Raw genomic sequence first — 55327 nt, 5'->3', positions numbered from 1 at the left:
TCGGGCTAGGCATCAGGCGACTCGGGGCTGGCACGCAAGTGTTCGTCGCTACGAGTGATGACTTCCATATTCGCTCAAGTGTGCTGGTTCTCAATGCCGCATACGATTTGCTCAACGACGTATACCAGATCGCGCTATCGGACTCGCCCACCGACGTGCTGACCTGGACACCCGCTATCTCACCGGGTGACCAATCGACCGCTTTGCCAATAGTGGATACCGGTTCTCCCGCCTATCCCGGCGCTTCCATTGTTCCGCTTGAGGGGCGGCTGGATCTGAACCCGATCCTGGTCGAAGGCTGGGATCAATTCATCATCGTGTTTCCGGCTGATTCGGGGATAGAGCCGCTTTATGTGGTGTTCAGCGGTCCGTATGAGGGGGCGACCGAAGAGGGGAAGCACAGCGGACGTGGTTTCAACCCTGACGAGATCGGAGATGAAATAGCAGATCTGCAGTGGACAACAGCCATTGTTTCACCGGAAGGAACGGACATAGTGAAGTTACACATTTCGAAGTTTCCGCAATCAGCTGCCAATGACGTAATGCTTGAACGCCTGGAGCGAATCGCTCGTGGAGAACTCGAAGCTACCGACACTGACAAACGTTTCTACACTCACGAGATAAGGGAGTTCGAAAGATTCAGAGCTTTAGGCTTTGGTGATACCGAGATGCCTGAGATCGGGTCACCGATCTGGAATAACGTGCATACGGCAACGTTGGAAGATTTCCAGTTGCAAGACGATCCCAAACTTCTTTACACGCCCGAAGCACTGGCTGCTGCAACGGAGCAGGAAGAACGTGATTACCAGAAATTGCTGAAGGAGATGTGGCAATGAGCACGGTTGAAATGATCGTTAAAAATGAACCTCTGGATGACATAGTCACGGTGTTCGCGTTACTTCAGGCAACGCCACATCTGGACATGACGATCAGACGCCACAATCGAGACCTGATCAACGAGTATGGGGCCCTGGAAGCATCGTACTCTCGGCTCTTCGCTGCCGGGATTTTGCTGGAGGGAGAAAAGGGCCTAGCTATCAAAGGACCTAACTGGAAGCCGCCCAAGTTCATGACAGAAAAAAGATACATTTGAAAACTGGAGCCACCCGCCGCGAGGGTTGGTGGCTCCGTTAATTTCAAATCGAATACTTCTGCAAATTCGCCATCATTTCCTTCAACGCTTCGATATTGTCGTTCGGGTGCGCCGCGCCTTCGAAATCACAAATCTGCTGCCAGTGCGCCGCCACATCCTCCGGCGAGAACCCTTCGCGCGGGTCGAAGCCGGCGCCGAGGCTACGTTCCCAGCGCACCTTGCCCATCCAGCCGCCGCCGACTTCGAACAGGCCGGACGTTTCCTGACACTGCTCACTGGCCAGATACACCACCAGCGGGCTGACCAGTTCCGGCTTCAGCTGCTCGAAGACTTGCGGCGGGATCAGGCCTTCGGTCATGCGTGTGCCGCCGGTCGGGGCGATGGCGTTGACCAGAATGTTGTTCTTGCGTCCCTCGATCGCCAGCGTTCGGGTCAACCCGTAAAGCCCGAGTTTGGCCATGCCGTAGTTGGACTGCCCGAAATTGCCATAGATGCCCGAAGTCGATGCCGTGAAAATCACCCGACCGTAGTTTTGCTCGCGCAGATGCGGCCAGGCAGCACGAGTCACCTTGTAGGCGCCTTCGACGTGGACGCGATAAACCAGATCCCAGTCGGCGTCGTCCATCTTGTGAAACGATTTGTCGCGCAGAATCCCGGCGTTATTGACCACCACGTCGACGCGGCCAAAGACGTCGAGGGCGTTTTGCACCAGTTTGTCGCCGTCGGTGACCGAGTCATGGTTGGCTTCGGCGATACCACCAGCCTCGCGAATTTCCGCCACCACGCGGTCGGCGGCCGAGGCATTGGCGCCCTCGCCCTGCGTCGAGCCACCGAGATCGTTGACCAATACCCTGGCGCCCTGTCTGGCGAACAGCAGCGCATGCGCACGACCGAGGCCGCCACCGGCGCCGGTGACAATCACGACTTTATCTTCGAAACGCACAGGCTCATTCATTGCAGCAACTCCAGCAGGCCAGGGGATAGTGGTCCCGAGTGTCAGGCACGGCGCTTTGGGTCACAACGAACACGGCTGGGGCTGAATGGTGCGCGATAAGGCTGGGGGATGATCGAGACTGCCAGCTCGCCTAGAGCCTCTGCTCTCGATGAAAATCAGGAGTAAGCCACCTTGCGCGGAGGCAATACCAGATGATCACGAAACGCCAGATAGTGCTTGAGCACCTGCACCGGGGCTTCGGTCTGCGGATAGTGGCCGATGCCCGGCAACAAAATGGTGTCCGCATCAGGGATGAGTTCGCGATAACGCTCGACCATGTGCACGCCGGAGATCGGATCGAATGCGCCGTCGATCACCCGCAAGGGAATGTCCCCCCGCTGCATGGCAGCCACCCAGCGGTCGCGCTGCACCCGGCGCTCCGGAATGTAGGTAATCAATTTGTGCAGGATGCGCGGGCCATGGTTGCTGTCGACCAGACTCCAGTAATCATCCAGTTCGCTTTCGCTCGGCTGGGTCTGCGGGCCGAAGATCTGCCGAAATCCTTTGACCAGCGCTTCACGGCTGAAGGCGCGGCCGAGCAGCCAGCCAATCGGGCTGAGCAGCAGTTTTTGCATCAGTAAAGGCCGGTGGGTCTCCGGAAACAGACCGCCATTGAGGAACACGCAACTGGCTACTTCGATGCGTTTTTCGTAATGCCGCGCGAGTAATTCCTGAGCGACGCTGTCGCCATAGTCATGAGCGAAAATATGCACGGCTTGTTCAACCTGCAGATGGGCGAGCAGCGCCTGTTGCAGATCGGCCTGTTCCAGCAGGCTGTAGGTGTGATTGCGCGGTTTCGCCGAATCGCCGAAGCCGAGCATGTCGCAGGCGATCACCCGATAACGCTGAGCCAGTGGCTGCCACAGGTAATGCCAATCCCAGCTGGCGGTCGGGAAACCGTGGATCAACAGCAGCGGCTCACCCTGCCCGACCGTCCAGTAACGAATCGTCTGACCACGGAAAACGAACGTCCGGCTGCCCTTGCGCCAGACACTCAGCGGAATCTCGGCGAGCGGCATTAGAATTTATACCCCGGATCCTGGAGATCGAGTTTGCGCAGCAGCGCCGGCCACGCCAGCGCGCCGCCCATGCCCTGCGCGCTCTTGGTCACGCCGGCAATCATCGCCTTGGCGCCGGCGAGAATCTGCGGTTCGATGGCGATCAGTTCCGCCCCACCCGTTTGTGCCATGACCTGAATATCGCAGGCACGCTGGAAGGTGAACATCATCAGAAAGGTATCGGCGATGGTGCCGCCGCAGGTCAGCAAACCGTGGTTGTGCAGCATGAGAAAGTTGTTGTCGCCGAGATCGGCCTGCAGACGCGCCTTCTCTTCATGGTTCAGCGCCACACCTTCATAGGCGTGATAAGCCAGGCTCGACAACACGAACAACGACTGCTGACTGATCGGCAGCACCCCCTGCTTTTGCGCCGACACCGCCACGCCCGACGCAGTGTGCGTATGCAGCACGCAAACCACATCGTGGCGCACCTCGTGGACGGCGCTGTGGATGGTGTAACCGGCCGGGTTGATCTCGTAAGGGCTGTCCATGAGTTTATTGCCGGCCTGATCGACTTTCACCAGGCTTGAAGCGGTAATTTCATGGAACATCAAGCCAAACGGATTGATCAGAAAATCTTCGGTGCCGGGCACCTTGGCGGAAATATGCGTGAAGATCAGATCGTCCCAGCCATGCAGCGCGACCAGGCGATAACAGGCGGCAAGGTCGACGCGAGTCTGCCACTCGGCAGCGCTGACCTGGTCTTTGACATTCGGCGACGACTGGACGGGGGCTACGCTCACTGTATGCACCTCTGCGTTCTTCTTGTTCTGCTCGTGTCAGCAGTCTAGTCAGGCGCAGGGCATCGCGTAGTTGCATTGGCAGCCAGCTTGATGACTGAACGAGTCAGTCATGCAGACAGCCTGTATCACTGCCGACACAACGACGCTTGCAAGGTGCAGCGAAAATCCTGGCCGATCAGCCCTTGAGCGCTTCGATCAGTTGCGCCAGCCACGGCTCGGCATCGGTTTCCGGCGTCACGCTTTCGCTGGCGTCGATGCGCAGCATTTCCTGCACCTCATTCACGCCCAATTCGGCAAACAACTCGCGCATCTGCTCGCCACCGCCGCAAAAGGTGTCGCCATAGCTGGCATCACCGAGGGCGATCACCGCGCCGGGCAGGCCGCGCAATGTGGCAGGCAACTGATCGCGCAGGGTCGAATACAACGGTTGCAGGTTGTCCGGCAACTCGCCCATGCCAGTGGTCGAAGTGACGGCAAGAAGGGCCTCAGGGCCGGACGCCAGAAGATCGGCCAGCGTGGCGCGCGAGTTGTAAAAGGTATCAAAGCCGGCGGCTTTCAGCAGGTTCTGGGCGTGGCGGGCGACTTCTTCGGCGGTGCCATAGACCGAACCGGAGAGAATGGCGACTTTCATCAATCTGATCCTGAAATTGAAAAAAAGAGCCGCGATAGTAACAGCCCATGCGCCGTAGCTGCGATCAGCTCTCACTGCGCGCTGATGGCCTATAGACAGTCCGTGCCTTTCTTCTAGAATGCCAGCCACTGACACAACGGGAGGGGTTCTGGGATGATCAACGCAAGTCTGCTGCAAATGGTGATCAACGCCTCGAATGACGGGATCGTGGTCGCTGAAAAGGAAGGCGAGCAGGACAACATCCTGATTTACGTAAACCCCGCTTTTGAACGGCTGACCGGCTACAGCAGTGAAGAGATTCTCTACCAGGACTGTCGCTTCCTGCAGGCTGGCGACCGCGACCAACAGAGTCTGCAACTGATTCGCGAGACGTTGCGAACGGGTGGTTCGTGCCGCGAAATCCTGCGCAACTATCGCAAGGATGGCACACCGTTCTGGAATGAGTTGTCGCTGTCGACAGTAAAGAACGCCGATGACGGCCAGACATATTTCATCGGTGTGCAAAAGGATGTGACCGTTCAGGTCAGGGCACAGCAGCGGGTAGCGCAGCTGGAAGCACAAGTGGCTGCATTGCAGGACGAGCTGGCGGCTATCAAAGCGACGAACGGCGCAAACAAAAGCGCGAACTGATGGTCATTAACTACAATCACCAATGACTTTGTAACTATCCACTTCGAGTTAGCCATGCAGCGCGACGCCCTTCTCACTCAGGATGAGCTGGATTTCATCCAGACCATGCAGCACAACCCGCAACTGAATGTGCGGGATGCAACGTCGAGTCTGCTGGTTAATGGCGGTTCGCAGATTCGCGATTTGCTGACGCGCCTGGCAGCGCATGAGCAAGTGACGATCCAGGCCAACTTCGAAAATCAGCAGATGACTTTTCCGCTGCATCTGGTGGAAGACGAGTTCCACGCGTTGCACCTGCGTCTCGGTGTCCCGAGCATTTACGAAGACGGCCCGATGGTGCGCCCGTGGCGCTTGGTACTTGAAGAGCCAGTGGCACTGGAAAACGCCAAGGGCCAACCCGGCATGTTGTGGGTGCATGAAGTGTCCCACAAAGGTGTATTGCTGGAAGTACGCAACAAAACCAAACCCCCGAAACATTTCGCCCTGTGGTTCAGCCCTTCCGGTTATGAGCGCATCTCGTTGCGCGGCCATTTCGAGCGTGAAACCGAGCAAGGCTTCTTCGCTTACGAACTGAGCCAGACCGATGCCGACGAAACCGAGCGCCTGCGCCAGTTCATCCTGCAACAGCATCGCCTGACCCACCCTGCCCTGCACGCCTGAGTTTCAGGTATCAAGCTTGCCTGCGAGGAATTGCTTCATGCGCTGACGCATCGTCGCGCCCTCGCTACCCAGGCATGCCACTGCCGAGCCGGCCAGGCTGTCTTCGGCCAGTTCGCAGGCATCGCCGGCCAGCATCAACTGACAATCCAGGCTTAGCGCCAGGCGATTAAGACGCCGGGGCAAGTCCGGCCCGGGGGCATGATTGGAAAACAGCACAAGCGCGTCAGGCTTGATCTTTTCGCAGACCAGCGTCAATTCATCGAAAGGCTGGCCCGTCGTCAGCACCCGCACGTAAGAGTCGTTGCCGCTGAGAAACAGCGCCGCGACCAGCAATTCAAGCTCTCTGCACTGACCAGCGAGTGCGCTGACGATCACCCGACGCGGTTGCGCGCCCCGCAACATGACGATGCGCTGCAACACGCGCACCCTGAGAAAACTGTCGAAAAACAACCACTCGCTGGTCTGCCCGAAGGCGTCCTGGCGCTGTAGCAGCTGCCGCCACAACGGCATGATGATGGCTTCAAATACCACCGCCAGCGTGTACGACGAGAAAACCTGCCCGTAGACGCGATCCAGCTGCTGGTCGTCGAATTCACTGACCGCCTGCTGAATCTGCTCCTGCCATTGCCTGTAATCGGCCTGCACATGGTCGTCGGAAATGAAGTTTGACAGAACCTTGTGAGGCTCTGTCTTGGCCAGGATCTTGCCAACTTTGCTCACCGCCACGCCGCGATCGATCCAGTCGACAATAACGCGAACCCGTTCGATATCGTGCATTGAATACAGACGATGGCCGCTTTCGGTGCGGGTTGGCTGGATCAATCCGTACCGACGCTCCCAGGCCCGCAGGGTCACTGGGTTGACCCCGGTCAGGCGCGCCACTTCACGAATGGGAAACAGCTCTTCGCGATCGAGTGTGCCGGGAGATGTCGAAGCCGGGCGTGGATCCGTGATTACAGGCATCTGGCGATCAGCTTCCGTGTCAGTTCATTGGATCGCATTCTAAACATGATGGGGCGCAAACGTTCAAGTGACGATCGGGGGCGAAAGTGACTGGTTAAATCGACAAAATCAGGAATAATCCTTGCTTGTTGTAAAGCGCAGGCCTCCACCCTGGTCTGCGTCAGGCGAAGCTCTTACCCGGAGCGAAGCACTCGAAATGCGGAGATACACAATGTCTACTTCCCCCGTCACGCTGATGGTAGCGCGTCGCGTCGCCGATGGCCGGTATCACGATCTGATCGCCTGGCTGCGCGAAGGCGAACAATTGGCGACCGATTTTCCCGGCTACCTGGGCTCCGGCGTCCTTGCGCCACCGCCCGGTGATAACGAATTCCAGATCATTTTTCGCTTTGTTGATGAGCAAACCCTGCATGCGTGGGAATATTCTGCATCGCGCATGGCCTGGTTGAACCGGGGCAGCGACCTGTTCGAACATCCCAAGGAACATCGGGTCAGCGGCATCGAGGGCTGGTTTGGCGCTGCCGGACAACGTCCGCCGCGCTGGAAACAGGCCGTGGCGATCTGGCTGGCGTTTTTTCCGGTGTCGCTGATATTCAATTTTGTTCTCGGCCCGCTGCTCGCTGAGTTGAGCCTGTTGCCGCGCATATTGATCGGCACGGCCTGCCTGACACCGCTGATGGTGTACTTCTTCATTCCGTTGTCGACGCGCCTGCTGGCGAACTGGCTGAACAGCACGCCGACGAGGCCACTGCCTGCCACACCTTCGGCGCAGAATCGCTGATCTTCACAGGGCGGCGAGCCTGTTATAGTTTTCGCTTCAGCCGCGATACGAGCCGCCCATGCCAGATTCCGTAGCCCCGATCCTCATCACCGGCGCCGGCCAGCGTGTCGGCCTGCACTGCGCGCAGCGTTTACTGGAGGATGGCCACCGAGTCATCTTCACGTACCGGACCGAGCGTCCGGGCGTGCAGCGATTGCGCGATCTGGGCGCGACAGCCTTGTTCGCGGACTTTTCCAGCGAGGCCGCCATCCTGGCCTTCATCGACGCACTCAAAGCTCACACCGACAGCCTGCGTGCGATCGTGCACAACGCCTCCGAATGGTTGGCGGAAACTCCGGGCAGTGAAGCTGAAGCCTTCAATCGTATGTTCAACATTCACATGCTCGCGCCCTATCTGATCAACCTGCACTGCGCCGAGTTGCTGCAGCGCTCGGCGCCTGCCGACATCATCCACGTCAGCGACGACGTCACCCGCAAAGGCAGCAGCAAGCACATCGGCTATTGCGCCAGCAAGGCCGGTCTCGACAGTCTGATGTTGTCGTTCGCCGCACGCTTCGCACCCGCAATCAAAGTCAACGGTATCGCACCGGCGCTGTTGCTGTTCAACCCCGACGATGACGCTGCGTATCGCGCCAAGGCGCTGGCCAAGTCCGCGCTGGGCATCGAGCCCGGCAGCGAAGTGATCTACCAGAGCCTGCGCTATCTGCTCGACAATCCCTATGTCACCGGCACGACCCTGACTGTAAACGGCGGCCGGCACGTCAAATAGGCCGTCCCGCTTCGACCACGAGTCGAGTAATATCCACCAGAACGCCTGCAATAGACTGGACGGAGCAAATCAATGCCACAACTTCAACCGGGAATGGCGCGCATCCGGGTCAAGGATCTGCGTCTGCGCACCTTTATCGGCATCAACGAGGACGAAATCCTCAACAAGCAGGATGTGCTGATCAACCTGTCCATCCTGTACGCGGCTCAAGAAGCCGTGCGCGACAACGATATCGACCACGCGTTGAATTACCGCACCATCACCAAGGCGATCATCGCCCACGTTGAAGGCAACCGTTTCGCGCTGCTAGAGCGCCTGACGCAAGAATTGCTCGATCTGGTGATGACCAATGCATCGGTGCTGTACGCCGAAGTTGAAGTCGACAAACCTCACGCGCTGCGCTTCGCCGAGTCGGTATCGATTACGCTCGCGGCAAGCCGCTGAGCTACAAGCGTCAGGCTTCAAGCGGTAAGCTAATGACCGACCCCGATCCAATCTTGCAGCTTGAAGCTTGCCGCTCAAAGCTGTCCCGCAGAGACCCCCATGACTGATCAACAACGCCTGGAACTCGAAGCCGCCGCCTTCCGCCGACTGGTCGCTCACCTCGACAGCCGCAAGGATGTGCAGAACATCGACCTGATGAACCTCGCCGGGTTCTGCCGCAACTGCCTGTCCAAGTGGTACAAGGCCGAAGCCGACCAACGCCAGATCGAGGTCAGCCTCGATGATGCCCGCGAAGTGGTTTACGGCATGCCGTACGCCGAGTGGAAAGCCCAATACCAGCAAGAAGCCAGCGCCGAGCAGCAAGCAGCGTTTGCCAAAGGAAAACCCAATGACTGATTTGAACACCCTTCGCGCCAGCCTCAAAAGCGGCGAACATGCCTTCGCTGATACTCTGGCGTTCATTGCCGCCGGTTACGACTATCAACCGCAGGCGTTCAATAACGGCGGCGTGGAAAACGCTGCCGGGCAAAACGAAGGCTCATGCAAGACGCTCGGTCTGGCCCTGCTGGAAGGCTTGAGCGACGAAGAAGCGCTGCTGGCGTTCGGCGAGCATTACCGCTCGGTGCTGGCGACCCCAGAGGGCAGCGATCACGGCAATATTCGTGCGCTGATCAAGCACGGTCTGGCCGGTGTGAAGTTCGCCGCGCAGCCGCTGACGCGCCGCTGATCTCTGCAGCCACACATCCCCCTTGTGGGAGCGTGCTTGCTCGCGAATGCGATTTCACATCCGGCACACAAGTGACCTGACACACCGCTTTCGAGCAAGCCCGCTGCCACATTGGATGTATAGCGGCGGTGAATAGCGGACAAAAAAAAACCGGCCAATCTCTGGCCGGTTTTTTTCTGCCCTGCGGTCTTAGAACGTGGCGTTCTGAAGGCCGTCCAGGTATCGCTCGGTGTCGAGTGCCGCCATGCAGCCGGCGCCGGCCGAGGTGATGGCCTGACGATAGACGTGGTCAGCCACGTCACCGGCAGCGAAGATACCTTCGACGCTGGTGGCCGTCGCGTTGCCTTCACGGCCGCCTTGTACAACCAGATAACCGTCCTTCAGCGTCAACTGGCCTTCGAACAGCGAAGTGTTCGGGGTGTGACCGATGGCAATGAATACGCCGTCGACTTTGATCTCATCAAAGCTGCCATCATTGTTGCGCAGACGCGCACCGGTCACGCCCATGTTGTCGCCGAGGACTTCGTCCAGGTTAGCGTTCAACTTGAGGATGATCTTGCCTTCGGCCACACGGGCGTTGAGCTTGTCGATCAGGATCTTCTCGGCGCGGAAGGTTTCGCGACGGTGGATCAGGGTCACGGTGCTGGCGATGTTGGCCAGGTACAGCGCTTCCTCAACCGCCGTGTTGCCACCGCCAACCACGGCGACCGGCTTGTTGCGATAGAAGAAACCGTCGCAGGTCGCGCAGGCCGACACGCCTTTGCCCATGAACGCTTCTTCCGACGGCAGGCCCAGGTAGCGGGCGCTGGCACCGGTGGCGATGATCAGCGCATCGCAGGTGTAGACCGCGCTGTCGCCGGTCAGGGTGTACGGCTTGGCAGCGAAGTCGACGGCGTTGATGTGATCGAACACGATCTCGGTCTCAAAACGCTCGGCGTGCTCGCGCATGCGCTCCATCAGCACCGGACCGGTCAGGCCATGTACATCGCCCGGCCAGTTGTCGACTTCGGTGGTGGTGGTCAGTTGACCGCCGGCCTGCATGCCGGTGATCAGCAGTGGCTTGAGGTTGGCGCGGGCGGCGTAGACCGCAGCGCTGTAACCGGCAGGGCCGGAACCGAGAATGATCACTCGCGAATGACGGACTTCAGACATGAATCTGCTCCTGTTGGCCGGCCATGAAGAATCAGGCGCGGACGCCGGACGGCCGGCGGAATAAAAAAGGACCGTGGACACCTTGGGGAAGGCTTGAACTCGACAGTCCTGTAAAAAGTTGGGTGCAGCGTATCGAGGGGGGCAAGATTAAGGAAATACGGTTTAACAATCCAGCTCATAGGTGGTCTCTATGCGCAGACGCTGACGAGATAGACCTCTTTGTTACAGTGGATGTCGATCACTCCCTCGTGCTTTCGCGGTACTGACAAAGCCGGTAACGTCGGCGCGTTTTCCCTTGCTTCGGAGCACCTTATGCCCGCCCCTGTTCTATCCGGCCCGCAATACCTGCGCGAAGGCCTTCGATTGGTCTTGAGCCCTGGCTTGCGCCTGTTTGTATTGCTGCCGCTGGCGATCAACCTGGTGTTGTTCGTCGGATTGATCTATCTGGCCGGCCACCAGTTCAGCCTGTGGGTCGACACGCTGATGCCATCGCTACCTGAATGGCTGAGTTTCCTCAGCTATATCCTCTGGCCGCTGTTTGTAGTGTTGGTGGCGCTGATGGTGTTCTTCACCTTCACCATGCTTGCCAACATTATCGCCGCGCCGTTCAACGGTTTCCTGGCCGAGAAAGTCGAAGTAGTGGTGCGCGGCACCGATGATTTCCCAGCGTTCAGCTGGGGCGAACTGATCGCGATGATCCCGCGCACCCTGGCCCGCGAAATGCGCAAGCTCGGCTACTTCCTGCCGCGCGCCATCGGCCTGTTCATCCTTTCGTTCATTCCGGTAGTCAATATCATCGCCGCGCCGCTGTGGCTGTTGTTCGGCGTGTGGATGATGGCCATCCAGTACATCGACTACCCGGCGGACAACCACAAACTGGGCTGGAACGAAATGCTCGCCTGGCTGCGGCAGAAGCGCTGGCAGAGCATGAGTTTTGGCGGGATCGTTTATCTGGTGCTGCTGATTCCGGTGGTCAACATCCTGATGATGCCGGCCGCCGTGGCCGGGGCGACGTTGTTCTGGGTGCGCGAGCGTGGCGCCGAAAATCTGGTGATACAACACTGACCGCGTCACAAATCCATCATCCGAACGTCACAACGTCGACATGGCCTCAGCCGACACTGAGGTCATGACGACAGCTCTACATATCACCCTGATCAGCGAAACCTTCCCACCCGAAATCAACGGCGTGGCCAACACCCTTGGCCGCTTGTGCGAAGGTTTGCGTGCGCGAGGGCATCAGGTGGAACTGGTGCGTCCGCGCCAGGCCAGCGATCCGCAACGCAGCGAAGACGATGCGCTGTTGCTGTGTCGCGGATGGCCGTTACCGGGCTATCCCGGGCTGCAGTGGGGCCAATCGTCGATGCATAAATTGCTGCGGCGCTGGAAACGACAGCGCCCGGATGTGCTGTACATCGCCACGGAAGGCCCGCTCGGGTTATCGGCCTTGCGTGCGGCACGGCGCCTGGGGATTGCGGTGGTGAGTGGCTTTCACACCAACTTTCAGCAGTACACCAGCCAGTACGGCCTGGGTCTGCTGACGCGCATGCTCACCCATTACTTGCGCTGGTTTCACAATCGTTCGGCAATGACCCTGGTGCCAAGCGTCAGTCAGCGCCTGGAGCTGGAACGACGGCACTTCGAGCGCCTGGCGTTGCTGTCGCGGGGTGTGGACAGCCAGTTGTTTCACCCCAGCAAACGTCAGAGTGCGTTGCGTGAAAAATGGGGGCTGACCGAGCAGGACATTGCCGTGATTCATGTCGGACGGCTCGCCCCGGAGAAAAATCTCGGTCTGCTTAAACGTTGTTTTGAAACCCTGCGGCAGGCTTATCCACAGCGCCATCTGAAGCTGATCGTGATCGGAGATGGCCCGCAGCGTTCGGCGCTGGAAAAAGACCTGCCCGAAGCGATCTTCTGCGGCGCGCAGCGTGGGGAAACCCTGGCTGCGCACTATGCCTGCGGGGATCTGTTTGTGTTTCCCAGCCTGACCGAAACCTTCGGCAATGTGGTGCTCGAAGCCCTGGCTTCGGGGCTTGGCGTGGTGGCGTATGACCAGGCAGCGGCGGCGCAGCATATTCGCCACGGCTACAACGGCGTGTCAGCCATGCCCGGCGATGAGCAGGCCTTTTGCGAAGCGGCGGCGTGGTTGCTGGAGGAGGATGAGCGGTTGCGCTGTGTGCGGCTGAATGCGCGGCAACATGGCAGTCGCCAGGGCTGGGGGGCGATTATCGAGCAGTTCGAAGGGTATTTGCGTGGCGCTTGTGTGGGGGAGCAAGTGATCCCCGATGCGCAAACACTTCCTTGAATCGATGCTGACTGCGAAGCCGCTATCGCTGGCAAGCCAGCGATAGCGCCAGTGAGAACGCCGCTTAAACCAGCGTCATTAATGCCTCACGGCTGAACGGCAAGATATCCTGTTCACGCCCATCGCGAACCTTCTGCGCCCAGTCCGGATCGACCAGCAGCGCGCGACCCACTGCTACCAGATCGAATTCTTCTTTGTTCAGACGCTCCAGCAGATTTTCCAGGCTGGCCGGTTGCGCGACCTTGTCGGTGTTGACCATGAACTGCAGGAACTCGCCGTCCAGGCCTACGCTGCCCACGGTGATGGTCGGTTTGCCGGTCAGCTTGCGCGTCCAGCCAGCAAGGTTCAGATCGGAACCGTCGAATTCCGGCTCCCAGAAGCGGCGGGTCGAGCAGTGGAAAATGTCTACGCCAGCGTCAGACAGCGGCTTGAGAAACCCGCCCAGCGCTTCGGGGGTTTGCACCAGACGGGCGGCGTAATCCTGCTGCTTCCATTGCGAGAAGCGGAAGATGATCGGGAAGCCTTCACCGACCGCCGCGCGCACCGCTTGAATCAATTCGATGGCGAAACGCGAACGATTGGCCAGGCTGCCGCCGTATTCGTCGGTGCGCTGGTTACTGCCCTCCCAGAAGAACTGATCGACCAGATAACCGTGGGCGCCGTGAATTTCCACGCCGTCCATGCCGATGCTCTGCGCATCTTTGGCAGCCTGGGCGAACGCCGCGATCACCTCGTGAATGTCCTGTTTGGTCATGCCATGAACCACGACCTGACCGTCCTTGAGTTTTTCCGACGGACCGTAGCCCGGCACGCCGGCATCCGGCTCGGTGCCGAGGCGCCGTACGCTGCCGACGTGCCACAGTTGCGGAACAATCTTGCCGCCCTCGGCGTGCACGGCGTCGACGACCTTTTTCCAGCCGGCCAGCGGCGCCTCACCGAAGAATTGCGGGACATTCGGATAACCGTTGGAAGCGATGTGGCCGACCGTCGTGCCTTCGGTGATGATCAAACCAACGCCTGCGGCCGCGCGCCGGCGGTAGTACTCAATGACTTTGGAATTGGGTACGCCACCCGGTGAGAACGAACGGGTCATCGGCGCCATGACCACGCGGGTTGGCAGTTCGAGGGCACCAAGATGGAACGGTTTGAACAGGGCTTGAACGGGCATCGAGAGGCTCCACGAAACGTTGGCGACAGACATTAATCGATATGACGGCGATAATATGAAGCGCCGAGCCTGATGAACAGCATTATTGATTTTGGTGATTAAGGATTAAAAGATTGAAAAGCAAAAGATCGCAGCCTCCGGCAGCTCCTACACGGGGTTTATGGTTCCCCTGTAGGAGCTGCCGAAGGCTGCGATCTTTTGATTGTGCTTTTCAGCTCAGCGCTTTTTCAATCGCATGCACGATGGTCGGATCATCCGGCGCCGTGCGCGGCGAAAACCGCGCCAGCACCCGGCCGTCCTTGCCGAGCAGAAACTTCTCGAAATTCCAGGTGATGTCGCCGGGAAACTCGGCGCCCTCTCCCGCCAACAGGCGATACAACTGATGCCGTTCGTGGCCATTGACTTCGAGCTTGCTCGACAACGGGAACGTCACGCCATAGTTGAGACTGCAAAAATCCTGAATTTCCTGCTCGGTACCCGGCTCCTGGCCGGCAAATTGATTGCACGGCAGGCCCAGCACACTGAAGCCTTTGCCTTTGTATTGTTGGTAGAGGTTTTCCAGTGCCGCGTACTGGGGGGTCAAGCCGCATTTGGAGGCCACGTTGACCACCAGCACGACTTGGCCCTTGAACGGCGCCAGCGGTAGCTCCTGACCATCCAGGGCTGTCAACTTAAGGTCGTGAAAAGCACTCATGCCGAACTCCAGGATTCTCGTGTTCTACTCGAAACAGCCACTTGGCGTGACCACCAAGGACAGCCGCGGACTAAAAAGGCGCCCGCAGGCGCCTCTCCAGTACTCGAAGCTTAGCGCAGAAAATCAGTGGTGATGGCCACCTTCGCCATGGACGTGACCATGAGCGATTTCTTCCTGGCTGGCGTCACGGATGTCGACGATCTTCACCTGGAAATTCAGGCGCTGACCGGCCAGAGGGTGGTTGCCATCAACGGTGACGTCGTCGCCGTCCAGATCACGGATGGTGACGATCTGCATCTGGCCGTCCGGTGCCGAAGCGTGAAACTGCATGCCGACTTCCAGCTCGTCAACGCCTTCGAACATGCTGCGGCTCAGGGTGCTGACCAGCTCGGCGGCGTATTCGCCGTAAGCGTCTTCCGGCTCGACGGCTACTTGCAGCTCGTCGCCGACCGCTTTGCCTTCGAGGGCTTTTTCCAGGCCCGGGATGATGTTGCCTGCGCCTTGCAGGTAAACCAGCGGAGCGCCGCCGGCGGAGCTGTCGATGACCTCACCAGCGTCGTTGGTCAGGGTATAGTCGATGGAGACAGCCTTATTGGCGGCGATCAGCATGGGGCGAGACCTTTTGCATAAGAATATAGAAAGGCCAAGTTTAGCGAAGCAATCGCGTGAAAGCGACCACAACCCGGACAAACGGGTTTCGACCATCACCGGTTTTCATCAGGACGAAGACGGCCATTGGGTGGTCGAGCTTTCCTGTGGTCACACCCAGCACCTGCGCCACCAGCCGCCGTGGCAAACCCGCGCATGGGTCCTGGATCCGGCGCAACGTATTGAAAAAACAGGTCAACCCTTTGCCTGCGGTTGGTGTGCACAGGGCTCGGTTAGCGCTAACCTTGGCGACTGAATTTCGGTAGTCGGCCAGACATAGGCTGACACCCTTGCATAGAGAATTCCCATGCAAACTTTTTTTATCGCCCCCACCGATTTTGGCGTGGGTCTGACCTCCATCAGCCTCGGGCTGGTGCGTACGCTTGAGCGCGCCGGTCTCAAAGTCGGCTTCTTCAAACCGATCGCCCAGCCGCACCCGGGCGACACCGGCCCTGAACGATCCACCGAACTGGTGGCGCGCACCCACGGCCTGAAACCGCCGCAACCGTTGGGCCTGGCGCACGTCGAGCGCATGCTCGGCGACGGTCAGCTCGACGAGTTGCTCGAAGAAATCATCGCCCTGTATCAGCAAGCGGCGGTCGGCAAGGACGTGCTGGTGGTCGAAGGCATGGTGCCGACCCGCAGCGCCAGTTATGCCGCGCGGGTCAATCTGCACTTGGCGAAGAGCCTCGATGCCGAAGTGATTCTGGTTTCGGCGCCGGAAAACGAAGTGCTGGCCGAGCTGTCTGGCCGCGTCGAGTTGCAGGCGCAATTGTTCGGCGGCCCGAAAGATCCGAAAGTGCTCGGCGTGATCCTCAACAAGGTCAAGACCGACGAGAGCATGGAGGCCTTCGCTGCGCGCCTCAAAGAGCATTCGCCCTTGCTGCGCAGCGGTGATTTCCGCTTGCTCGGCTGCATCCCGTTTCAACCGGAACTCAACGCGCCGCGCACCCGCGACGTCGCCGATCTGATGGGCGCGCAGGTACTCAACGCTGGCGACTACGAAACCCGGCGCATGAGCAAAATCATCATTTGCGCACGAACCATGCGCAACACCGTCGAGCTGCTCAAGCCCGGCGTGCTGGTGGTAACACCGGGCGATCGCGACGACATCATCCTCGCCGTCAGCCTTGCGGCGATCAACGGCGTGCCGCTGGCCGGCCTGCTGTTGACCAGCGACACCCTGCCAGACCCGCGCATCATGGATCTGTGCCGGGGCGCGTTGCAGGCCGGTTTGCCGGTGTTGTCGGTGAGCACTGGCTCTTACGACACCGCCAATTTGCTCAATGGCCTGAACAAGGAAATCCCCATCGATGACCGCGAGCGCGCCGAGATCATCACCGATTTCGTCGCCAGCCATCTCGACGCCAACTGGCTGCATCAGCGCTGCGGTACGCCAAGGGAAATGCGCCTGTCGCCAGCGGTGTTCCGTTATCAGTTGATCCAACGTGCGCAAGCGGCGAACAAGCGCATCGTCCTGCCCGAAGGCAGCGAGCCGTTCACCGTGCAAGCGGCGGCGATCTGTCAGGAACGCGGGATCGCCCGCTGCGTGCTGCTGGCCAAACCCGAAGACGTCGAAGCGGTCGCCCGGGCGCAGGGCATCGTGCTGCCGCCGGGTCTGGAAATTCTCGACCCGGACCAAATCCGCGAGCGTTACGTTGAACCGATGGTCGCGCTGCGCAGGAGCAAAAGCCTCAACGCACCGATGGCCGAGCAACAGCTGGAAGACACCGTGGTGATCGGCACCATGATGCTTGCGCTGGACGAGGTCGACGGCCTGGTTTCGGGTGTGATCAACACCACCGCCAACACCATCCGCCCCGCACTGCAACTGATCAAAACCGCACCGGGCTGCACGCTGGTGTCGTCGGTATTCTTCATGCTGTTCCCGGAAGAAGTGCTGGTTTACGGCGACTGCGTGATGAACCCGCATCCGAGCGCCAGCGAACTGGCCGAGATCGCGCTGCAAAGCGCTGACTCGGCGGCCGCATTCGGCATTACCCCGCGTGTGGCGATGATCAGCTATTCGAGCGGCGAATCGGCCCGCGGTGAAGAAGTCGAGAAAGTCCGCGAGGCGACCCTGCTCGCCCATGAGCAACAAAACTCGCTGTTGATCGACGGCCCGTTGCAGTACGACGCTGCCGCCAACGCTGACGTCGCCCGGCAACTGGCGCCGAACAGTCAGGTCGCGGGGCGCGCCACGGTGTTCGTGTTCCCCGATCTGAACACCGGCAACACCACGCATAAAGCCGTGCAACGCAGCGCCGATTGCGTCAGCCTCGGGCCAATGCTGCAAGGCCTGCGCAAACCGGTGAATGACCTGCCGCGCGGCGCGCAAGTCGATGACATCGTCTACACCATCGCGCTCACCGCGATTCAAGCCGCCAACCGACCTATGGATGTGTAAATGCTGGACTTTCTCCCTGCACCCGTGCGCGGCGTGATCGCTTCGCTGCTGTTGGCGCTGAACACGATTCTGCTCTGCTCCTTTCTGTTCTGTGTGGCGCTGATAAAAGCCCTGCCGTTTGCCTTGACCCAGCGCATTGCCGGCTGGCTGATGAGCCACACCCACGAAGCGTGGATCAGCAACAACAAGGGCTGGATGAACCTGGTGCGCCGCACCCGCTGGCAGATCAGCGGTCTGCAAGGTCTGGACTATCAGCACTCATATCTGATCACCAGCAACCACCAGAGCTGGGTCGATATTCTGGTGCTGCAATACGTGCTCAACCGAAGGATTCAGCCGCTGAAATTCTTCCTCAAGCAGGAGCTGATCTGGGTCCCGGTGATCGGTCTGGCGTGGTGGGCGCTGGGTTTTCCGTTCATGAAGCGCTACTCCAAGGCATACCTGGAAAAGCACCCGGAGAAGAAAGGCAAAGACCTGGAAACCACGCGCAAGACCTGCGCGAAATTCCGGCATAACCCGGTGGGGATTTTCAACTTCGTCGAAGGCACACGCTTCACCGAAGGCAAGCATGCGCAGCAGCAATCACCGTTCAAGTACCTGCTCAAGCCCAAGGCCGGCGGGATTGCCTTCGTGCTGGATGCGATGGGTGAACAGCTGGAGTCGATCGTCAACGTGACGATTCATTACCCGGCCGGGCGTCCGGGGTTCTGGGACTTGCTCTGCGGCAATGTGCGCGATGTGGTGGTGCACTTTGAAGAGATCAAAATCCCGCCTGCCTTCATCGGCAAGAACTATGACCAGGATGGCGAGTACCGATTGCAGTTTCAGGGCTGGATCAATCAGCTGTGGCTAGACAAGGATGCGTTGCTGGAGCAGATGCACCGCGAGTATCCAAAGCATTAAAGATCAAAAGATCGCAGCCTTCGGCAGCTCCTACATCGGCTCGGCGTACATCCTGTAGGAGCTGCCGAAGGCTGCGATCTCTTGCCATTCTCCGAGCAATAAAAAAGCCCGCCGATGATCACTCATCGGCGGGCTTTTTCTTGCAGCTAGAAGCTTGTCGCTGCTTCTGCCTTAGATGGCGCCACGTTGACGCAGCAGCTCCAGCACTTGCTTGACGCTTTCTTCCAGACTCAGCGACTGCGTGTCGATCACCAGGTCAGCGTCCAGCGGCACATCGTACGGGAAGGATTCGCCCGGGATGTTATCGCCGCCAGCGGCGTACAACCCTTGCGGATCACGTTCGGCGCACACGGTCGGTGAAGCCTGCACGTAGACTGTCAACAGACGATCCTTGCCGATCAGATCCTTCGCCTGCTCGCGGCCTTCGGCACTCGGCGCAACGAACGCGGCCAGTGTCAGCAGACCCGCCTCGTTGAACTGGCGCGCCACATGCGCGGCACGCCGCCAGTTCTCGGTACGCCCGGCACGATCCTGTGGCAGTCCTTTGTTGAGGTCGTGACGCAGGTTCTGCCCATCCAGCACGAACACCGCACGGCCCATGTCGAACAGCTTGCGCTCCACCGCGTAAGCCAGCGTGCTCTTGCCCGCACCGGACAGACCGCTGAACAATACGGTGGCCGGTTGCTGGCCGAAGCGCTGGGCACGTTCTTCAGTAGCCACGTGGGCCAGTTTGCCGTGGTGCGTGGCGGTGCCGTGCGTCACTGGCTGAGCGACGATCATGCCGGCGCCGACGGTGCCGTTGGTCAACCTGTCAATGACGATGAACGCGCCGGTGGTGCGGTTGCTTTCGTAACCGTCGAGGGCGATCGGCGCGTCGAGCGCGACCTTCACCTTGCCGATTTCGTTGAGCTGCAATGCGCTCGCCGGGCCTTCTTCCAGGGTGTTCACGTCGACCTTGTTGACGATGCTGGCGATCGAGCCCGGCACGTAACTGGTGGCGCGCTTGATGTCGTATTTCTTGCCCGGCAGCATCGGCTCTTCAGCCATCCACACCAGCATCGCTTCGAAGCTGTCGGTGACCGGCGGCACGTTGTCGGCATGCACCAACAGGTCGCCACGGGAGATGTCGATTTCGTCTTCCATGGTCAGCGTCACGGCCTGACCTGGGCCTGCGTGTTCCAGCTCACCTTCGAAGGTAACGATGGATTTGACCCGGCTGCTCTTGCCCGACGGCAGCACCACGACTTCGTCGCCCTTGTGCACGATGCCACTGGCCAGCGTCCCGGCGAAACCACGGAAGTTCAGGTTCGGACGGTTGACGTACTGCACCGGGAAACGCAGATCAGTGAAGTTGCGATCACCGGCGACTTCCACGGTCTCGAGGATTTCCATCAGCGACTGACCGGTGTACCACGGCGAGCGCTCGGACTTGTTCACCACGTTGTCGCCCTTGAGGGCCGACATCGGCACGAAGTGCATGCTGGTCGGCTTCATCTTCAAGCCTTCGGCGAACTTCAGGTAGTCAGCCTTGATCGACTCGAACACGCCTTCGTCGAAGTCCTTCAAGTCCATCTTGTTGATGGCGACGACGATGTGTTTGATGCCCAGCAGGGAGGCGATAAAGCTGTGGCGACGGGTCTGGGTCTGCACGCCGTAACGGGCGTCGACGAGAATGATCGCCAGGTCACAGGTGGACGCACCGGTGGCCATATTGCGGGTGTACTGCTCATGGCCGGGGGTGTCGGCGATGATGAATTTGCGCTTGGCGGTGGAGAAATAGCGGTAAGCGACATCAATGGTAATGCCCTGCTCGCGCTCGGCCTGCAGGCCGTCGACCAGCAACGCCAGATCGATGTCATCACCGGTGGTGCCGGATTTCTTCGAGTCGCGGGTGATTGCTTCGAGGTGATCTTCATAGATCATCTTCGAGTCGTGCAGCAGGCGCCCGATCAGGGTGCTCTTGCCGTCATCGACGTTACCGCAGGTCAAAAAGCGCAGCAGTTCTTTACGTTCGTGCTGGCCCAGGTAGGCGAGGATGTCCTCGCTGATCAAATCAGATGCGTGCGACATGACAGCCCCTTAGAAATAGCCTTGACGTTTTTTGTCTTCCATCGAGCCTGCGCCATCGTGGTCGATGACCCGGCCCTGGCGCTCGGAAGTCCGCGTCAGGAGCATTTCCTGAATGATGTCCGTGAGGCTTTCGGCCTCGGACTCCACCGCGCCCGTCAACGGGTAGCAGCCAAGGGTGCGGAACCGCACTTTCTTTTTGACGATGCGCGCCTTGTCCTCATCGGACAGGTGCTCGAGGATGCGCTCGTCGTCGATCATGATCAGCGTGCCGTTCTTCTCGATCACTTCGCGTTCGGCGGCGAAGTACAGCGGCACAATCGGAATGCCTTCGAGGTAGATGTACTGCCAGATGTCCAGTTCGGTCCAGTTCGACAACGGGAACACACGGATGGATTCGCCCTTGTTGACCTTGCCGTTGTAGACGTTCCACAGCTCGGGACGCTGGTTTTTCGGGTCCCAGCGGTGCTTGCTGTCACGGAACGAGTACACGCGCTCTTTGGCGCGGGACTTCTCTTCATCGCGACGGGCGCCGCCGAACGCTGCATCGAAACCATGCTTGTCGAGGGCCTGTTTCAGGCCTTCGGTTTTCATGATGTCGGTGTGCTTGGCGCTGCCGTGGGTGAACGGGTTGATGTTCTGCGCCACGCCATCGGGATTGATATGGGTGATGAGGTCCAGGCCCAGTTCTTCGACCATTTTGTCGCGGAACTTGTACATCTCCTGGAATTTCCAGCGGGTGTCGACGTGCATCACCGGAAACGGCAGTTTGCCCGGGAAGAACGCCTTGCGTGCCAGGTGCAGCATCACGGCGGAGTCTTTACCGATGGAGTACAGCATCACCGGGTTGTCGAACTCGGCGGCCACCTCGCGGATGATGTGGATGCTTTCCGCCTCCAGCTGTTTCAGATGCGTCAGTTTGTCGACCATGGCTACTCACGAAAGCTTTCTTATGAACGGCCAGCGGGCCGTGTTCGAGCGGGGAATCCTAGCACAGCGACCTCTTCTAATCAGGACGCCAACTAGATCGAAAGGGTATATGAATATGCCTGCTCGTTTGGGCGCCCAAGGCCCATGCAGGAGCGGCCGAAGGCTGCGATCTTTTGATTTTGTTTTTAAAGATCAAGATCAAAAGATCGCAGCCTTCGGCAGCTCCTACACAGGGAACGGTGTGTCAGATAGGGTTCGGGATGTCGATGAAGATGTGCTCGAGGGCAAAGCGCTTCGCCAGGTACTCGCCCAGCGCCTGCACGCCATAGCGCTCGGTGGCGTGGTGGCCGGCGGCGATGAAACTGATGTCGTTTTCCCGCGCACTGTGAAAAGTCTGCTCGGAAGCCTCGCCACTGATGAACAGATCGACACCCGCCGCCACGCCCTGATCGATATAACCCTGGCCACCACCGGTGCACCAGCCGACGCGACGGATCATGCCGCTGCCTTCGATCAGCAGCGGCTCGCGGCCCATGGCGCCCTGCACCTTGCGCGCGAAGTCCCGGGCAGTCATCGGCTCGTTCAGCGAACCCACCAGACCGACGACTTTCGGATTGCTCGGGTCCAGCGGGCCCTCGACGGTGATATCGAGCTGACGCGCCAGTTGCACGTTGTTGCCAACGTCGGGGTGCAGATCCAGCGGCAGGTGATAGGCGAGCAGACTGATGTCGTGCTTGAGCAAGGTCTTCAAGCGGCGCTGCTTCATGCCGATGACGCAGGGGTTTTCGCCTTTCCAGAAATAACCGTGGTGGACCAGGATCAGATCAGCCTCGGCTTCGACGGCGGCGTCCAGCAAAGCCTGGCTGGCGGTGACGCCGCTGACGATGCGCATCACCTGCGGGCGGCCTTCGACCTGCAATCCGTTGGGGCAATAATCGGCAATTTTCGCACTGGCCAGGTAACGGTCGGCTTCTTCGACGAGGGTGCTGAGGGCAACGGCCATGAAAGACTCCTAAATATCCCGTTCAGAGGCACGCGCGGCCTCGTATAATGCGCGACATTATGGGCGGTCTGACCTCGCCTGCAACCTTTCCAGGAACGTGCTTAATGCTCAAGGCGCTGCGTTTTTTTGGCTGGCCGCTGTTGGCCGGTGTGCTTATCGCTCTGTTGATTATTCAGCGTTACCCCGAGTGGGTCGGGCTGCCGAGCCTCGACGTCAATCTGCAACAGGCTCCACAGACCACGATCGTGCAACAGGGGCCGGTGTCCTATGCGGACGCGGTGGGCATCGCCGCGCCGTCGGTGGTCAATCTGTACACCACCAAGGTCATCAACAAACCGGCGCATCCTTTGTTCGAGGATCCGCAGTTCCGCCGTTTCTTCGGTGACAATTCGCCTAAACAGAAGCGCATGGAATCGAGCCTCGGTTCCGGGGTAATCATGAGCCCGGAAGGCTACATCCTTACCAACAACCACGTCACCAGCGGCGCCGACCAGATTGTCGTGGCACTCAAGGATGGTCGCGAAACACTGGCACGGGTGATCGGCAGCGATCCGGAGACCGACCTTGCGGTGTTGAAAATCGACCTGAAAAACCTGCCGGCGATCACCGTTGGCCGCTCCGACAGCATTCGCATCGGCGACGTCGCGCTGGCCATCGGCAATCCGTTCGGCGTCGGCCAGACTGTGACCATGGGCATCATCAGCGCCACCGGGCGTAACCAGTTGGGCCTGAACAACTACGAAGACTTCATCCAGACCGACGCGGCGATCAACCCGGGCAACTCCGGCGGCGCGCTGGTCGATGCCAACGGCAACCTCACCGGCATCAACACGGCGATCTTTTCCAAGTCCGGCGGCTCGCAAGGCATCGGTTTTGCCATTCCGGTGAAACTGGCGATGGAAGTGATGAAGTCGATCATTGAGCACGGTCAGGTGATTCGCGGCTGGCTGGGCATTGAGGTGCAACCGCTGACTCAGGAACTGGCCGAATCGTTTGGCTTGTCCGGGCGCCCGGGGATTGTCGTCGCCGGAATCTTCCGTGACGGCCCGGCACAGAAGGCCGGCCTGCAACTGGGCGATGTGATTCTGAGCATTGATGGCGAGCCGGCCGGCGATGGTCGCCGTTCGATGAACCAGGTCGCGCGGATCAAACCGACCGACAAGGTGACAATTCAAGTCATGCGCAACGGCAAGGAGCTGAAGCTGACGGCTGAAATCGGTCTGCGGCCCCCGCCGGCACCGGTGAAAGAAAAAGAACAATAAAAATGTTTTCACGCCAGGGGCGCGAATAACAGACATTCTCAACAGGCATGTTATATTGTTTCAATTCTGACAATTGGAACAACATAACATGTCGTCTCGCAAAAAGGCCTCGCTGTTGGGCCTGACTCTGGGTTTGCTCTGCGATCCCGCCTTCGCCGATGAATCACAGGCCGTTGAGCTGGAAGCCATCAGCGTCACCTCCGACTACGAATCACCCATTGGCCCGGTCAGCGGTTATCGCGCGACTCGCTCGGCCAGTGCGACCAAAACCGACACGGCGATTCGCGACATCCCGCAAGCCATCAGCGTGGTTCCGGCCAGCGTGCTCTCGGATCTGGGCAGCACCAGCGTTGAGCGCGCGCTGGATTTCGCCGGCGGTGTATCGAAACAGAACAATTTCGGCGGCCTGACCCTGTACGAATACAGCGTGCGCGGCTTCACCACTTCGGAGTTCTACAAGGACGGCTTCAGCGCCAATCGCGGTTACCCGAGCACGCCGGATGCGGCCAACATCGAGCGCATCGAAGTGCTCAAAGGTCCGGCGGCCAGCCTGTACGGCCGCGGCGATCCCGGCGGTACGGTGAACATCGTCACCAAGAAACCGCAGCGTGAAGCGTTCACCACACTGCAAACCAGCGCCGGCAGTTGGGATCGCTATCGCACTGCGCTGGACGTCAACACGCCCCTCGATGATCAGGGCGATGTGCTTTCGCGCATCAACCTCGCCGTAGAAGACAACAACAGCTTCCGCGATCACGTCGACAGTAAGCGGGTCTTCGTCGCGCCCTCGATCAGTTGGCAGTTGAACCCGGATACCTCGCTGCTGGTGGAAAGCGAAATCGTCCGTCACAACTCGACTTTCGATCGTGGCGTAGTGGCGCCGAACAACAAATGGAGCGGCGTATCACGCTCGACCTTCTTGGGCGAACCTGACGACGGCAACATCGACAACCACAACAACCTGCTCCAGGCCACCCTTGAACACCATCTGAACGACAGCTGGAAACTGCGTCTGGCCAGCCACTACAAGGAAGGCAAACTCTGGGGCGACGCTTCGGAACAACGAGCACTGAACGCCGACGGCCACACGGTCAACCGCCGCTTGCGCGAGCGCGATACCAGTTGGCACGACAGCATTACCCAACTGGAACTGCGCGGTCTGTTCGACCTCGGGCCGTGGCAGCACGAATTGCTGATCGGCACCGAGTACGAGAATTACCGCAAGGACGAACGCGTCACCACCATTGCTGGCGGCCCCTACGCCATCGACATCTATAAACCGGTCTACGGCCAGCCGAAACCCAATGGTGCACGCTCGGGCACCGCCTTCTTCGAGCACGTCGAAAGCCATGCGCTGAACCTGCAGGATCAGATCATCTTCACCGACAAACTGCGCGGCATGCTTGGCGCGCGCTTCGAGCACTTCGACCAGCGCATCGACGACCACAGCCGCAACGCCAAAAGCCAGCAGCGCCACGACGCCCTCACCCAACGCGCCGGCCTGCTCTATCAACTGACACCGAACACCGGCCTGTTCGCCAACGCCTCGACCTCGTTCAAACCGAACAACGGCCTCGACGCCGCCGGCAAATCCTTCGACCCGGAAGAAGGCGTCGGTTACGAAGTGGGGATCAAGAACGAACTGTTTGATGAGCGCGTGAGCAGCACCCTCGCCTTCTTCCACATCGACAAGGAAAACGTCCTCGCCCTCGACCCGGCCACCGACACCAGTCGCGCCATGGGCAAGGCGCGCAGTCAGGGTTTCGATTGGCAAGTGAGCGGCCAGGTGACCGACGCAGTGCGGGTCATCGGCGCCTTCGCCTACATCGATGCCGAAGTGACCAAGGGCGACGCGACGATCCCCGCCGGCAGCCGCATCCTCGGCGTGGCCAAACGCAGTGGCAGCCTGCTCGGGGTGTATGAATTTCAGGATGGCCATCTGCGCGGCTCGGACGTTGGCGCAGCGTTCACTTACGTCGGCGACCGCTCGGGCGAATCCGGCAGCGACTTCGAATTGCCGGCCTATCAGACCGTCGACCTGCTCGCGCACTACAAGGCCAGCGACAACGTCACGGTCGGCCTCAACCTGAACAACCTCTTCGACGAAAAGTATTACGAGCGCTCGTACAGCAACTACTGGGTCAATCCCGGCGAGCCGCGCAACTTCACCGTCAGCCTCACACTCAACCTGTAAAAGGACGTCACCATGCACTACGGCAAAACCCTCGCACTCCTCGCCGCACTGTTCGCCGGGCAGGTTTCGGCCCACGGTTTGTGGACCGAACAGCGGCGCGGCAACATTGAAGTGGTGTACGGCCATGGCGCCGAAGACAACGCGTTCAAGGCGCAGAAAATCAGCGGCGCATGGGCTTATGACACGGTCGGCAAGATGATCCCGGTCAGCGTCGAGCGCCTGGCCGATCATGCCCGGCTGAAACCGTTGAAGCCGCCGGCGGTAATGGCCGTGGCGTTGAACAATGGCATGTGGTCGCAGACGGCGGACAAGAAGTGGATCAATGAAGGGCGCAGCAAAGTGCCTGGCGCCACCGAGGCCACACAGACGTTCAAATACAGCCTGGCGATTTACCAGCCGGGGGCGAAGTTGCCGAAGCTTGATCAGATCAAACTGCTGATCCTGCCGGAGGTCGACCCGCTGACGGTAGGGCCGGGCAACTCATTGCCGGTGCGGGTGTTGCTCGATGGCAAACCCGCAGCGGGGGTGAAGTTGATTGGCGACTATCGCAGCGCGCCGAATACGCTGAGCACCGAGACCGACAAGGAGGGGCGTGCGCAAGTGCTGGTGAGAAATGAGGGGTTGAATGTGATTGCGGCGCAGGTTGAGGTGCCGGTGAAGGACAGCGCGGATGTGGACAGTCGAGGATTGTTCAGTTCACTGACTTTCCTGGGCGAGCCGCATCACGAGTAAGGGTTCGAAAGCGGTGGCGCTCCTTTCGCGAACAAGCCCGCTCCCACACTCAATCGCGGTCCGTCTGAAGAAACGCGATTGAGTGTGGGAGCGGGCTTGCTCGCGAAGGCGATTCAGAGGTCGCCCAGGCCGTCGATCAGCGCCTGATTCTGCTCCGGCGTGCCAATCGAAATGCGCAGGAACTGCGCAATCCGTTCCTGCTTGAAATGCCGCACGATCACGCCCTGCTCGCGCAGTTTTGCCGCCAGCCCCGCCGCGTCATGCTGCGGATGCCGGGCGAAGATGAAGTTTGCCGCTGATGGCAGCACTTCAAAGCCCTTGGCCTGCAACTGCGCCACCACCCATTTGCGGCTCTCGATCACCTGACGACAGGTTTTGTCGAAATACTCGCGATCTTCAAACGCCGCCGCCGCACCGACAATTGCCAAACGATCCAGCGGATAGGAGTTGAAGCTGTTCTTGACCCGCTCCAGCGCCTCGATCAGTTCTGGATGCCCCACCGCCAGACCGACACGCAGGCCGGCCAGCGAGCGTGACTTGGACAGCGTCTGCGTCACCAGCAGATTCGGATAGCGATCCACCAGACTGATCGCCGTCTCGCCGCCGAAGTCGATGTAGGCCTCATCCACCACTACAACCGAATCCGGGCTGGCCTTGAGGATTTGCTCTACGGCGTCCAGCGCCAGCAGGCAACCGGTCGGGGCGTTCGGGTTAGGGAAAATGACCCCGCCATTGGGTCTGGCGTAATCGGCGGGGTTGATCTGGAACTGCGCATCCAACGGCACCGCATCGAATTCAATGCCATACAACCCGCAGTAAACCGGATAGAAGCTGTAGCTGATGTCCGGGAACAGTAGCGGTTGATCGTGTTGCAGCAGGCCGTGAAAAATGTGCGCGAGCACTTCGTCCGAACCGTTGCCGAGGAACACCTGACTGGTTTGCACGCCGTAGTATTCGGCCACGGCGTTTTTCAGCAGGTCACTGTTCGGGTCCGGGTACAGGCGCAGGTTGTCGTTGAGCTCGGCTTGCATCGCCGCCAGCGCTTTGGGCGACGGGCCGTACGGATTTTCATTGGTATTGAGCTTGACCAGTTTGGTCAGCTTCGGCTGTTCGCCCGGCACGTAGGGCACCAGATCCTTGACGAACGGGCTCCAGAATTTACTCATCGCTCAGTTCCCCTGCCCTTTCAGAAAGTCTTCGTCTTTGATGCGGTATTCGGCGCTGCGTGCGTGGGCGCTCAGCGATTCGCCACGGGCCAGTACCGATGCAGTTTTGCCCAACTCCGAAGCACCGGCCTCGGAACAGAAGATGATCGACGAGCGCTTCTGGAAATCGTAGACACCCAGCGGCGAGGAGAAACGCGCGGTGCCGGAAGTCGGCAACACGTGGTTCGGGCCGGCGCAGTAGTCGCCCAGCGCTTCGGAGGTGTGGCGGCCCATGAAGATCGCACCGGCGTGGCGGATCTGCGGCAGCCAGGCTTGCGGATCAGCGACCGACAATTCCAGGTGTTCCGGGGCGATGCGGTTGGCGACTTCGATGGCCTGGGCCATGTCGCTGACCTGAATCAAAGCACCCCGGCCATTGATTGAGGTTTCGATGATGGTCGCGCGGTCCATGGTCGGCAGCAGTTTGTCGATGCTCGCGGCCACCTTGTCGAGGAACCCGGCGTCCGGGCTGACCAGAATCGCTTGCGCGTCTTCGTCGTGCTCGGCCTGGGAGAACAGGTCCATGGCGATCCAGTCCGGATCTGTCTGGCCGTCGCAGACCACGAGGATTTCCGAAGGGCCGGCGATCATGTCGATACCGACCTGACCAAACACATGGCGTTTGGCCGTGGCGACATAGATGTTGCCTGGGCCAACCACTTTGTCCACACGCGGCACGCTTTCGGTGCCGTAGGCCAGCGCGGCAACCGCTTGCGCACCGCCGATGGTGAACACGCGATCCACGCCCGCGATGCAGGCAGCGGCCAACACCAATTCATTGATTTCACCGCGCGGGGTGGGCACGACCATGACCACTTCTGTCACGCCGGCGACCTTGGCCGGAATCGCATTCATCAACACCGACGACGGATACGACGCCTTACCACCCGGCACGTACAGACCGGCGCGATCCAGCGGCGTGACCTTCTGGCCAAGCACCGTGCCGTCGGCTTCGGTGTAGCTCCAGGAATCCTGCTTTTGCTTTTCGTGATAGCTGCGCACCCGTGCAGCGGCTTTTTCCAAAGCCTCGCGTTGCGGCGCAGTAATGCGGGTCAGGGCCAGTTCCAGGCGCTCGCGCGGCAGGATCAGGTCAGCCATCGAGGCTACTTCGAGGCCGTCGAATTTCTGGGTGAACTCGACCAGCGCCGCGTCACCGCGCTCGCGCACAGCCTTGATGATGTCCAGCACGCGCTGATTGACCGAGTCGTCAGACACACTTTCCCAGCTCAGCAGATGATCCAGATGATGCGCGAAATCCGGGTCAGCAGCGTTGAGTCGGCGAATTGCAGTCGGTGCGGTCATAGCGAGAGCCTCATAGGAATTGGCAAAAAACTCAGGCGCCCGAAACTAGCATTCGATCCGCTTGGGCACCTGAGAATTCTGGCTATGAGGCGGATAGACGGCGCGGCCTCGGGCCGCGCAGGTAGATCAGCCGCGGTGTCGCGATTCCACTGCGTTGCGCAGGGTGTCGATCAACGCCTGGATTCGGGCGTGCTGCATTTTCATCGAAGCCTTGTTGACCACCAGTCGCGAGCTGATCGTGGCGATCAGTTCCTGGGGCTCCAGGCCATTGGCGCGCAGGGTGTTGCCGGTGTCGACCACGTCGATGATCTTGTCGGCCAGACCAATCAGCGGCGCCAGCTCCATCGAGCCGTACAGCTTGATGATGTCGACCTGGCGGCCCTGCTCGGCGTAGTAACGCTTGGCAACATTGACGAACTTGGTCGCCACACGCAGACGGCCCTTGGGCTCGACCGCGCCGATCTTGCCGGCGGTCATCAGCTTGCACTGAGCAATCTGCAGGTCCAGCGGCTCGTACAGGCCCTGGCCACTGTACTCCATCAGCACGTCCTTACCGGCGACGCCGAGGTCGGCGGCGCCATGCTCGACATAGGTCGGCACGTCGGTGGCACGCACGATCAGCAGACGCACATCGTCCTGGGTCGTGGGGATGATCAGCTTGCGGCTCTTGTCCGGATTCTCGGTCGGCACGATGCCCGCTTCAGCGAGAAGCGGCAGAGTGTCGTCAAGGATGCGGCCCTTGGACAGTGCGATGGTCAACATGGGAAACGTCAGTCCTTATCAAGGTACTCATGCCCGGTCGCAATCGGCGCCGGACACACATCGAGGGTGCGCACACCCTCGACTCGAAACGAATTCAGTGGACACGTCCGTGTGTCCCGATGCAGCGATCAGCCCGGAACGCGACGGATCTTGGCGCCGAGCATCTGCAGTTTTTCTTCGATGCACTCGTAACCACGGTCTATGTGGTAGATGCGGTCGATCAGCGTGTCGCCTTCGGCAACCAGTGCCGAGATCACCAGGCTGGCCGAAGCCCGCAGGTCGGTCGCCATCACAGGCGCGCCTTTCAGGATTTCGGTACCGGTGACGATCGCGGTGTTGCCTTCGACCTGAATCTTGGCGCCCATGCGGTGCAATTCGTACACGTGCATGAAGCGGTTTTCGAAGATCGTCTCGATCACCGCACCGGTGCCTTCGGCAATGGCGTTGAGCGAAATGAACTGCGCCTGCATGTCGGTCGGGAACGCCGGGTACGGCGCGGTGCGCACGTTGACCGCTTTCGGGCGCTTGCCGTGCATGTTCAGCTCGATCCAGTCTTCACCGCAGGTGATTTCCGCGCCGGCTTCACGCAGCTTTTCCAGCACCGCTTCGAGGATGGTCGGATCGGTGTCCTTGACCTTGACGCGGCCACCGGTCACGGCAGCGGCGACCAGATAGGTGCCGGTTTCGATACGGTCAGGCATGACCTTGTAGAAAGCCGAACCCAGACGCTCGACGCCGTCGATGGTGATGGTGTCGGTGCCGGCGCCGGAAACCTTGGCGCCCATGGCGTTGAGGAAGTTCGCCAGGTCGACCACTTCAGGCTCGCGCGCGGCGTTCTGCAGCACGCTGCGGCCTTTGGCCAGTGCTGCGGCCATCATGATGTTTTCGGTACCGGTCACACTGACGGTATCGAAGAAGAAGTGCGCGCCGCGCAAGCCACCTTCAGGCGCCTTGGCCTTGATGTACCCGCCTTCTACGTCGATGACCGCGCCCATGGCTTCCAGACCGCGGATGTGCAGGTCGACCGGACGCGAACCGATGGCGCAGCCGCCAGGCAATGCGACTTCGGCTTCACCGAAACGGGCAACCATCGGGCCCAGTACCAGAATCGACGCACGCATGGTTTTCACCAGTTCGTACGGCGCGATCAGGGTCTTGATGGTGCGCGGGTCGATTTCGACGCTGAGCTTCTCGTCGATCACAGGCTCAATGCCCATACGCCCGAACAGCTCGATCATGGTGGTGATGTCGTGCAGGTGCGGCAGGTTACCAACGGTGACCGGACCATCGCACAGCAAGGTCGCGGCCAGAATCGGCAGAGCGGAGTTCTTCGCGCCGGAAATGCGGATCTCGCCATCAAGACGAGCGCCACCGGTAATAATCAATTTATCCATTAGTATCTCGACGCCCTAGGGCTCAGGTGCGCTCGGCCCAGGCCGCGCTGCTGAAAAATTTCATAGTGACCGCATGGATGCTGCCATCGGTGATCCATGGGTTCAAATGGGCATAGACCTGCTGCTGACGCTTCACCGGGCTCAACGCCGCCAGTTCATCGCTAATCACGTTCAGCTGGAAGTTGCAGCCTTCGCCTTCAACTTCTACCAGCGTTCCTGGCAGCTTTCCTTCAAGGAAGCTCTTCACTTCTACGGCCTGCATGCTCAACCTCAATCGGCGCCCTGTGCGCACGGGTCGGACATCATACAAAAAAGCCCCGCGCCTGCGAACCCCGCAACGCAGGACTCTGACGGGGGGCTTCTTTACAGATGATGGTTCAGGGGTGCGCCAACAGCTCGGTCAATTCGCTGACCTGAGCGATTTCGCGCATGTCTTCCGGCATTGCGCGGATGCTGACGGCCTTGCCGGCTGCCTGCGCATCACGCATGAAGCACAGCAGCAACGACAGGCCGACACTGCTGGACTTCTGTACCGCCGAACAATCGATGACCAGCGCCGACGCCTTGCTCGACTTGATCAGCGCCTGTCCTTCCTTGCGCAGGTCGGGTCCGGTGCGGTAATCCAGCACGCCGCTGAGCACCAGCTCGTCGACATCACTCATACGAACTGCCGCCTCACTCATTGCGCTGGCTTCGCGGCGGCTTTGTCGGTTTCCTGCTTGGCCTTGGCCACTTCACCGGCCCAGCCATCGATGGTCTTGTCCAGATCGTTGCCATTGCGCTGCATGGCGTCGGCGAACTGGTCACGGAACAGTTTGCCGATGTTGATACCGTTGATGATCACGTTGCGCAACTTCCACTCGCCGCCGATCTTTTCAAGGGTGTACTGCACCGGATAGATCGCCCCGTTGCTGCCCTTGACGGTCATGTTGACGCTGGTGCGGTCGCCCGATTCGTCTTTGGCCGGGTCAACGGTGATGCCCTGGTTGTTGTACTCCAGCAGCGCGTTGCCGTAGAACTGGAACAGGCCGCGCTTGAAGTTTTCCTGAAAGCGCTGCATCTGTGCAGGCGTGGCCTTGCGCGAATACTTCACGGTCATGATGCTTTTGGAGATGCCCTCGGCATCCACCACCGGGCCGACAATGTTGTTCAGTGCCGCATAGAAATCCTGCGGATCCTGCTTGTACTTCTCTTTGTTGGCCTGCAAGTCGGCAAGCATCCGGTTCGTGGTGTCCTGAATCAGGTCATGAGCCGATTGCCCCGGTGCAGCGTTAGCCATCAACGGCAGGGCCGCGAGCAACACCAACAGGCCACGTCGCAAGATAGAGATCATTCAAAAGCTCCTCATTTGGCGTCTTTGCTAACGGTATTGAGCAGGAATTTACCGATCAGGTCTTCCAGTACCAGTGACGACTGCGTGTCATGGATGGTTCCACCGTCTTTCAACTGAGTGTCTTCACCGCCGACGCTGATACCGATGTATTTCTCGCCCAGCAGACCCGCGGTGAGGATAGACGCTGTGGAATCGACCGGCAGGTTGTCGACCTTTTTATCCACTTGCAGCGTGACCCGACCGGTGAAGCTGTCGCGATCCAGATCGATTGCCGTGACCTTGCCGATGGTCACACCGGCCATGGTCACTTTGGCTCTGACCGTCAGACCGGCGATATTGTCGAAATACGCATACAACTTGTAGGTGTCGGTGGACGCAGTCGGAGACAGGCCGCTGACGCGCAAGGCGAGCAGCAGCAAAGCCAGGATCCCTGCCAGCAGGAACAGGCCGACACCGATTTCCAGGGTGCGGTTTTGCATCAGAAATCTCCAAACATCAAAGCGGTCAGAATAAAGTCCAGGCCGAGCACTGCCAGCGAGGCAAACACCACGGTCTTGGTGGTAGCACGACTGATCCCTTCGGAAGTGGGCTCACAGTCATAGCCTTGGAATACGGCGATCCAGGTGACGACAAAGGCGAAAACGACGCTTTTGATCACGCCATTGAGCACGTCGCTGGTGAAGGTCACGCTGTTCTGCATGTTCGCCCAGTACGAGCCTTCGTAGACGCCCAGCCAGTCGACCGCGACCCACGAACCGCCCCAGATGCCGACGACGCTGAAGATCATCGCCAGCACCGGCAGGGAAATGAAGCCGGCCCACAGGCGCGGGGCAATGATGTACTTGAGCGGATCGACACCGATCATTTCCAGGCTGGATAACTGTTCGGTGGATTTCATGTTGCCGATCTCGGCGGTCAGCGCCGAACCGGCCCGACCGGCAAACAGCAGTGCCGTGACCACCGGCCCCAGTTCACGCAGCAACGTCAGGGCGACCATCTGCCCCACCGCCTGCTCTGAACCATAGCTGGAAAGGATGCTGAAGCCCTGCAGCGCGAGAACCATGCCGATGAAAATGCCGGAGACCACGATGATCACCAGCGACATGACGCCAACCGAGTGCAGCTGCTTGACCAACAGACCGAAACCACCGCTGGTACCGCCACGCCCCAGCAGGGCATGAAACAGGAACAGGGTCGCTCGACCAAACACCGCGACCGCGTCGATCGCCGATTCGCCGAACCGACGCACGCGTTCCATCAATGAAATTCTGCGCATCAGCGCTTCCCCAGAAGATCTGCGCGGTAATCCGTCGCTGGAAAATGGTACGGCACCGGGCCATCGGGATCACCGGTCATGAACTGGCGGATACGCGGTTCATCCGAATTCATCAGTTCATCCGGTGTGCCCTGCCCCAGTACCTGACCATCGCCCACTATATAGATGTAGTCGGCAATGCTCGCGGTCTCCGCCAGATCATGGGACACCACGATACTGGTGATTCCCAGTGCATCGTTAAGCAGGCGGATCAGGCGCACCAACACGCCCATGGCGATCGGATCCTGGCCCACGAAGGGCTCGTCGTACATGAGAATCTGTGGATCGAGGGCAATCGCCCGGGCCAGGGCCACGCGGCGCTTCATGCCGCCGGACAGTTCGTCCGGCATCAGCTCGATGGCGCCACGCAGCCCCACCGCCTGCAACTTCAGCAGGACGATGTCACGGATCATGTCCTCCGGCAGTTGGGTATGAACCCGCAGCGGGAAGGCCACGTTCTCGAACACATCAAGATCGGTGAACAGCGCACCGCTCTGAAACAGTACGCCCATGTGTTTGCGCGCATCGAACAGATCACTGCGCGACAGCGTCGGCAGGTTCTGCCCGTTGACCCAGACTTCGCCGCTGGACGGCCGCAACTGCGCACCCATCAGGCGCAGCAGCGTGGTCTTGCCGCAGCCGGAAGGCCCCATGATGCCGGTGACCTTGCCGCGCGGGATGCGGATATCGACGTTATTGAAAATGCTCCGCGCACCGCGCTTGAAGGAGACTCCCTTCAGCTCGACCGCGTAGGCGTTATCGGCACTCATCTAAACTCCTTGCGATGCAGCCTCTCACTGGGATGCCAGACTTTCCTAGGAAACACCTGCATCCCGGGCAGGCCGAACTGGCGGCGAACTATATCACTGCAATGGCTGAGCGCCCAAGCGAGAAGCCGGGCACAGTCGCCGACAGAATAAGGTGGGAGCGACTTTCGGAGGGTTTTGGTAACCAGTGATGACAAAGCACGACGAACTTGCGTGAGGCTTTGCCACATAACCGCTATAATCGCCGCCTTTTCATCGGCCCATACGATTCTGACATGAGCAAAACCCGCGACCTGATTCAATCGGCACAACGCACCATCCGCCTCGAAGTGGAAGCCGTCCAAGGCTTGATGGCCCATATCGACGCCGATTTCGTACGCGCTTGCGAGATGATTCTGGCGAGCAAGGGTCGTGTGGTCGTAGTCGGCATGGGCAAATCCGGGCACATCGGCAACAAGATCGCCGCCACCCTGGCCAGCACCGGCACCCCGGCGTTTTTCGTGCATCCGGCGGAAGCCAGCCACGGTGACATGGGCATGATCACCCGCGACGACGTCATTCTGGCCCTGTCGAACTCTGGCTCGACCAACGAAATCATCACGCTGCTGCCCTTGATCAAACGCCTGGGCATCCAGCTGATCAGCGTTACCGGCAACCCGCAGTCGCCACTGGCGAAGGCTGCGGAGGTCAATCTCAACGTGCATGTCGAGCACGAAGCCTGCCCGCTGAACCTGGCCCCGACGTCCTCGACCACCGCTGCACTGGTGATGGGTGACGCCTTGGCTGTTGCCTTGCTGGAAGCACGCGGTTTTACCGCCGAAGATTTTGCGTTCTCGCATCCGGGCGGCGCACTTGGCCGACGCCTGTTGCTGAAAGTGGAAAACGTCATGCACGCCGGAGAGCAATTGCCGCAGGTACAACGCGGCACCCTGCTCAAGGATGCTTTGATGGAAATGACCCGCAAGGGCCTCGGCATGACCGCTATCCTTGAAGCCGACGGCAAACTCGCCGGGATCTTCACCGACGGTGATCTGCGCCGCACCCTGGATCGCACCATCGACATTCGCAACGCCACCATCGACGAAGTGATGACCGTACACGGCAAGACCGCGCGGCCCGACATGCTTGCCGCTGAAGCCTTGAAAATCATGGAAGACCATCGAATCAGCGCCCTGGTAGTCGTCGACGAGGAGGATCGCCCGATCGGCGCCTTCAACCTCTCCGATCTGCTGCGCGCAGGAGTCATGTAATGAGCAACGATCTGCTGCAACGTGGCAAAGCGATCAAACTGGCAGTCTTTGACGTCGACGGTGTGCTCACCGACGGCCGCCTGTACTTCCTCGAAGACGGCAGCGAGTTCAAGACCTTCAACACCCTCGACGGCCAGGGCATCAAGATGCTGATGAATGCCGGCGTGCAAACCGCGATCATCAGCGGACGCAAGACCCCGGTGGTCGAGCGGCGCGCGAAGAACCTCGGTATTCCGCACCTGTTCCAGGGGCGCGAAGACAAATTGGTGGTACTCGACGGTTTGCTCGCACAACTGGGCCTAAGCTATGAAGAAGTCGCCTACCTTGGTGACGACCTGCCAGACTTGCCGGTGATTCGCCGCGTAGGGCTGGGCATGGCGGTGGCCAACGCTGCCGAATTTGTCCGCGAGCACGCCCACGGCGTTACCCGCGCCCGTGGCGGCGAAGGTGCCGCCCGCGAGTTTTGCGAATTGATCCTGCGCGCCCAGGGCCGCCTCGAAGCGGCCAACGCCGCGTATCTGTGAGCCTGACCATGTTTAGCAAAAAGTTTCGCAATTTCCTGCTGTTCGGCTGCATTGCGGCGATCTTCGCTGCCGTGGGCTATTGGAACATCAGCCCGGAACGCTTCCTCGACAAGCCACCGGTCTCGACCGCCGAAAATCCGATCGATTGGTACGCGACCAACACGCACACCATTCAGTACCTACCCGACGGCAAGGTGCAGTACGAGATGACCTCAGACAAGGCCGAGCACGTCAAGGCCACCGACATTACGCTGGTGACCAAACCTGATCTGAACATGTATCGCGGAACCGACTTCCCATGGCACGTGACCAGCGAGCGCGGCGAAGTGAACTCCGGCGGCACCGAAGTGGAATTGATCGATTCGGTGCGCGTACAGCGCACCGATGAGAAACAGCGCGGCACCCTGATCACCAGCACCCGCATGACCGTGTTCCCGCAGCAAGAATATGCGCAGACCGCGCAACCCGTTAGAATCGAGGGCGCTGGCGGCGTATCGACTGGCGTCGGAATGAAAGCGTACCTGAAGGACAGCAGGATACACCTGCAATCGAACGTAAGAGGACAGTATGAGGCTCGTTAAAACCCTCCCTATTTTGCTCAGTCTGGGCGCAGCACTGGGAAGCGCGAGCGCCTGGTCCCTGCCGAACGATCAGCAGCAACCTATCCGCATTCAGGCCGACGACGCCCAACTCGACGACAAGAATGGCATCGCCACCTATAAAGGTGACGTAATCATCACCCAGGGCTCGATGATCGTTAAAGGCAACACCGTGACCATGACTCGCGCGCCCAATGGCGACATCGACGTGGTGACCTCGGTGGGCAATCTGGCTTACTTCGAGCAGTTGCAGACGCAGGGCGACGCCAAGCCCGTTCAAGGCTACGGCGTGACGATTCAATACCACGCTCAGCAAAACCGTGTGGTGCTGATCGACAAGGCCAAGGTCGTCGACAAGGACGGCAACGTCACCCAAGGCGAAAAAATCGTCTATGACACCGTGAAAAAACTGGCCAGCGCCGGTCGCGCCACGGGCAGCAAGGTCACCGAAGCGCGTCCGCGCATCGATATGGTGATCCAGCCGAAGAAGAAAACCGAAGAGAAATCCCAGTAATGGCAACTCTGAAAGCTCAGCACCTGGCCAAGGCCTATAAAAGCCGCCAGGTCGTGCGTGACGTCAGCCTGTCGATCGACAGCGGGCAGATCGTCGGCTTGCTCGGCCCCAACGGCGCCGGCAAGACCACGTGCTTCTACATGATCGTCGGCCTGGTGCAGGCCGATCAGGGCCGCGTGCTGATCGATGATCTGGACGTCAGCCACCAGCCAATGCACGGCCGCGCCAAGGCCGGTATCGGCTATCTGCCGCAAGAAGCGTCGATCTTCCGCAAACTGTCGGTTGCCGACAACATCATGGCGATCCTCGAGACCCGTCCTGAGCTCGACAAGGCCGGTCGCCGCAAGGAGCTGGAAAGCCTGCTGCAGGAATTCCACATCAGCCACATCCGCGACAACCTCGGCATGAGCCTGTCCGGCGGCGAGCGCCGTCGGGTGGAAATCGCCCGAGCTTTGGCCACTGCGCCAAAATTCATTCTGCTCGACGAACCGTTCGCGGGTGTCGACCCAATCTCGGTCGGCGACATCAAGCAGATCATCCACCACCTCAAGGCCAAAGGCATCGGTGTGCTGATCACCGACCACAACGTCCGCGAGACCCTGGATATCTGCGAGACCGCTTACATCGTGAACGACGGTCAACTGATCGCTGAAGGCGATGCCGAGACCATCCTGGCCAACGATCTGGTCAAGGAAGTGTATCTGGGTCACGAGTTCCGCCTGTAAGCGCGACAGCGCTGTATCGACTCAAGGCGCATTTATCCGCTTTAATTGTTACAGCGCTCTAGGCAAACACTTCAGTTTCAGGCATATAATTTGCTTAAGTTTGGCGCTTCGGCGCCCTGTAGTGGATGGCGCAAAGCGCCGGCGAATAAGGTGTTAAGCCCCTGCCATGAAACCATCGCTAGTCTTGAGAATGGGCCAGCAGCTGACGATGACACCGCAGCTGCAACAGGCCATCCGCCTGCTCCAATTGTCGACCCTGGACCTGCAACAGGAGATCCAGGAGGCTCTGGAATCCAATCCGATGCTCGAGCGCCAGGAAGAAGGCGACGACTTCGACAACGCCGATCCTCTGGCCGACAACGCCGAACAGAAACCCGCCGAAATCCAGGAACCTTCCTATCAGGAAGCCGCTCCGACGGTGGATAACCTCGAGGATGGCGAATGGAACGAACGCATCCCCAATGAACTGCCCGTGGATACGGCATGGGAAGATGTCTATCAGACCAGCGCCAGCAGCCTGCCCAGCAGCGATGACGACGAATGGGATTTCACCACCCGCACCTCCGCCGGCGAAAGCCTGCAGAGCCACCTGCTCTGGCAACTGAACCTGGCGCCGATGTCCGACACCGATCGCCTGATCGCCGTCACCCTGATCGACTGCATCAATAATCAGGGCTATCTGGACGAAACACTCGAAGAAATTCTTGAAGCGTTCGATCCGGAACTGGACATCGAACTCGACGAGATCGAAGCCGTCCTGCATCGCATCCAGCAATTTGAGCCCGCCGGGATCGGCGCGCGCAACCTCAGCGAATGCCTGCTTTTGCAACTGCGCCAGTTGCCGGCCAAAACACCGTGGCTGGCCGAGGCCAAGCGCCTCGTCGCCGATTACATCGACCTGCTCGGCAGCCGCGATTACAGCCAGTTGATGCGCCGCATGAAGCTCAAGGAAGACGAACTGCGCCAGGTCATCGAGCTGGTGCAGAGCCTTAATCCGCGCCCGGGCTCGCAGATCGAGTCGACCGAAGCCGAATACGTCATTCCTGACGTGATCGTGCGCAAGGACAACGAACGCTGGCTGGTTGAGCTGAACCAGGAATCGGTGCCACGCTTGCGCGTCAACGCCCAGTACGCCGGTTTCGTCAAACGCGCCGACACCAGCGCCGACAACACCTTCATGCGCAATCAGTTGCAGGAAGCCCGCTGGTTCATCAAGAGCCTGCAGAGCCGCAATGAAACCCTGATGAAAGTAGCCACGCAGATCGTCGAGCATCAGCGCGGATTTCTGGAGTACGGCGACGAAGCGATGAAGCCGTTGGTATTGCATGACATCGCCGAAGCAGTCGGCATGCACGAATCGACGATTTCCCGGGTGACTACGCAAAAATTCATGCATACCCCGCGCGGTATCTATGAACTCAAATACTTTTTCTCCAGCCACGTCAGCACCTCCGAAGGCGGCGAATGCTCGTCGACGGCGATCCGCGCGATCATCAAGAAACTGGTCGCTGCGGAAAATCAGAAAAAGCCGTTGAGTGACAGCAAGATCGCTGGTTTACTGGAGGCACAAGGCATTCAGGTGGCTCGCCGCACCGTCGCCAAGTACCGCGAATCCCTCGGAATCGCGCCTTCGAGCGAACGCAAGCGGTTGATGTAAGCCACGTTACAGCGTTCCAGTGGCAGGCTTTTCGGCCTGCCGCTTTATGCACTGGCAACGAAGGAGAAGCTGTATGCAAGTCAACATCAGTGGACACCAACTGGAAGTGACCCAACCTCTGCGTTCCTACATCGAGGAAAAACTCCAACGACTGGAGCGACATTTCGACAAGATCACCAACGTGCAGGTGACGATGTGTGTCGAAAAACTGAAGCAGAAGATCGAAGCCACCTTGCATATCCCCGGCAGCGAAGTGGTCGCCAACGCAGAAGATACTGACATGTACGCTGCGATCGACTCACTCACCGACAAGCTGGATCGCCAACTCAAAAAGCATAAGGAAAAGACCCAGAGCCTCCTACAGGGCGCGACCGGTCGTTAACACCCCTATCCCATGATCCGACTTGAAACCATCCTGACCCCCGGCCGTTCCCAGGTGAACGCGCCGGGCGGCAGCAAGAAAAAAGCCCTCGAACACATTGCCAACCTGATCCACCGCGAAGTGCCGGATCTGGCGATGCAGGATGTTTTCGAGGCGTTGATCGCCCGTGAAAAACTCGGCTCCACCGGTTTTGGTAACGGCATCGCCATTCCCCACTGCCGCCTCAAGGGCTGCACGGCGCCAGTCAGTGCGCTGCTGCACCTTGAAGCTCCAATCGATTTCGACGCCATCGATGGCGCCCCGGTTGACCTGCTGTTCGTGCTGCTGGTCCCGGAGGCCGCGACCGACGCGCATCTGGAGTTGTTGCGCCAGATCGCGAGCATGCTTGATCGCAAGGAAGTGCGCGAAAAACTGCGCAGCGCCGCGAGCAACGAAGCCTTGTACCAGGTTGTACTGGACGAGCAGAACGGGCACTAATCATGCGTTTGATCATCGTCAGTGGCCGTTCGGGATCGGGTAAAAGTACCGCCCTGAACGTCCTTGAGGACAACGGCTACTACTGCATCGACAACCTGCCGGCCGGTTTGCTGCCGGAACTGGCCGAGCGGGCGTTGATCCATACCGAGCTGGCGCAGCCGCTGGTGGCCGTGTCGATCGATGCGCGCAACCTGCCGAGCCATCTGTCACGCTTCCCCGAACTGCTCGAAGACGTCCGCGCCAAGCATATCAAGTGCGATGTGCTGTATCTGGACGCCGACGAAGAAACCCTGCTCAAGCGTTTTTCCGAGACCCGTCGTCGTCACCCGCTGAGCAATGCCAATCGCTCACTGGCCGAAGCCATCCACGATGAAACCGCCCTGCTCGGCCCGATCGCCGATCTGGCCGACCTGAAAATCAACACCACCAGCCTGAATCTGTATCAACTGCGCGACACCCTCAAGTTACGGCTGTTGAATCAGCCGGAGCCCGGCACTGCGTTTCTGGTTGAATCGTTCGGCTTCAAACGTGGCATGCCGGTCGACGCCGACCTGGTGTTCGATGTGCGTTGCCTGCCCAATCCGTACTGGAAACCGGAGCTGCGCGCGCAATCCGGCCTCGATGCACCGGTGGCCGAGTACCTGGCGCAGCAGCCGGATGTCGAAGAAATGTATCAGGACATCTTCGCTTACCTGAACAAGTGGCTGCCACGTTTCGCCGCCAGCAATCGCGCCTACGTCACCATTGCCATTGGCTGCACCGGCGGACACCACCGCTCCGTCTACCTGACCGAACGCCTGGGCCAGGCCCTGCAGAAAACCCTCAAGAACGTCCAGGTTCGCCACCGCGACCTCACCTAAAGGACTCACATCGCGATGCCTGCTCGTGAAATCGAAATCATCAACAAGCTGGGTCTGCACGCCCGGGCATCGGCCAAATTTGTCGGCGTGGCCGGCAAATTTCCCGAGACGACGATAAGAGTGGGTCGCACGCCCGAGACCACAGTGGACGGTAAAAGCATCATGGCAATGATGATGCTTGCAGCGGGCAAAGGCACCAAAATCCACTTGAGCACCGAAGGCGCACAGGCTGAAGAGGCCATGGACGCCTTGGTGGAGCTGATCAACAACTACTTCGACGAAGGCGGCTGACCGCCGAACATCAAAAAATCGCAGCCTGCAGGGAGGCACATTCCAGATGCAGGCGCTGCCGCAGGCTGCGATCTTTTGACCTTCTTAACCCAGCGCCGTGTCCATCACCATCATCAGACAAAACCCGATCAACAAGCCAAGACTGGCCAGCTTGTCATGGCCATGCCTACGCGACTCGGGAATCACCTCGTGAGTCACCACCAGCAACATTGCCCCCGCAGCCAGCGCCAATCCCAAAGGCAACAACACCTGGGCCAGACTCACCAGCCACGCACATAACAGCGCAAATACCGGTTCCACCAACCCCGACGCCGCGCCGATCAGAAACGCTCTGACCCGTGACATTCCTGCGCCGGCCAGCACCAGCGCAATCACCAGACCTTCCGGCACATCCTGCAAAGCGATGCCCATCGCCAGGCTGTCGGCATCCGCCATCCCGCCACCTGCAGACACGCCAACCGCCATGCCTTCCGGTATGTTGTGCGCAATGATGGCGAAAACGAACAGCCAGATTCGTGGTGGAATCACCGGATGTTCCGGCGTGCCGACGAGCATCTCCGGCGAGGCACCGGACACCCTGCGATCCACCAGATACAGGCCGAACGCGCCAAACATGATGCCGAAGCAGATCAGGCTACTGGCAGCCCACGGCGTCAGGCCAAGACTCTCAGCTGCCGCAATGCCCGGCACGATCAACGAAAATGCCGTCGCCGCCAGCATCACTCCGGCACCAAATCCAAGCAAGGTGTCGCTGAGTGCTTGCGGCATGCGGCGGATCACCAGCACCGGCACCGCGCCCAGCGCCGTGCCCAAGGCGCAGATGGCACCGCCCTGCAGCGCCCGCAACAGCCGTGGTTCCAGATTCAGCCAGTACAAACCATGGGCAACCAGCAAACTCATTCCCGCCAACAGCAACAGCGAACCCGCCGCGTAACGAAACATGCGCCCGCTGCCAATCGCCAGTGTTTCCGTGCCCATATTCGGCCCTGATCGTTTTTATTGCAGGCTTAGACCAGTGCGGCTTGATAGCGCGCAGCGACTTCCGGCCAGTTGATCACGTTATAGAACGCGTTGATGTATTCCGGGCGACGGTTCTGGTAGCGCAGGTAGTAGGCGTGCTCCCAGACGTCGAGGCCGAGGATTGGTGTGTTGCCGTGCATCAACGGGCTGTCCTGGTTGCCGCTGCTTTCCACGATGAGCTTTTTCTGCGCAGTCACGCTGAGCCAGGCCCAGCCGCTGCCGAACCGGGTCAGCGCGGCCTTGGTGAACGCTTCCTTGAAACGCTCGAGTCCGCCCAGTTGTTCGTCGATGGCCCTGGCCAGCTCGCCGTCAGGCTTGCCGCCACCGTTGGGCACCATCACTTCCCAGAACAGCGAGTGATTGGCATGGCCGCCGCCCTGATTGATCACCGCCGCGCGAAGGTTTTCCGGCAGTTGCTGAACGCTGGCGACGAGTTTTTCCACCGGCCACTCGGCGAATTCTGTGCCTTGCACGGCAGCGTTGAGGTTGTTGATGTAGGTCTGGTGATGCTTGGTGTAATGGATCTCCATGGTCTGCGCATCGATGTGCGGCTCGAGAGCATCGTAGGCGTAAGGCAAGGCAGGCAAGGTAAAAGCCATTTCAATGGACTCCATGCTGATGGGTGACTGTGGCGCGGCGGGCAATGCCGGTATCCGGGCGCAGCAGACGCTGGGTGCGTGGGTACTCGCCGTGCTCGCTGATGAAATTCAACAGCTCGACATAGGTCTTGCTGCTCTGGCGCAACGCCGCTTCACGCAGGGCCGGACGCAAGCGTTCGTCCTGCATGGTCTGCAACAGTCGCTGGTGGATGGCGCAAAGATATTCGGCGCTCTCCTCCGGTTGGTTCAGGCGCAGATGCAGGTCGGCGAGGTTGTGATGAGAGACGACACACGCCGCCACCGCTTCGTCGGCGTCCGCCCAGCGCTCGAACAACACTTGCGCCAGCGCCAGGGCTTGCAGGTAAGCCTCGCGGGCGTCGATCAATTCGCCCAGCATGAAGCAGCGATTGGCCCGTTCGATCGTGCGTTTCCAGTGCTCCATGGTGAGCCTCCAAAACGGTTGCGGGGTTTACACGCCGCCAGCGGTGAGTTTCTCGGGATTGAGCAGCTCTTGCAGTTGGCTGCGCGACAGATCGGTGTGTTCCAGCGCGACGTCGATCACCGCACGGCCTTCCTTGTAGGCCTGCTTGGCGATATCGGCGGCTTTCTGGTAACCGATGATGGGGTTGAGCGCGGTGACCAGAATCGGATTGCGCGCCAATGCTTCTTGCAAACGCGATTCGTTGACCTTGAAAGTAGCGATTGCCTTGTCACCCAAAAGGCGACTGGCGTTGGCCAGCAGCTCGATGCTGCTCAGCAGGTTCTGCGCGATGATCGGCAGCATCACGTTCAGTTCGAAATTGCCGGATTGCCCGGCGACGGTGATCACCGAGTCGTTGCCGATCACTTGCGCGGCGACCATCGCGGTGGCTTCCGGGATCACCGGGTTGACCTTGCCGGGCATGATCGACGAACCCGGTTGCAGCGCTTGCAGTTCAATCTCGCCAAGACCGGCCAGCGGCCCGGAGTTCATCCAGCGCAGGTCGTTAGCGATTTTCATCAGCGACACGGCGGTGGCCTTGAGTTGGCCGGAGACGGCGACGGCGGTGTCCTGCGAGCTGATCAGCGCGAACAGATCCTTGCCGGGGGTGAACTGAACGTCAGTCAGTTGGCTCAGGTGCCGACTGAATCGCGCGGCGAATTCCGGATGCGCATTGATCCCGGTGCCGACTGCGGTGCCTCCCTGCGCCAGCGCTTGCAGGCTTGGCAGCAGATCCTGCAGATGCCCGATATTGGCCTTGAGCTGCTGCGCCCAGCCGTTGAGCACCTGGCTCATGCGCACCGGCATCGCGTCCATCAGATGGGTGCGCCCGGTCTTCACATGATGATGCACCTGACCGGCCTTGCGCTCGATGGCCTGGACCAGATGCAACAGCGCCGGCAGCAATTGTTCATGCAGCGCCAGCGCGGCGCTGACGTGGATGGTGGTCGGGATGATGTCGTTGCTGCTTTGCCCGCAGTTGACATGATCGTTGGCGTTGACCGGCTCGCCGAGCATGCGACTGGCCAGCGTCGCGATCACTTCGTTGGCGTTCATGTTCGAGCTGGTGCCGGACCCGGTCTGGAAGATATCCACCGGGAAATGCTGCATGAAATCGCCTTCGAGCAGACCTTGCGCGGCATCACTGATGGCTTTGCCCTGGGCCGCGCTGATCTGGTTCAGCTCAACGTTGGCCCGGGCAGCGGCGGCTTTGGCGAGGATCAGCGCGCGGACGAACTGCGTCGGCATCGGCTTGCCGCTGATCGGGAAGTTGTCCACGGCGCGCTGGGTCTGCGCGCCATAGAGCGCATCGACCGGCACCTGCAGTTCGCCCATGCTGTCGCGCTCAATACGTGTCTTGGTCATGCGAATGTCCTTGCAGCAAATCAATGAGAGGAATCGACGGTTGCAACTCGCAAGTGGCGAGCTGCCAGGTGTAGCGTTGCCAGCGCCGCAAGCGGCATTGGCATAGCGACAGGCGCTCCATTTCACGCAAGGGGCGCCAGGCTTGATCGAGACAGACGCTGCGCCAGTGCCACGGCAACGCGATGTCGGTGGCGGTATCGAGCAGCAGACGGAAAGACGTTTCGGCGACGGTCCAGGGCGAAGTGGCCGTGCAACAGGACAGATAGCGTCCTTCGGCGAGGTAGTGTTCGATCAGGCGCGGTTCGTCAGGATCCAGCGCGCAACGGATCTGGCGGCTCATCCAGCGCCAGCTTTCGAGGTAGGGCTGCTCGTGCAAGGCAGAACTCATGATCCGGGACTCGTTCGGAGATGAGATTCATTATTAGATGATAATGAGAACCAACACAAGAGTTGCCTTTGTGGGCAAACGGGCTTGCTCGCCAATGCGCTGTGTCAGCCAGATATGTTGTGATTGAAAGACCATATTCGCGAGCAACCCCGCTCCCACAGAGGGTTTTTTGTCCGGCATGAAAAAGGCGCGACATCCGGGTGGATGGCGCGCCTTTGTGTAACGGCTGCGGGCTTAGCTGCCCGCGACAGTCATCCGCTCGATCAACACCGACCCGGTGCGAATGTTGCTGCGCAGCTCCAGATCATTACCGACGGCAACGATCTGCTTGAACATGTCGCGCATGTTGCCGGCGATGGTCACTTCCTGCACGGCGAACTGGATCTCGCCATTCTCGACCCAGAAACCCGCCGCGCCACGCGAATAGTCGCCGGTGACCATGTTCAGACCATGGCCCATCAGCTCGGTGACCAGCAGTCCACGGCCCATGCGCTTCAACAGCGCCGCCTGGTCTTCATCGCCATGGGTGACGAACAGGTTGTGCACGCCACCCGCGTTGGCAGTGCTCGGCATGCCCAGTTTACGGCCTGAATAGGTGCCGAGGATGTACGAGACCAACTCGCCCTTTTCGACGAACGGTTTCGCGTAAGTGGCCAGGCCGTCACCGTCGTAGGATGCACTGCCCATCGCGCGCATCAGATGCGGACGCTCATCGATAGTCAGCCATTCCGGGAACAGCTTCTGGCCCAGCGTGCCTTCGAGAAACGACGATTTGCGATACAAACTGCCACCCGACACCGCCGAGAGGAAGCTGCCGAACAGACCGCCCGCCAGCTCAGCGGAAAACAGCACCGGCACCTCGCAGGTCGGTACCGGACGCGCACCCAGACGGCTGGCTGCACGTTGCGCGGCACGCTGGCCGATGCTCACCGGGTCGGCGAGCAGACTGCCCTGGCGATTGACGTCGTACCAGTAATCGCGCTGCATCTGGCCGTCGGCTTCGGCGATCATTACGCAACTCAGGCTGTGCCGGGTCGAAGCGTAACCACCGATGAAGCCGTGGCTGTTGCCGTACACGCGGCAGCCCTGATGGGTGCTGAGGGTGGTGCCGTCGGCGTTCTTGATCCGCGCATCGGCGTCAAACGCCGCTGCCTCGCAGAGCAAGGCTTTCTCGATGGCTTGCTCCGGGGTTATGTCCCATTCATGGAACAGGTCGAAATCCTGCACATCCTTGGCCATCAACGCCGCATCGGCCAGACCCGAGGCTTCGTCCTCGGAAGTGTGTTTGGCGATGGCCAGTGCCGCCGCGACGGTTTCACGAATCGCCTCCGGCCCGGTCGCCGAGGTGCTGGCCGAGCCCTTGCGCTGGCCGACGTACAAGGTGATGCCAAAGCCCTGATCACGGTTGAACTCGACCGTTTCGACTTCACGCTGGCGCACCGACGTCGACAAACCCTGCTCCAGCGACACCGCGACTTCGCAGGCGCTGGCGCCCTGACGCTTGGCTTCGGCGATGATCTGCTCGACCTGTTCTTGCAGTGCCGGCAATGCCTGCGGGCCGACGCTTTGAACTGCACTCATGCTCATCTCCACTCAAATTCTGCTTTCGGCTGGGGCCATCGAGCGACCGGGCCGGACAAGCGGCCCCCGACTGGTTATCATGGCGGCGTTTCTTTGCGGACTGCCACCATGGTTGATTCTTACGACGACTCCCTCGATACGGGAGAAAAAAGCAAATCTCAGGTCAAACGCGAGTTGCATGCGCTGGTTGACCTCGGCGAGCGCCTGACCACACTCAAGCCTGATCTGGTCGCCAAACTGCCCTTGACCGACGCTCTGCGCCGGGCACTGGCCGATGCGCCCAAGCACACCGCGAACATCGCGCGCAAACGGCATCTGCAGTTCATCGGCAAGCTGATGCGCGACCAGGACACTGACGCGATTCTGATTTTGCTCGATCAACTCGATGCCTCCACTCGCCAGTACAACGAGCGTTTCCATAATCTGGAACGCTGGCGTGACCGCCTGATCGCGGGCGATGACGCCGTGCTGGAGAAATTCGTCATCGAGTACCCCGACGCCGATCGCCAGCAATTGCGTTCCCTGATCCGTCAGGCCCAGCACGAGGTTGCGCAAAACAAACCGCCTGCTTCGAGCCGCAAGATCTTCAAGTACATTCGGGAGCTGGACGAGACTCAACGCGGCCTGCGTTGATAATCGCCACCGGGTGGCCGTTCTGCGCGCCACCCGACAGCCCCCCTCTTCTTATGCGCCCGTGCCACCCACGGTGATCGCATCGATTTTCAGCGTTGGCTGGCCGACACCCACCGGCACCGACTGCCCATCCTTGCCGCATGTGCCCACACCGCTGTCCAGCGCCAGATCGTTACCGACCATCGACACCCGGCTCATCGCCTCGGGGCCGTTGCCGATCAACGTCGCGCCTTTGACTGGCGCAGTGATCTTGCCGTCCTCGATCAAGTACGCCTCGCTGGTGGAGAACACGAACTTGCCGCTGGTGATATCGACCTGACCGCCGCCGAGATTGGCGCAGTAGATGCCTTTTTTCACCGAAGCGATGATTTCCGCCGGATCGCTTTCGCCGCCGAGCATGTAGGTGTTGGTCATCCGCGGCATCGGCAGATGCGCATAGGATTCGCGGCGACCGTTACCGGTGCGCGCCACGCCCATCAGGCGCGCGTTGAGCTTGTCTTGCATGTAACCCTTGAGCACGCCGTTTTCGATCAGCGTGGTGCACTCGGTCGGTGTGCCTTCGTCATCGACGCTCAGCGAACCGCGACGGCCGCTCAGGGTGCCGTCGTCGACGATGGTGCAGAGTTTCGAGGCAACCATTTCGCCCATGCGCCCGCTGTAGGCAGAACTGCCCTTGCGGTTGAAATCGCCTTCCAGACCATGCCCTACCGCTTCGTGCAGCAGCACGCCAGACCACCCCGAGCCCAACACCACCGGCAGGGTCCCGGCCGGCGCCGGAATCGCTTCCAGATTGACCAGTGCCTGACGCAGCGCCTCACGGGCATAGCCCATGGCGCGGTCCTCGGCGAGGAAATAGCGGTAATCAGTACGCCCGCCACCGCCATGCCCGCCGCGCTCGCGACGGCCATTCTGCTCAACGATGACGCTGACGTTGAAGCGCACCAGCGGCCGCACATCGGCGGCCAGGCCACCATCAGTGGACGCCACCAGAATCCGCTCCCAGACCCCGGCCATGCTCACACTGACCTGCTGGATACGCGGATCGAGCGCGCGCGTAGCCACGTCGATACGCTTGAGCAGCTCGACCTTCTCGGCGCGACTGAGCACTTCCAGCGGATTGTCCGGAGCGTACAGTTGCGCGACATCCTGAGTGCTGAACGCCTGCACCGTGCCATTCTGCCCGGCGCGGGAGATCGAGCGCGCGGCGCGGGCCGCTGCGCCGAGGGCTTCGAGGGTGATCGCGTTGCTGTAGGCAAAACCGGTTTTCTCACCGGACTGTGCGCGCACGCCGACGCCTTGATCGAGGTTGAAGCTGCCTTCCTTGACGATGCCGTCTTCCAGCGACCATGACTCGGAAATCTGGCCCTGGAAATACAGGTCGGCGGCATCGATGCCCGGCCCGGCCAGATCGCCGAGCACATCTTGCAGGCTCTCGATCGTGACACCGCCGGGTGCCAACAGGTGATCACTGACTGAGGACAACAACTCGCTCATAGGTTTACGCCTTAAATTCGTGTTCTGAAGCAGGCCGCTGGGCGCCCTGCGAGAAAAACCGCCGATGACGCGTCACCGGCATGCGCGCCCGGATGGACGCCTGTTCATCGCTGTCGCGGGCGGCCAGCAACACCGCCTCGCCTTGATCCTTCTGGGCCAGCACGCGCCCCCACGGGTCGACAATCGCCGCATGCCCGAAGGTCTCGCGCGGCCCTGGATGGCTGCCGCCCTGCGCCGCCGCCAGCACATAACATTGTGTCTCGATGGCTCGTGCACGGATGAGCACATCCCAATGCGCGGCGCCGGTTACGGCGGTAAAGGCCGACGGTGCGGTAATCAACTCGGCACCGGCGGCGCGCAATTCACTGTACAGCTCCGGGAAGCGCAAGTCGTAACACACGCTCAGACCAACGCGCCCCACCGGTGTGTCCGCCACCACCACGCCACTGCCATAAGCATAGTCATCGGATTCACGATACCGGCCGCGATTGTCGGCAACATCGACATCGAACAGATGCAGCTTGTCATAGCGCGCGACGATCTCACCGTGTTCATTGATCAACAGCGAGCAGGCATTGGCTTTGGCCGTGGGTTGACCCAGCGGCGGCAACGGCAACGTGCCGGCCACTATCCATAAGGTGAGGTCGCGGGCGGTCTGTTTCAACCAGGGCAGGATCGGCCCTTCGCCCAACGCTTCCGCGCGACCGATGTCGGCGACATCGCGACGGCCCATCGCAGCGAAGTTCTCTGGCAGCACCGCCAGCTTCGCGCCGCCGGCCGCAGCCTGTTCAAGCAGGCGCCGGGCCTGAGCCAGATTGGCCAGCACGTCGCTCTGGCTGACCATTTGAATCACCGCTGAAGACATGGCCGCTCCTCGGGATTTGCACATAACTGTGTAGGAGCTGCCGAAGGCTCCTACAGGCGTAGTGTCTGTTAGTTAAAAAGGCTTGTCGAAGGTGATTTTCGGCTCTTTCCATGGGCCTTTGACGGTGTACTTCACGCTGGCAAAGCGCGCCACGCGGTCACCGATCAGCTTGTCGATGAGGAACAATGCGCCGCCGACCGCCGGTGCGCCGACGAGCAGCGCGGCGATCGGCAGGTTGTTGGTCACCGGCAAGGTCACCAGCAATTTCGCATCGACCTTGTCGCCCACCAGATCCAGCGTGCCGTCCAATTCCAGATTGCTCGAAGGCCCGGTCAGGCGAATCGGCTCACGGGTCACATACACCCCATTGGTGGCCACCAGCAGACCTTTGACACGGTCGTAGCTCAAGCCTTTGCCGAACAGGTCGGAGAAGTCCAGGCGCAGACGCCGGCCGATCGAGTTGAAGTTGAGCAGGCCGAACACTCGCAGCGCCTGAGCACCGCCCTCCACTTCAACAAACTGACCCTTGTTCAGCGACGCATCGAGGGTGCCGGAGAAGCGCTTGGTCGCCAGCCACGCCGGCGAGCCCGGCCAACGGCCGTCGACATCCATGTGGAATTCTTCGCTGGTCACGCTCGGCGCGAAGCCCCAACCTTTGAGCACGTCAGCCAGATTCTTGCCGCCGACCCGACCTTTGTACCAACTGCTGGTCGCGCCCGGCGCGCCTTCCCAGCCACCGTTGCCTTGCAGGAGGATTCCCTTGAGCCCCATGTCGAGGTTATTCAGGGCGATGCCCTTGGCGGTCGGCCGTACTTTCAGCGACCAGCCCCCGACCAGATCGGGGCCCAGAAACAACTGGTTGAGGGTGATATCCAGCGCCGGTATTTTCGTCGGATCGACCGATGCCAGCGGATCCGGCGCGTTCTCGTCAGCCTGCACCGTCGGGTCCGGCGCCGGCAGTTTCACGTACTGAAGATTCACCGCGATCGGCACGCCCTTGGCGTCCGGCAGGCTGGCGCTGCCCTTGGCTTGCTGGCTGTCGAGGGCCAGATTCCATGCGCCGGGCTTGCGATTGATCTGCACCGAGGCCTGATCCAGCGTGGTGCCGAATGCCGTCAGCTTGCCGACTTTGATATCAGCGCTGCTGAGCAATTGCCTGGCGCTGCCGCCCGGATCCTGCCCGGCGTACTTGCTGGCCAGATCCTGCCATGGCGCGACGTCCAGTTCAGACAGCACCCCGCGAATCCGCAGGCCCTTGGCCCCCGGCAACACCGCTTCGCCGGCGCCGAGAAACAGCTCGCCACGGCCATCGGCGAAATCGCTCGCAGGCGCGGCAAAGGTGAAATTGGCCAGTTGATCGTAATTGACCCAGTAACGCCGCTCCTGGCCTTGCAAGGTCATGCGGAACACGGTGTCCCGCCCGACATCGGCGGCCATGCCGAACGGCGCCGGCAGATCCACCGCGACACCCTTGAGGCTGGAGCTGACCATCAACTGGCTGTCGGCCCCGGAAAGATTAAGTTGCAACTGATAAGGAATCGTCCCCGATACTGGCAGCGGTTGGGTGACGCCCAGCCAGTCGGTGAGCTTTTTGACTTCGACCTGACCCGACGCAGCCACCCGAGTCTTGATCTGATTGGGGCTGCCATCAGCGAAGATCTGCGCAGTGACCGGCTTGTCGAAGGCTCGCGCAGTAATGTTCTGGCCGCTGAGGCCCTTGTTACTGTCGAAGCGGAAATCGCCCTTGAGCTGGCTCAGTTCCAGCTTGGGTTCGGCCAGTTTCAGCCGCGCATTGGCCGTTTTGAAATCGACGAGGATTTTCGGCTGTTCACCCTTGGCCAGCGGAATGTCCAGTTTGAGCTTGCCGTTGAGATCACCAGCGCCCTCCCAACCGGCAAACGTTTCGCCAGTGCCGATCGGCGCGTCCTGAAGAATCTTCAAGCCATCGCCCAGGCCACCGGCAAACGCGCCATCGAGCAACAGATGGCTGTTCTGCCCGGCCGGTACGTGAGGAATATTGACGAAGACATCGCTGACTTGCGTATCGAGCAATTGGCCTTTGCTGGCCCAGATACGCACGCCGCTGTCTTCGATGAACACATCACCACTGACTTTGCTCACATGCGGCCAGCCTGGCTGAAACGCCAGTTCGGCGTCATGTACCTTGAAGAAAAGGCTGATGCTGCGGTCAGCCTCGCCGGCGTTTTTGCTCAGCGAGCCCTGATACTGGAAGAATCCCTGATCCACCGCGCCTTTGAGGATCGCGGTGCGCAACCACTCATCCAGCGCCGGGCTCAACACCGCCGGCAGGTATTTCGCGGTGTAGCGACCGTCGCCATCGACCAGGCCGACACGCAGGTCCATGTAGTCTTCCTGGCTGTGGTCGAAGTGCAGGCGAATGAGGAAATCGCCGGCAATCTTGCCCTCCTCGCCCAGCACTTTCAGGTACGGCGCAATGAGGGTGAAACCGTCCTTGTCGAGCTTCCAGGTCAACCTCGCATTGGCCTGCAGGTATTGCCACGGCTTGGCGAAGATCGGATCGAGGTGCAGGACAAAATCCTTGCTGTCCAGGCGCAACTCGCCGCCGTCGAGATTGCCGCTGAGGCTGCCGCTGACATTTCGCGCCGCCGGAGCGCCGTGATACGCGTCGAAACCGACATTATCGAGATTGGCGGCAAAGCCGAATTTACTGCCATCGGTAGCCGTCGGCCGGAAATCCAGCAGGACGTTGCGCAGGCCGCCGGTGACCTTCAAACGCTCAACCACCGTGGCGAAACTCTGCGGCAGTGGCCCCAGCGCGTTGAGCAGCGGAGTGATCGGCGTCAGATCAAGGCGATCGGCCTGCAGATGCCAGAGCTCTCCGGCGTTGGCGCTGGCCCGGCTTTGTTGCAACTGTACACGCGATTCCCAGCGGGTTTCGCCAAAGCTCATTGCCAGCGAATCAAGGGTGATACGCGCACCCTCGGCACTGTTGCGGTAGTAGGCGTTCAGTGCCAGATTGTGGATCTGGATCGGCTTGCGCTCGGCGTAGGCGCCTGTCACTTGCGGGGCATTGAGACGCAATGCAGCGCTTTGCAGGGTGCCTTCGGCCCAGTCGACCCAGAGTTCGCCGCCGGCCTTGATCTCGGAAAAATTCCATTGCTGGGTCAGGCGCTCGGGCAGCCATTTCGACCAGTCGCTCTGCGGCAGGCTGGCGTAACCGTCAATGTTGCTGTTCTGCCATTGATCAGGTCGCAGCCGGGTACGCAGGCTCAACGCGACAGGCTGGCCATCGGGCAGGGTCAGACGCGCATCGAGACGCTGGCGACTGGCGCCGGTGCGCAGATTGAGACCGACATAGGTGAGCGTCATGGGCGGGTGATCAAGCGGTTGCAGAGTGACCTGGCTATCGAGCACCGACAGTTGCTTTATCATCTGCGAGCGCTGGAACAGTTGCGCCGCGTCGAACGGTTGATCCTTCTGCACCGGCAGGCCTTCCAGCGACCAAGTACCGTCTTCGGCTTCCTTGAGGCTGATCTTCAAACCGTTCAGTTCGATATGCGCCAAGCGGACGTCGCGGGCCAACACGCTGCCCCACAGGTCCGGCACCACCCGTACACGGTCAAGGCGCAGCGCGTTGGCGCCGTCCCCGACCATCACGTCATGGGCCAGCAGGATCGGCGCGAAACCACTCCAGTCGCCTTCCAGCTCACCGATCTGCAAGGGCATGCCGAGGGCGGCGCTGGCCTTGTCTTCGATGTCGGCGCGGTATTCGGCCACCAGTGGCGTCAGCTCGCGGCCGAGGCTGACGTACAACGCCATCAACACCAGAACCAACGCGCACAGGCCCAGCCCCCAACGGGTGATTGCGGCCAGAATGCGTGTCAGACGCTCCATGTCAGTTGGCTCCCATGGCAAAAATACTGCGAAAAGCTGAGGCCAGCCGCGTTGAATGAAGGGTGATGCAGGGCTTCAGAGCAGCACCACATCATATTGTTCCTGGGAATACATGGTTTCGACCTGGAAGCGTATGGTGCGACCGATGAAGCCTTCAAGCTCGGCGACGTTACCGGACTCTTCGTCGAGTAGACGGTCGACCACTTTCTGGTTGGCCAGCACTCGGTAACCCTCGGCCTGATAGGCTCGGGCCTCGCGCAGAATTTCGCGGAAGATCTCGTAACAGATGGTTTCAGCGGTCTTCAGTTTGCCCCGCCCCTGGCAACTGCTGCACGGTTCGCACAGCACCTGTTCAAGGCTTTCGCGGGTGCGCTTGCGAGTCATCTGCACCAGGCCCAGCTCGGTGATGCCGATGATGTTGGTCTTGGCGTGATCGCGCTCCAGTTGTTTCTCCAGCGTGCGCAGGACCTGACGCTGGTGCTCTTCATCTTCCATGTCGATGAAGTCGATGATGATGATCCCGCCAAGGTTGCGCAGGCGCATCTGCCGGGCAATCGCCGTGGCCGCCTCGAGATTGGTCTTGAAAATGGTTTCTTCGAGATTGCGGTGACCAACGAACGCTCCGGTGTTGACGTCGATGGTGGTCATGGCTTCCGCCGGATCGATGACCAGATAGCCGCCGGATTTCAGCGGTACCTTGCGCTCCAGCG

The 55327-nt window shown here is 60.2% G+C and carries 60 protein-coding genes (2 of these 60 only partly in view); 28 read left to right on the top strand and 32 right to left on the bottom strand.

Annotated elements, in window-relative coordinates; all coding sequences use genetic code 11:
• A protein-coding gene (locus tag ACP7D9_RS19350) for an S-type pyocin domain-containing protein (RefSeq protein ID WP_426159165.1) crosses the window boundary here: on the top strand, positions 1-836 show its final stretch. It extends 1345 nt beyond the left edge of the window; the window shows 836 of its 2181 coding nt (coding positions 1346-2181); its start codon lies off the left edge, out of view; its stop codon occupies positions 834-836.
• Positions 833-1093, top strand: coding sequence for a hypothetical protein (locus ACP7D9_RS19345; RefSeq protein WP_101159276.1), 261 nt, complete (start codon positions 833-835; stop codon positions 1091-1093). Before ACP7D9_RS19350 ends, ACP7D9_RS19345 begins: the two co-directional genes overlap by 4 nt.
• Positions 1094-1136: 43 nt before the next feature.
• On the opposite strand, the gene ACP7D9_RS19340 is transcribed toward ACP7D9_RS19345, so the two are convergent.
• From ACP7D9_RS19340 to ACP7D9_RS19325, 4 genes are all read right to left on the bottom strand, one after another.
• Positions 1137-2048, bottom strand: a complete 912-nt coding sequence (locus tag ACP7D9_RS19340; protein WP_426159163.1) for an SDR family oxidoreductase — start codon at positions 2046-2048, stop codon at positions 1137-1139.
• A 155-nt stretch (positions 2049-2203) separates the two neighbouring features.
• Positions 2204-3106, bottom strand: a complete 903-nt coding sequence (locus ACP7D9_RS19335; protein WP_426159161.1) for an alpha/beta fold hydrolase — start codon at positions 3104-3106, stop codon at positions 2204-2206.
• Positions 3106-3888, bottom strand: coding sequence for a class II aldolase/adducin family protein (locus tag ACP7D9_RS19330; RefSeq protein ID WP_101159273.1), 783 nt, complete (start codon positions 3886-3888; stop codon positions 3106-3108). Before ACP7D9_RS19330 ends, ACP7D9_RS19335 begins: the two co-directional genes overlap by 1 nt.
• Before the next feature lie 175 nt (positions 3889-4063).
• Positions 4064-4519, bottom strand: a complete 456-nt coding sequence (locus ACP7D9_RS19325) for a flavodoxin (RefSeq protein ID WP_101159272.1) — start codon at positions 4517-4519, stop codon at positions 4064-4066.
• A gap of 153 nt (positions 4520-4672) precedes the next feature.
• Here ACP7D9_RS19325 and ACP7D9_RS19320 point away from each other — a divergent pair, with 153 nt between their 5' ends.
• Together ACP7D9_RS19320 and ACP7D9_RS19315 are read left to right on the top strand one after the other, a co-directional pair.
• Positions 4673-5149 carry a PAS domain-containing protein gene (locus tag ACP7D9_RS19320; protein WP_101159271.1) on the top strand — a complete coding sequence of 159 codons (477 nt, stop codon included), beginning with the start codon at positions 4673-4675 and terminating at the stop codon, positions 5147-5149.
• Between the two features lie 54 nt (positions 5150-5203).
• On the top strand, positions 5204-5809 hold the full coding sequence (locus ACP7D9_RS19315) for a hypothetical protein (protein ID WP_101159270.1): 606 nt from the start codon (positions 5204-5206) through the stop codon (positions 5807-5809).
• Between the two features lie 3 nt (positions 5810-5812).
• Here ACP7D9_RS19315 and ACP7D9_RS19310 read toward each other — a convergent pair whose 3' ends face one another.
• On the bottom strand, positions 5813-6772 hold the full coding sequence (locus tag ACP7D9_RS19310; RefSeq protein ID WP_426159157.1) for a MerR family transcriptional regulator: 960 nt from the start codon (positions 6770-6772) through the stop codon (positions 5813-5815).
• A gap of 211 nt (positions 6773-6983) precedes the next feature.
• On the opposite strand from ACP7D9_RS19310, the gene ACP7D9_RS19305 reads away from it, so the two are divergent.
• The 5 genes from ACP7D9_RS19305 (at position 6984) to ACP7D9_RS19285 (ending at position 9493) form a co-directional block, all read left to right on the top strand.
• On the top strand, positions 6984-7553 hold the full coding sequence (locus ACP7D9_RS19305; RefSeq protein ID WP_312995213.1) for an antibiotic biosynthesis monooxygenase: 570 nt from the start codon (positions 6984-6986) through the stop codon (positions 7551-7553).
• A 58-nt stretch (positions 7554-7611) separates the two neighbouring features.
• Entirely contained in the window at positions 7612-8322 is a 711-nt protein-coding gene (gene folM, locus ACP7D9_RS19300; protein WP_426159155.1) for a dihydromonapterin reductase, read from the top strand.
• 72 nt (positions 8323-8394) lie between these two features.
• Positions 8395-8766: a dihydroneopterin triphosphate 2'-epimerase gene (gene folX, locus ACP7D9_RS19295; protein ID WP_101159267.1), complete on the top strand. Its 372-nt coding sequence runs from the start codon at positions 8395-8397 to the stop codon at positions 8764-8766.
• A gap of 99 nt (positions 8767-8865) precedes the next feature.
• Positions 8866-9162, top strand: coding sequence for a DUF1244 domain-containing protein (locus tag ACP7D9_RS19290; RefSeq protein ID WP_056782977.1), 297 nt, complete (start codon positions 8866-8868; stop codon positions 9160-9162).
• On the top strand, positions 9155-9493 hold the full coding sequence (locus ACP7D9_RS19285; protein WP_101159266.1) for a HopJ type III effector protein: 339 nt from the start codon (positions 9155-9157) through the stop codon (positions 9491-9493). The genes ACP7D9_RS19290 and ACP7D9_RS19285 overlap by 8 nt, the downstream gene beginning before the upstream one ends.
• A 189-nt stretch (positions 9494-9682) precedes the next feature.
• Here ACP7D9_RS19285 and trxB read toward each other — a convergent pair whose 3' ends face one another.
• On the bottom strand, positions 9683-10645 hold the full coding sequence (trxB, locus tag ACP7D9_RS19280; RefSeq protein WP_016771656.1) for a thioredoxin-disulfide reductase: 963 nt from the start codon (positions 10643-10645) through the stop codon (positions 9683-9685).
• Between the two features lie 312 nt (positions 10646-10957).
• Here trxB and cysZ point away from each other — a divergent pair, with 312 nt between their 5' ends.
• Together cysZ and ACP7D9_RS19270 are read left to right on the top strand one after the other, a co-directional pair.
• Complete coding sequence (gene cysZ / locus ACP7D9_RS19275) at positions 10958-11710, top strand: sulfate transporter CysZ (protein ID WP_101159265.1); 753 nt, start codon at positions 10958-10960, stop codon at positions 11708-11710.
• Positions 11711-11750: 40 nt separating this feature from the next.
• A complete protein-coding gene (locus tag ACP7D9_RS19270) occupies positions 11751-12950 on the top strand; it encodes a glycosyltransferase family 4 protein (protein WP_101159264.1) in 1200 nt (399 codons plus the stop codon).
• A 64-nt stretch (positions 12951-13014) separates the two neighbouring features.
• On the opposite strand, the gene ACP7D9_RS19265 is transcribed toward ACP7D9_RS19270, so the two are convergent.
• The 3 genes from ACP7D9_RS19265 to ACP7D9_RS19255 form a co-directional block, all read right to left on the bottom strand.
• Entirely contained in the window at positions 13015-14118 is a 1104-nt protein-coding gene (locus ACP7D9_RS19265) for an NADH:flavin oxidoreductase (RefSeq protein WP_426159151.1), read from the bottom strand.
• A gap of 211 nt (positions 14119-14329) precedes the next feature.
• Positions 14330-14812 carry a glutathione peroxidase gene (locus ACP7D9_RS19260; protein WP_101159262.1) on the bottom strand — a complete coding sequence of 161 codons (483 nt, stop codon included), beginning with the start codon at positions 14810-14812 and terminating at the stop codon, positions 14330-14332.
• Positions 14813-14935: 123 nt separating this feature from the next.
• Positions 14936-15421, bottom strand: a complete 486-nt coding sequence (locus tag ACP7D9_RS19255; protein ID WP_101159261.1) for an FKBP-type peptidyl-prolyl cis-trans isomerase — start codon at positions 15419-15421, stop codon at positions 14936-14938.
• On the opposite strand from ACP7D9_RS19255, the gene ACP7D9_RS19250 reads away from it, so the two are divergent.
• Genes ACP7D9_RS19250 through ACP7D9_RS19240 form a run of 3 tightly spaced genes read left to right on the top strand, consistent with a single transcriptional unit; the run spans position 15390 to position 18770 of the window.
• The gene (locus ACP7D9_RS19250) at positions 15390-15716 is read left to right on the top strand and encodes a DUF3565 domain-containing protein (RefSeq protein ID WP_073473919.1); all 327 of its coding nucleotides are present in this window, start codon (positions 15390-15392) and stop codon (positions 15714-15716) included. The genes ACP7D9_RS19255 and ACP7D9_RS19250 overlap by 32 nt on opposite strands.
• A 51-nt stretch (positions 15717-15767) precedes the next feature.
• Positions 15768-17867 carry a phosphate acetyltransferase gene (pta, locus tag ACP7D9_RS19245; protein WP_426159148.1) on the top strand — a complete coding sequence of 700 codons (2100 nt, stop codon included), beginning with the start codon at positions 15768-15770 and terminating at the stop codon, positions 17865-17867.
• The gene (locus ACP7D9_RS19240) at positions 17868-18770 is read left to right on the top strand and encodes an acyltransferase (protein WP_426159146.1); all 903 of its coding nucleotides are present in this window, start codon (positions 17868-17870) and stop codon (positions 18768-18770) included.
• A 171-nt stretch (positions 18771-18941) separates the two neighbouring features.
• On the opposite strand, the gene cysN is transcribed toward ACP7D9_RS19240, so the two are convergent.
• From cysN to ACP7D9_RS19225, 3 genes are all read right to left on the bottom strand, one after another.
• Positions 18942-20840 carry a sulfate adenylyltransferase subunit CysN gene (gene cysN / locus ACP7D9_RS19235; protein ID WP_101159258.1) on the bottom strand — a complete coding sequence of 633 codons (1899 nt, stop codon included), beginning with the start codon at positions 20838-20840 and terminating at the stop codon, positions 18942-18944.
• A gap of 9 nt (positions 20841-20849) precedes the next feature.
• Entirely contained in the window at positions 20850-21767 is a 918-nt protein-coding gene (gene cysD, locus ACP7D9_RS19230; RefSeq protein WP_007912374.1) for a sulfate adenylyltransferase subunit CysD, read from the bottom strand.
• Positions 21768-22011: 244 nt separating this feature from the next.
• Positions 22012-22770, bottom strand: a complete 759-nt coding sequence (locus ACP7D9_RS19225; RefSeq protein WP_426159143.1) for a Nif3-like dinuclear metal center hexameric protein — start codon at positions 22768-22770, stop codon at positions 22012-22014.
• A gap of 104 nt (positions 22771-22874) precedes the next feature.
• Here ACP7D9_RS19225 and algW point away from each other — a divergent pair, with 104 nt between their 5' ends.
• From algW to ACP7D9_RS19210, 3 genes are all read left to right on the top strand, one after another.
• On the top strand, positions 22875-24032 hold the full coding sequence (gene algW / locus ACP7D9_RS19220; protein WP_101159256.1) for a Do family serine endopeptidase AlgW: 1158 nt from the start codon (positions 22875-22877) through the stop codon (positions 24030-24032).
• Between the two features lie 88 nt (positions 24033-24120).
• Positions 24121-26226, top strand: coding sequence for a TonB-dependent siderophore receptor (locus ACP7D9_RS19215; RefSeq protein ID WP_426159140.1), 2106 nt, complete (start codon positions 24121-24123; stop codon positions 26224-26226).
• 12 nt (positions 26227-26238) lie between these two features.
• Positions 26239-26958: a DUF4198 domain-containing protein gene (locus ACP7D9_RS19210; RefSeq protein WP_101159254.1), complete on the top strand. Its 720-nt coding sequence runs from the start codon at positions 26239-26241 to the stop codon at positions 26956-26958.
• A gap of 113 nt (positions 26959-27071) precedes the next feature.
• On the opposite strand, the gene hisC is transcribed toward ACP7D9_RS19210, so the two are convergent.
• The 10 genes from hisC to ACP7D9_RS19160 all read right to left on the bottom strand — a co-directional run bounded on the left by hisC (position 27072) and on the right by ACP7D9_RS19160 (position 35039).
• Entirely contained in the window at positions 27072-28124 is a 1053-nt protein-coding gene (hisC, locus tag ACP7D9_RS19205; protein WP_101159253.1) for a histidinol-phosphate transaminase, read from the bottom strand.
• A gap of 3 nt (positions 28125-28127) precedes the next feature.
• Positions 28128-29465: a histidinol dehydrogenase gene (hisD, locus tag ACP7D9_RS19200; RefSeq protein WP_397480016.1), complete on the bottom strand. Its 1338-nt coding sequence runs from the start codon at positions 29463-29465 to the stop codon at positions 28128-28130.
• Positions 29466-29591: 126 nt separating this feature from the next.
• Positions 29592-30227 (bottom strand): ATP phosphoribosyltransferase, encoded by a 636-nt coding sequence (hisG, locus tag ACP7D9_RS19195; RefSeq protein WP_095180378.1) that lies wholly within the window; start codon positions 30225-30227, stop codon positions 29592-29594.
• A gap of 128 nt (positions 30228-30355) precedes the next feature.
• Positions 30356-31621 (bottom strand): UDP-N-acetylglucosamine 1-carboxyvinyltransferase, encoded by a 1266-nt coding sequence (gene murA, locus ACP7D9_RS19190; protein ID WP_101159251.1) that lies wholly within the window; start codon positions 31619-31621, stop codon positions 30356-30358.
• Positions 31622-31643: 22 nt separating this feature from the next.
• Positions 31644-31883 carry a BolA family protein gene (locus ACP7D9_RS19185; protein ID WP_008085051.1) on the bottom strand — a complete coding sequence of 80 codons (240 nt, stop codon included), beginning with the start codon at positions 31881-31883 and terminating at the stop codon, positions 31644-31646.
• 115 nt (positions 31884-31998) lie between these two features.
• On the bottom strand, positions 31999-32304 hold the full coding sequence (locus tag ACP7D9_RS19180) for an STAS domain-containing protein (protein ID WP_039759362.1): 306 nt from the start codon (positions 32302-32304) through the stop codon (positions 31999-32001).
• Positions 32301-32954: an MlaC/ttg2D family ABC transporter substrate-binding protein gene (locus ACP7D9_RS19175; protein ID WP_101159250.1), complete on the bottom strand. Its 654-nt coding sequence runs from the start codon at positions 32952-32954 to the stop codon at positions 32301-32303. The genes ACP7D9_RS19180 and ACP7D9_RS19175 overlap by 4 nt, the downstream gene beginning before the upstream one ends.
• 11 nt (positions 32955-32965) lie before the next feature.
• Complete coding sequence (gene mlaD / locus ACP7D9_RS19170) at positions 32966-33433, bottom strand: outer membrane lipid asymmetry maintenance protein MlaD (protein ID WP_093104671.1); 468 nt, start codon at positions 33431-33433, stop codon at positions 32966-32968.
• Positions 33433-34230, bottom strand: coding sequence for a lipid asymmetry maintenance ABC transporter permease subunit MlaE (gene mlaE, locus ACP7D9_RS19165; RefSeq protein ID WP_101159249.1), 798 nt, complete (start codon positions 34228-34230; stop codon positions 33433-33435). Before mlaE ends, mlaD begins: the two co-directional genes overlap by 1 nt.
• Positions 34230-35039 carry an ATP-binding cassette domain-containing protein gene (locus ACP7D9_RS19160; RefSeq protein WP_101159248.1) on the bottom strand — a complete coding sequence of 270 codons (810 nt, stop codon included), beginning with the start codon at positions 35037-35039 and terminating at the stop codon, positions 34230-34232. The genes mlaE and ACP7D9_RS19160 overlap by 1 nt, the downstream gene beginning before the upstream one ends.
• 272 nt (positions 35040-35311) lie before the next feature.
• Here ACP7D9_RS19160 and ACP7D9_RS19155 point away from each other — a divergent pair, with 272 nt between their 5' ends.
• The 10 genes from ACP7D9_RS19155 to ACP7D9_RS19110 all read left to right on the top strand — a co-directional run bounded on the left by ACP7D9_RS19155 (position 35312) and on the right by ACP7D9_RS19110 (position 42315).
• Positions 35312-36286, top strand: a complete 975-nt coding sequence (locus ACP7D9_RS19155; RefSeq protein WP_426159133.1) for a KpsF/GutQ family sugar-phosphate isomerase — start codon at positions 35312-35314, stop codon at positions 36284-36286.
• Positions 36286-36810, top strand: coding sequence for a KdsC family phosphatase (locus ACP7D9_RS19150; protein ID WP_101159246.1), 525 nt, complete (start codon positions 36286-36288; stop codon positions 36808-36810). The genes ACP7D9_RS19155 and ACP7D9_RS19150 overlap by 1 nt, the downstream gene beginning before the upstream one ends.
• An 8-nt stretch (positions 36811-36818) precedes the next feature.
• Positions 36819-37391 carry an LPS export ABC transporter periplasmic protein LptC gene (gene lptC, locus ACP7D9_RS19145; protein WP_133334732.1) on the top strand — a complete coding sequence of 191 codons (573 nt, stop codon included), beginning with the start codon at positions 36819-36821 and terminating at the stop codon, positions 37389-37391.
• The gene (lptA, locus tag ACP7D9_RS19140; RefSeq protein WP_039759374.1) at positions 37378-37923 is read left to right on the top strand and encodes a lipopolysaccharide transport periplasmic protein LptA; all 546 of its coding nucleotides are present in this window, start codon (positions 37378-37380) and stop codon (positions 37921-37923) included. The genes lptC and lptA overlap by 14 nt, the downstream gene beginning before the upstream one ends.
• A complete protein-coding gene (lptB, locus tag ACP7D9_RS19135) occupies positions 37923-38648 on the top strand; it encodes an LPS export ABC transporter ATP-binding protein (RefSeq protein WP_024011621.1) in 726 nt (241 codons plus the stop codon). The genes lptA and lptB overlap by 1 nt, the downstream gene beginning before the upstream one ends.
• Before the next feature lie 166 nt (positions 38649-38814).
• Positions 38815-40305, top strand: a complete 1491-nt coding sequence (locus ACP7D9_RS19130; RefSeq protein WP_101159245.1) for an RNA polymerase factor sigma-54 — start codon at positions 38815-38817, stop codon at positions 40303-40305.
• 73 nt (positions 40306-40378) lie between these two features.
• The gene (hpf, locus tag ACP7D9_RS19125) at positions 40379-40687 is read left to right on the top strand and encodes a ribosome hibernation-promoting factor, HPF/YfiA family (RefSeq protein ID WP_007912419.1); all 309 of its coding nucleotides are present in this window, start codon (positions 40379-40381) and stop codon (positions 40685-40687) included.
• A gap of 12 nt (positions 40688-40699) precedes the next feature.
• On the top strand, positions 40700-41164 hold the full coding sequence (gene ptsN / locus ACP7D9_RS19120) for a PTS IIA-like nitrogen regulatory protein PtsN (RefSeq protein WP_130910549.1): 465 nt from the start codon (positions 40700-40702) through the stop codon (positions 41162-41164).
• A 2-nt stretch (positions 41165-41166) separates the two neighbouring features.
• A complete protein-coding gene (rapZ, locus tag ACP7D9_RS19115) occupies positions 41167-42024 on the top strand; it encodes an RNase adapter RapZ (protein WP_101159244.1) in 858 nt (285 codons plus the stop codon).
• Between the two features lie 15 nt (positions 42025-42039).
• Positions 42040-42315 carry an HPr family phosphocarrier protein gene (locus ACP7D9_RS19110; protein WP_101159243.1) on the top strand — a complete coding sequence of 92 codons (276 nt, stop codon included), beginning with the start codon at positions 42040-42042 and terminating at the stop codon, positions 42313-42315.
• Positions 42316-42399: 84 nt separating this feature from the next.
• Here the strand turns inward: ACP7D9_RS19110 and ACP7D9_RS19105 are convergent, their stop codons facing one another.
• From ACP7D9_RS19105 to pmbA, 6 genes are all read right to left on the bottom strand, one after another.
• Positions 42400-43293: a ZIP family metal transporter gene (locus ACP7D9_RS19105; RefSeq protein WP_426159129.1), complete on the bottom strand. Its 894-nt coding sequence runs from the start codon at positions 43291-43293 to the stop codon at positions 42400-42402.
• Between the two features lie 29 nt (positions 43294-43322).
• Positions 43323-43934, bottom strand: a complete 612-nt coding sequence (locus ACP7D9_RS19100) for a superoxide dismutase (RefSeq protein WP_101159241.1) — start codon at positions 43932-43934, stop codon at positions 43323-43325.
• Position 43935: 1 nt separating this feature from the next.
• A complete protein-coding gene (locus ACP7D9_RS19095) occupies positions 43936-44376 on the bottom strand; it encodes a hypothetical protein (RefSeq protein WP_101159240.1) in 441 nt (146 codons plus the stop codon).
• Positions 44377-44403: 27 nt separating this feature from the next.
• Complete coding sequence (locus tag ACP7D9_RS19090) at positions 44404-45780, bottom strand: class II fumarate hydratase (protein WP_426159126.1); 1377 nt, start codon at positions 45778-45780, stop codon at positions 44404-44406.
• Positions 45761-46168, bottom strand: coding sequence for a hypothetical protein (locus ACP7D9_RS19085; RefSeq protein ID WP_016771690.1), 408 nt, complete (start codon positions 46166-46168; stop codon positions 45761-45763). The genes ACP7D9_RS19090 and ACP7D9_RS19085 overlap by 20 nt, the downstream gene beginning before the upstream one ends.
• Positions 46169-46402: 234 nt before the next feature.
• Positions 46403-47755 carry a metalloprotease PmbA gene (gene pmbA, locus ACP7D9_RS19080; protein WP_426159124.1) on the bottom strand — a complete coding sequence of 451 codons (1353 nt, stop codon included), beginning with the start codon at positions 47753-47755 and terminating at the stop codon, positions 46403-46405.
• A 102-nt stretch (positions 47756-47857) separates the two neighbouring features.
• On the opposite strand from pmbA, the gene yjgA reads away from it, so the two are divergent.
• Positions 47858-48382: a ribosome biogenesis factor YjgA gene (gene yjgA / locus ACP7D9_RS19075; protein ID WP_101159236.1), complete on the top strand. Its 525-nt coding sequence runs from the start codon at positions 47858-47860 to the stop codon at positions 48380-48382.
• Positions 48383-48433: 51 nt separating this feature from the next.
• Here the strand turns inward: yjgA and tldD are convergent, their stop codons facing one another.
• The 4 genes from tldD to rng all read right to left on the bottom strand — a co-directional run.
• Positions 48434-49876 carry a metalloprotease TldD gene (gene tldD, locus ACP7D9_RS19070; RefSeq protein WP_101159235.1) on the bottom strand — a complete coding sequence of 481 codons (1443 nt, stop codon included), beginning with the start codon at positions 49874-49876 and terminating at the stop codon, positions 48434-48436.
• 4 nt (positions 49877-49880) lie between these two features.
• Positions 49881-50741 carry a carbon-nitrogen hydrolase family protein gene (locus ACP7D9_RS19065; protein ID WP_312995163.1) on the bottom strand — a complete coding sequence of 287 codons (861 nt, stop codon included), beginning with the start codon at positions 50739-50741 and terminating at the stop codon, positions 49881-49883.
• A 72-nt stretch (positions 50742-50813) separates the two neighbouring features.
• Complete coding sequence (locus tag ACP7D9_RS19060) at positions 50814-54617, bottom strand: YhdP family protein (RefSeq protein ID WP_426159121.1); 3804 nt, start codon at positions 54615-54617, stop codon at positions 50814-50816.
• A 75-nt stretch (positions 54618-54692) separates the two neighbouring features.
• Positions 54693-55327: the final stretch of a ribonuclease G gene (rng, locus tag ACP7D9_RS19055; RefSeq protein ID WP_016771696.1), read on the bottom strand. Its footprint extends 823 nt past the window's final position; 635 of the gene's 1458 nt are visible here — the last part of the coding sequence; its start codon lies beyond the right edge, outside the window — the gene reads right to left on this strand; the stop codon is at positions 54693-54695.

Source organism: Pseudomonas sp. TSRC2-2 (assembly GCF_049897785.1).
GTDB lineage: Bacteria > Pseudomonadota > Gammaproteobacteria > Pseudomonadales > Pseudomonadaceae > Aquipseudomonas.
This window is presented reverse-complemented; position numbering and strand designations above follow the sequence as displayed.

Coding starts and splice junctions, on each gene's coding strand:
- ACP7D9_RS19345 (WP_101159276.1), top strand. CDS start 833: ATGAGCACGGTTGAAATGATCGTTAAAAATGAACCTCTGGATGACATA.
- ACP7D9_RS19340 (WP_426159163.1), bottom strand. CDS start 2,048: ATGAATGAGCCTGTGCGTTTCGAAGATAAAGTCGTGATTGTCACCGGC.
- ACP7D9_RS19335 (WP_426159161.1), bottom strand. CDS start 3,106: ATGCCGCTCGCCGAGATTCCGCTGAGTGTCTGGCGCAAGGGCAGCCGG.
- ACP7D9_RS19325 (WP_101159272.1), bottom strand. CDS start 4,519: ATGAAAGTCGCCATTCTCTCCGGTTCGGTCTATGGCACCGCCGAAGAA.
- ACP7D9_RS19320 (WP_101159271.1), top strand. CDS start 4,673: ATGATCAACGCAAGTCTGCTGCAAATGGTGATCAACGCCTCGAATGAC.
- ACP7D9_RS19315 (WP_101159270.1), top strand. CDS start 5,204: ATGCAGCGCGACGCCCTTCTCACTCAGGATGAGCTGGATTTCATCCAG.
- ACP7D9_RS19310 (WP_426159157.1), bottom strand. CDS start 6,772: ATGCCTGTAATCACGGATCCACGCCCGGCTTCGACATCTCCCGGCACA.
- ACP7D9_RS19305 (WP_312995213.1), top strand. CDS start 6,984: ATGTCTACTTCCCCCGTCACGCTGATGGTAGCGCGTCGCGTCGCCGAT.
- folM (WP_426159155.1), top strand. CDS start 7,612: ATGCCAGATTCCGTAGCCCCGATCCTCATCACCGGCGCCGGCCAGCGT.
- folX (WP_101159267.1), top strand. CDS start 8,395: ATGCCACAACTTCAACCGGGAATGGCGCGCATCCGGGTCAAGGATCTG.
- ACP7D9_RS19290 (WP_056782977.1), top strand. CDS start 8,866: ATGACTGATCAACAACGCCTGGAACTCGAAGCCGCCGCCTTCCGCCGA.
- ACP7D9_RS19285 (WP_101159266.1), top strand. CDS start 9,155: ATGACTGATTTGAACACCCTTCGCGCCAGCCTCAAAAGCGGCGAACAT.
- trxB (WP_016771656.1), bottom strand. CDS start 10,645: ATGTCTGAAGTCCGTCATTCGCGAGTGATCATTCTCGGTTCCGGCCCT.
- cysZ (WP_101159265.1), top strand. CDS start 10,958: ATGCCCGCCCCTGTTCTATCCGGCCCGCAATACCTGCGCGAAGGCCTT.
- ACP7D9_RS19270 (WP_101159264.1), top strand. CDS start 11,751: ATGGCCTCAGCCGACACTGAGGTCATGACGACAGCTCTACATATCACC.
- ACP7D9_RS19265 (WP_426159151.1), bottom strand. CDS start 14,118: ATGCCCGTTCAAGCCCTGTTCAAACCGTTCCATCTTGGTGCCCTCGAA.
- ACP7D9_RS19260 (WP_101159262.1), bottom strand. CDS start 14,812: ATGAGTGCTTTTCACGACCTTAAGTTGACAGCCCTGGATGGTCAGGAG.
- ACP7D9_RS19250 (WP_073473919.1), top strand. CDS start 15,390: ATGGAGACAGCCTTATTGGCGGCGATCAGCATGGGGCGAGACCTTTTG.
- ACP7D9_RS19255 (WP_101159261.1), bottom strand. CDS start 15,421: ATGCTGATCGCCGCCAATAAGGCTGTCTCCATCGACTATACCCTGACC.
- pta (WP_426159148.1), top strand. CDS start 15,768: ATGCAAACTTTTTTTATCGCCCCCACCGATTTTGGCGTGGGTCTGACC.
- ACP7D9_RS19240 (WP_426159146.1), top strand. CDS start 17,868: ATGCTGGACTTTCTCCCTGCACCCGTGCGCGGCGTGATCGCTTCGCTG.
- cysN (WP_101159258.1), bottom strand. CDS start 20,840: ATGTCGCACGCATCTGATTTGATCAGCGAGGACATCCTCGCCTACCTG.
- cysD (WP_007912374.1), bottom strand. CDS start 21,767: ATGGTCGACAAACTGACGCATCTGAAACAGCTGGAGGCGGAAAGCATC.
- ACP7D9_RS19225 (WP_426159143.1), bottom strand. CDS start 22,770: ATGGCCGTTGCCCTCAGCACCCTCGTCGAAGAAGCCGACCGTTACCTG.
- algW (WP_101159256.1), top strand. CDS start 22,875: ATGCTCAAGGCGCTGCGTTTTTTTGGCTGGCCGCTGTTGGCCGGTGTG.
- ACP7D9_RS19215 (WP_426159140.1), top strand. CDS start 24,121: ATGTCGTCTCGCAAAAAGGCCTCGCTGTTGGGCCTGACTCTGGGTTTG.
- ACP7D9_RS19210 (WP_101159254.1), top strand. CDS start 26,239: ATGCACTACGGCAAAACCCTCGCACTCCTCGCCGCACTGTTCGCCGGG.
- hisC (WP_101159253.1), bottom strand. CDS start 28,124: ATGAGTAAATTCTGGAGCCCGTTCGTCAAGGATCTGGTGCCCTACGTG.
- hisD (WP_397480016.1), bottom strand. CDS start 29,465: ATGACCGCACCGACTGCAATTCGCCGACTCAACGCTGCTGACCCGGAT.
- hisG (WP_095180378.1), bottom strand. CDS start 30,227: ATGTTGACCATCGCACTGTCCAAGGGCCGCATCCTTGACGACACTCTG.
- murA (WP_101159251.1), bottom strand. CDS start 31,621: ATGGATAAATTGATTATTACCGGTGGCGCTCGTCTTGATGGCGAGATC.
- ACP7D9_RS19185 (WP_008085051.1), bottom strand. CDS start 31,883: ATGCAGGCCGTAGAAGTGAAGAGCTTCCTTGAAGGAAAGCTGCCAGGA.
- ACP7D9_RS19180 (WP_039759362.1), bottom strand. CDS start 32,304: ATGAGTGAGGCGGCAGTTCGTATGAGTGATGTCGACGAGCTGGTGCTC.
- ACP7D9_RS19175 (WP_101159250.1), bottom strand. CDS start 32,954: ATGATCTCTATCTTGCGACGTGGCCTGTTGGTGTTGCTCGCGGCCCTG.
- mlaD (WP_093104671.1), bottom strand. CDS start 33,433: ATGCAAAACCGCACCCTGGAAATCGGTGTCGGCCTGTTCCTGCTGGCA.
- mlaE (WP_101159249.1), bottom strand. CDS start 34,230: ATGCGCAGAATTTCATTGATGGAACGCGTGCGTCGGTTCGGCGAATCG.
- ACP7D9_RS19160 (WP_101159248.1), bottom strand. CDS start 35,039: ATGAGTGCCGATAACGCCTACGCGGTCGAGCTGAAGGGAGTCTCCTTC.
- ACP7D9_RS19155 (WP_426159133.1), top strand. CDS start 35,312: ATGAGCAAAACCCGCGACCTGATTCAATCGGCACAACGCACCATCCGC.
- ACP7D9_RS19150 (WP_101159246.1), top strand. CDS start 36,286: ATGAGCAACGATCTGCTGCAACGTGGCAAAGCGATCAAACTGGCAGTC.
- lptC (WP_133334732.1), top strand. CDS start 36,819: ATGTTTAGCAAAAAGTTTCGCAATTTCCTGCTGTTCGGCTGCATTGCG.
- lptA (WP_039759374.1), top strand. CDS start 37,378: ATGAGGCTCGTTAAAACCCTCCCTATTTTGCTCAGTCTGGGCGCAGCA.
- lptB (WP_024011621.1), top strand. CDS start 37,923: ATGGCAACTCTGAAAGCTCAGCACCTGGCCAAGGCCTATAAAAGCCGC.
- ACP7D9_RS19130 (WP_101159245.1), top strand. CDS start 38,815: ATGAAACCATCGCTAGTCTTGAGAATGGGCCAGCAGCTGACGATGACA.
- hpf (WP_007912419.1), top strand. CDS start 40,379: ATGCAAGTCAACATCAGTGGACACCAACTGGAAGTGACCCAACCTCTG.
- ptsN (WP_130910549.1), top strand. CDS start 40,700: ATGATCCGACTTGAAACCATCCTGACCCCCGGCCGTTCCCAGGTGAAC.
- rapZ (WP_101159244.1), top strand. CDS start 41,167: ATGCGTTTGATCATCGTCAGTGGCCGTTCGGGATCGGGTAAAAGTACC.
- ACP7D9_RS19110 (WP_101159243.1), top strand. CDS start 42,040: ATGCCTGCTCGTGAAATCGAAATCATCAACAAGCTGGGTCTGCACGCC.
- ACP7D9_RS19105 (WP_426159129.1), bottom strand. CDS start 43,293: ATGGGCACGGAAACACTGGCGATTGGCAGCGGGCGCATGTTTCGTTAC.
- ACP7D9_RS19100 (WP_101159241.1), bottom strand. CDS start 43,934: ATGGCTTTTACCTTGCCTGCCTTGCCTTACGCCTACGATGCTCTCGAG.
- ACP7D9_RS19095 (WP_101159240.1), bottom strand. CDS start 44,376: ATGGAGCACTGGAAACGCACGATCGAACGGGCCAATCGCTGCTTCATG.
- ACP7D9_RS19090 (WP_426159126.1), bottom strand. CDS start 45,780: ATGACCAAGACACGTATTGAGCGCGACAGCATGGGCGAACTGCAGGTG.
- ACP7D9_RS19085 (WP_016771690.1), bottom strand. CDS start 46,168: ATGAGTTCTGCCTTGCACGAGCAGCCCTACCTCGAAAGCTGGCGCTGG.
- pmbA (WP_426159124.1), bottom strand. CDS start 47,755: ATGAGCATGAGTGCAGTTCAAAGCGTCGGCCCGCAGGCATTGCCGGCA.
- yjgA (WP_101159236.1), top strand. CDS start 47,858: ATGGTTGATTCTTACGACGACTCCCTCGATACGGGAGAAAAAAGCAAA.
- tldD (WP_101159235.1), bottom strand. CDS start 49,876: ATGAGCGAGTTGTTGTCCTCAGTCAGTGATCACCTGTTGGCACCCGGC.
- ACP7D9_RS19065 (WP_312995163.1), bottom strand. CDS start 50,741: ATGTCTTCAGCGGTGATTCAAATGGTCAGCCAGAGCGACGTGCTGGCC.
- ACP7D9_RS19060 (WP_426159121.1), bottom strand. CDS start 54,617: ATGGAGCGTCTGACACGCATTCTGGCCGCAATCACCCGTTGGGGGCTG.